The organism is Mucilaginibacter pineti, from assembly GCF_900101875.1.
GTDB lineage: Bacteria > Bacteroidota > Bacteroidia > Sphingobacteriales > Sphingobacteriaceae > Mucilaginibacter > Mucilaginibacter pineti.
The window spans coordinates 1,038,086-1,082,568 of record NZ_FNAI01000001.1; the positions used below are offsets into that span (position 1 = coordinate 1,038,086).

The 44,483-nt window shown below is 42.6% G+C and carries 36 protein-coding genes and 1 tRNA gene (1 of these 37 cut by a window edge); 24 read left to right on the top strand and 13 right to left on the bottom strand.

Annotated elements, in window-relative coordinates; all coding sequences use genetic code 11:
* The 3 genes from guaB to BLS59_RS04165 all read right to left on the bottom strand — a co-directional run.
* Nucleotides 1-907: the 5' portion of an IMP dehydrogenase gene (guaB, locus tag BLS59_RS04155; RefSeq protein WP_091144814.1), read on the bottom strand. 563 nt of this gene lie to the left of the window's left edge; only the first 907 of its 1,470 coding nucleotides appear in the window; its start codon is at nucleotides 905-907; its stop codon lies beyond the left edge, outside the window.
* A 490-nt stretch (nucleotides 908-1,397) separates the two neighbouring features.
* Nucleotides 1,398-2,681 (bottom strand): M16 family metallopeptidase, encoded by a 1,284-nt coding sequence (locus BLS59_RS04160; RefSeq protein WP_091145099.1) that lies wholly within the window; start codon nucleotides 2,679-2,681, stop codon nucleotides 1,398-1,400.
* 138 nt (nucleotides 2,682-2,819) lie between these two features.
* The gene (locus BLS59_RS04165; protein WP_091144817.1) at nucleotides 2,820-4,070 is read right to left on the bottom strand and encodes a M16 family metallopeptidase; all 1,251 of its coding nucleotides are present in this window, start codon (nucleotides 4,068-4,070) and stop codon (nucleotides 2,820-2,822) included.
* 536 nt (nucleotides 4,071-4,606) lie between these two features.
* Between BLS59_RS04165 and BLS59_RS04170 the strand changes: the two genes are divergently transcribed.
* Complete coding sequence (locus BLS59_RS04170) at nucleotides 4,607-5,158, top strand: hypothetical protein (protein ID WP_091144821.1); 552 nt, start codon at nucleotides 4,607-4,609, stop codon at nucleotides 5,156-5,158.
* Nucleotides 5,159-5,535: 377 nt separating this feature from the next.
* Here BLS59_RS04170 and BLS59_RS04175 read toward each other — a convergent pair whose 3' ends face one another.
* On the bottom strand, nucleotides 5,536-6,213 hold the full coding sequence (locus BLS59_RS04175) for an ABC transporter ATP-binding protein (protein WP_091144824.1): 678 nt from the start codon (nucleotides 6,211-6,213) through the stop codon (nucleotides 5,536-5,538).
* Between the two features lie 194 nt (nucleotides 6,214-6,407).
* Nucleotides 6,408-7,661 carry an efflux RND transporter periplasmic adaptor subunit gene (locus tag BLS59_RS04180; protein ID WP_091144828.1) on the bottom strand — a complete coding sequence of 418 codons (1,254 nt, stop codon included), beginning with the start codon at nucleotides 7,659-7,661 and terminating at the stop codon, nucleotides 6,408-6,410.
* 445 nt (nucleotides 7,662-8,106) lie between these two features.
* Here BLS59_RS04180 and BLS59_RS04185 point away from each other — a divergent pair, with 445 nt between their 5' ends.
* From BLS59_RS04185 to BLS59_RS04215, 7 genes are all read left to right on the top strand, one after another.
* Nucleotides 8,107-9,462, top strand: a complete 1,356-nt coding sequence (locus BLS59_RS04185; protein WP_091144831.1) for a sigma-54-dependent transcriptional regulator — start codon at nucleotides 8,107-8,109, stop codon at nucleotides 9,460-9,462.
* Nucleotides 9,452-10,801 carry a sensor histidine kinase gene (locus tag BLS59_RS04190; protein ID WP_091144835.1) on the top strand — a complete coding sequence of 450 codons (1,350 nt, stop codon included), beginning with the start codon at nucleotides 9,452-9,454 and terminating at the stop codon, nucleotides 10,799-10,801. Before BLS59_RS04185 ends, BLS59_RS04190 begins: the two co-directional genes overlap by 11 nt.
* A gap of 15 nt (nucleotides 10,802-10,816) precedes the next feature.
* The gene (locus tag BLS59_RS04195; RefSeq protein ID WP_091144838.1) at nucleotides 10,817-11,359 is read left to right on the top strand and encodes an NADPH-dependent FMN reductase; all 543 of its coding nucleotides are present in this window, start codon (nucleotides 10,817-10,819) and stop codon (nucleotides 11,357-11,359) included.
* Nucleotides 11,360-11,385: 26 nt separating this feature from the next.
* Nucleotides 11,386-11,970 (top strand): thioredoxin family protein, encoded by a 585-nt coding sequence (locus BLS59_RS04200; protein ID WP_091144842.1) that lies wholly within the window; start codon nucleotides 11,386-11,388, stop codon nucleotides 11,968-11,970.
* Nucleotides 11,971-12,376: 406 nt separating this feature from the next.
* Complete coding sequence (locus BLS59_RS04205; RefSeq protein WP_091144846.1) at nucleotides 12,377-13,162, top strand: carboxypeptidase-like regulatory domain-containing protein; 786 nt, start codon at nucleotides 12,377-12,379, stop codon at nucleotides 13,160-13,162.
* 159 nt (nucleotides 13,163-13,321) lie between these two features.
* Nucleotides 13,322-15,205, top strand: coding sequence for a molecular chaperone HtpG (htpG, locus tag BLS59_RS04210; protein WP_091144849.1), 1,884 nt, complete (start codon nucleotides 13,322-13,324; stop codon nucleotides 15,203-15,205).
* A gap of 160 nt (nucleotides 15,206-15,365) precedes the next feature.
* Nucleotides 15,366-15,884 carry a DUF4251 domain-containing protein gene (locus tag BLS59_RS04215; protein WP_205411172.1) on the top strand — a complete coding sequence of 173 codons (519 nt, stop codon included), beginning with the start codon at nucleotides 15,366-15,368 and terminating at the stop codon, nucleotides 15,882-15,884.
* 119 nt (nucleotides 15,885-16,003) lie between these two features.
* On the opposite strand, the gene BLS59_RS04220 is transcribed toward BLS59_RS04215, so the two are convergent.
* Nucleotides 16,004-16,348, bottom strand: coding sequence for a phosphoribosylpyrophosphate synthetase (locus BLS59_RS04220; RefSeq protein WP_091144856.1), 345 nt, complete (start codon nucleotides 16,346-16,348; stop codon nucleotides 16,004-16,006).
* A 415-nt stretch (nucleotides 16,349-16,763) separates the two neighbouring features.
* Complete coding sequence (gene clpB / locus BLS59_RS04225) at nucleotides 16,764-19,382, bottom strand: ATP-dependent chaperone ClpB (protein ID WP_091144860.1); 2,619 nt, start codon at nucleotides 19,380-19,382, stop codon at nucleotides 16,764-16,766.
* Between the two features lie 228 nt (nucleotides 19,383-19,610).
* On the opposite strand from clpB, the gene BLS59_RS04230 reads away from it, so the two are divergent.
* Complete coding sequence (locus BLS59_RS04230; RefSeq protein ID WP_205411173.1) at nucleotides 19,611-20,861, top strand: sensor histidine kinase; 1,251 nt, start codon at nucleotides 19,611-19,613, stop codon at nucleotides 20,859-20,861.
* A 177-nt stretch (nucleotides 20,862-21,038) separates the two neighbouring features.
* On the opposite strand, the gene ligD is transcribed toward BLS59_RS04230, so the two are convergent.
* The 3 genes from ligD to BLS59_RS04245 form a co-directional block, all read right to left on the bottom strand.
* A complete protein-coding gene (ligD, locus tag BLS59_RS04235; protein ID WP_091144866.1) occupies nucleotides 21,039-23,756 on the bottom strand; it encodes a DNA ligase D in 2,718 nt (905 codons plus the stop codon).
* A 336-nt stretch (nucleotides 23,757-24,092) separates the two neighbouring features.
* Nucleotides 24,093-25,364: a DUF1501 domain-containing protein gene (locus BLS59_RS04240; RefSeq protein WP_091144871.1), complete on the bottom strand. Its 1,272-nt coding sequence runs from the start codon at nucleotides 25,362-25,364 to the stop codon at nucleotides 24,093-24,095.
* A 17-nt stretch (nucleotides 25,365-25,381) separates the two neighbouring features.
* Nucleotides 25,382-27,343 (bottom strand): DUF1800 domain-containing protein, encoded by a 1,962-nt coding sequence (locus BLS59_RS04245; protein WP_091144874.1) that lies wholly within the window; start codon nucleotides 27,341-27,343, stop codon nucleotides 25,382-25,384.
* Nucleotides 27,344-27,579: 236 nt separating this feature from the next.
* Here BLS59_RS04245 and BLS59_RS04250 point away from each other — a divergent pair, with 236 nt between their 5' ends.
* The 3 genes from BLS59_RS04250 to BLS59_RS04260 all read left to right on the top strand — a co-directional run bounded on the left by BLS59_RS04250 (nucleotide 27,580) and on the right by BLS59_RS04260 (nucleotide 29,721).
* Nucleotides 27,580-28,173 carry a Crp/Fnr family transcriptional regulator gene (locus BLS59_RS04250; RefSeq protein ID WP_091144877.1) on the top strand — a complete coding sequence of 198 codons (594 nt, stop codon included), beginning with the start codon at nucleotides 27,580-27,582 and terminating at the stop codon, nucleotides 28,171-28,173.
* A gap of 161 nt (nucleotides 28,174-28,334) precedes the next feature.
* Nucleotides 28,335-28,910 (top strand): DUF308 domain-containing protein, encoded by a 576-nt coding sequence (locus tag BLS59_RS04255; protein WP_162842552.1) that lies wholly within the window; start codon nucleotides 28,335-28,337, stop codon nucleotides 28,908-28,910.
* 493 nt (nucleotides 28,911-29,403) lie between these two features.
* Nucleotides 29,404-29,721 (top strand): hypothetical protein, encoded by a 318-nt coding sequence (locus tag BLS59_RS04260; RefSeq protein ID WP_091144881.1) that lies wholly within the window; start codon nucleotides 29,404-29,406, stop codon nucleotides 29,719-29,721.
* A gap of 3 nt (nucleotides 29,722-29,724) precedes the next feature.
* Here BLS59_RS04260 and BLS59_RS04265 read toward each other — a convergent pair whose 3' ends face one another.
* Complete coding sequence (locus BLS59_RS04265) at nucleotides 29,725-30,618, bottom strand: SMP-30/gluconolactonase/LRE family protein (RefSeq protein WP_091144884.1); 894 nt, start codon at nucleotides 30,616-30,618, stop codon at nucleotides 29,725-29,727.
* Between the two features lie 227 nt (nucleotides 30,619-30,845).
* Between BLS59_RS04265 and lysS the strand changes: the two genes are divergently transcribed.
* Complete coding sequence (lysS, locus tag BLS59_RS04270) at nucleotides 30,846-32,567, top strand: lysine--tRNA ligase (RefSeq protein ID WP_091144887.1); 1,722 nt, start codon at nucleotides 30,846-30,848, stop codon at nucleotides 32,565-32,567.
* 308 nt (nucleotides 32,568-32,875) lie between these two features.
* Here lysS and BLS59_RS04275 read toward each other — a convergent pair whose 3' ends face one another.
* Complete coding sequence (locus tag BLS59_RS04275) at nucleotides 32,876-34,297, bottom strand: ATP-dependent DNA helicase (RefSeq protein ID WP_091144891.1); 1,422 nt, start codon at nucleotides 34,295-34,297, stop codon at nucleotides 32,876-32,878.
* A gap of 80 nt (nucleotides 34,298-34,377) precedes the next feature.
* On the opposite strand from BLS59_RS04275, the gene BLS59_RS04280 reads away from it, so the two are divergent.
* From BLS59_RS04280 to coaD, 4 genes are all read left to right on the top strand, one after another.
* Nucleotides 34,378-34,842 (top strand): hypothetical protein, encoded by a 465-nt coding sequence (locus BLS59_RS04280; protein WP_143014042.1) that lies wholly within the window; start codon nucleotides 34,378-34,380, stop codon nucleotides 34,840-34,842.
* A 68-nt stretch (nucleotides 34,843-34,910) separates the two neighbouring features.
* Nucleotides 34,911-35,723, top strand: coding sequence for a DUF3822 family protein (locus tag BLS59_RS04285; RefSeq protein WP_091144898.1), 813 nt, complete (start codon nucleotides 34,911-34,913; stop codon nucleotides 35,721-35,723).
* On the top strand, nucleotides 35,699-36,238 hold the full coding sequence (rsmD, locus tag BLS59_RS04290) for a 16S rRNA (guanine(966)-N(2))-methyltransferase RsmD (protein ID WP_091144901.1): 540 nt from the start codon (nucleotides 35,699-35,701) through the stop codon (nucleotides 36,236-36,238). Before BLS59_RS04285 ends, rsmD begins: the two co-directional genes overlap by 25 nt.
* 69 nt (nucleotides 36,239-36,307) lie before the next feature.
* Nucleotides 36,308-36,769, top strand: a complete 462-nt coding sequence (gene coaD, locus BLS59_RS04295) for a pantetheine-phosphate adenylyltransferase (RefSeq protein ID WP_091144904.1) — start codon at nucleotides 36,308-36,310, stop codon at nucleotides 36,767-36,769.
* On the opposite strand, the gene BLS59_RS04300 is transcribed toward coaD, so the two are convergent.
* Nucleotides 36,744-37,376 carry an NUDIX hydrolase gene (locus tag BLS59_RS04300; RefSeq protein ID WP_091144907.1) on the bottom strand — a complete coding sequence of 211 codons (633 nt, stop codon included), beginning with the start codon at nucleotides 37,374-37,376 and terminating at the stop codon, nucleotides 36,744-36,746. The two genes, coaD and BLS59_RS04300, sit on opposite strands and share 26 nt — an antisense overlap.
* Between BLS59_RS04300 and pyrE the strand changes: the two genes are divergently transcribed.
* The 7 genes from pyrE (at nucleotide 37,375) to BLS59_RS04335 (ending at nucleotide 44,252) form a co-directional block, all read left to right on the top strand.
* Entirely contained in the window at nucleotides 37,375-38,034 is a 660-nt protein-coding gene (gene pyrE, locus BLS59_RS04305; protein ID WP_091144910.1) for an orotate phosphoribosyltransferase, read from the top strand. The two genes, BLS59_RS04300 and pyrE, sit on opposite strands and share 2 nt — an antisense overlap.
* A gap of 174 nt (nucleotides 38,035-38,208) precedes the next feature.
* Nucleotides 38,209-38,604 (top strand): SRPBCC family protein, encoded by a 396-nt coding sequence (locus BLS59_RS04310; RefSeq protein WP_091144914.1) that lies wholly within the window; start codon nucleotides 38,209-38,211, stop codon nucleotides 38,602-38,604.
* Nucleotides 38,605-38,980: 376 nt separating this feature from the next.
* Entirely contained in the window at nucleotides 38,981-40,609 is a 1,629-nt protein-coding gene (locus BLS59_RS04315) for an ABC-F family ATP-binding cassette domain-containing protein (protein ID WP_091144918.1), read from the top strand.
* Nucleotides 40,610-40,638: 29 nt separating this feature from the next.
* Complete coding sequence (locus BLS59_RS04320; RefSeq protein ID WP_091144921.1) at nucleotides 40,639-41,454, top strand: carboxypeptidase-like regulatory domain-containing protein; 816 nt, start codon at nucleotides 40,639-40,641, stop codon at nucleotides 41,452-41,454.
* A 137-nt stretch (nucleotides 41,455-41,591) separates the two neighbouring features.
* A tRNA-Lys gene (locus BLS59_RS04325) sits at nucleotides 41,592-41,664 on the top strand.
* 135 nt (nucleotides 41,665-41,799) lie between these two features.
* Nucleotides 41,800-43,026 (top strand): site-specific integrase, encoded by a 1,227-nt coding sequence (locus BLS59_RS04330; RefSeq protein ID WP_091144925.1) that lies wholly within the window; start codon nucleotides 41,800-41,802, stop codon nucleotides 43,024-43,026.
* Nucleotides 43,027-43,094: 68 nt separating this feature from the next.
* Nucleotides 43,095-44,252 carry a hypothetical protein gene (locus tag BLS59_RS04335; protein WP_091144929.1) on the top strand — a complete coding sequence of 386 codons (1,158 nt, stop codon included), beginning with the start codon at nucleotides 43,095-43,097 and terminating at the stop codon, nucleotides 44,250-44,252.
* The last annotated feature ends 231 nt before the right edge of the window (nucleotides 44,253-44,483 follow it).

The window sequence follows — 44,483 nt, forward strand, 5'->3', positions numbered from 1 at the left end:
CAATACCCACTTTAACAGCATCAGCACCGGCATCTGCCAAAGCGATAGCCGCATCGGCAGTGGCTATGTTACCTGCTATAACCTGCAATTGCGGGTGCAGTGCTTTAACAGCCTTCACCATATCAATAACTCCTTTTGAGTGGCCATGTGCGGTATCAACTACCACAACGTCAACACCGGCGTTATACAGGGCAGTAACACGGTCAATATTATCGGCAGCAACTCCAACAGCTGCACCTACGCGCAGGCGGCCAAATTCGTCTTTACAGGCTATAGGGAAGTTTTTAACTTTTTGAATGTCTTTATAGGTAATTAAACCAACCAGCTTACCATCTTTATTTACAACAGGCAGCTTTTCAATTTTGTTGCCCTGCAGTATAGCTGTAGCCTCGGTAAGAGTAGTACCTTCGGGGGCAACTATAAGGTTGGTTTTGGTCATTATTTCCCTAACCGGCACGGTAAGGTCTTTTTGAAAACGCAAATCGCGGTTGGTGATAATGCCTTTAAGCCTATGCTCGGCATCAATAACGGGGATACCGCCAATGCTAAACTCCTTCATTATCTGAAAAGCATCTGCAAGCAGCGCATCCTCCAGCAAAGTAACAGGGTCCTGGATCATTCCACTTTCAGATCGTTTTACTTTACGCACCTCGTTGGCCTGTGCCTGTATGGTCATGTTTTTGTGTAAAATACCAATACCACCGGCCTGGGCTATGGCAATTGCCAAACCTGCCTCGGTAACGGTATCCATAGCGGCCGAAATGATGGGGATGTTTAAACGGATATTTTTTGTTAAAAAAGTACTGGTGTTAACATCACGCGGTAAAACTTCTGAATAAGCCGGGAGTAGTAAAACGTCGTCGTAGGTTAATCCTTCGGCAACAAATTTGGATGGGTCTAACTGCATAGCAAATAATTATTTTGGAGTTATTATTTGCCGGGCAAAGGTAACAAATATTTCGGATTATTAATATCCGGCGCAGGATTTATTTAAAAGCGGGGAGAAAATTGCTGTTTAATGATAATTGGGATGGCTGTTTGGATATATCTCCATTTATCGCCTAAATTGCATAAGCTGTGGGTTGTGATGATGGAAAACAGACAGTGAATACTTACGAAGTTTTAAAAACTTCGTAAGTCTGGGAGCGACATAATTGGGGCGTTGCCTTCGGCCCAGGCTATCCGCTCATACGCCTGCAGGCCTTATGCTCAGGGCCGGTATCCGCTCCTATCCCTAACGCGAGAGAAGTTAAACAGTAACTTTAAAATTGTCATTGCGAGCGTAGCGCGGCAATCCCATCATAAAGGTTATACGGCTTAGAGATCGTACCTTACAGCAATGACGCCCAGAGAAGGAGAAAGGGATAATTCCGAAAATCGAAAATCCGAAACCCCTCCTAATACTTCCCTACAATCACTTTGTAAAACTCATCGAAATGGAAATATTGGTTGGCCAGTTCAATCAGTTTATCTGATGTTATATTTTTTACCGTGTCGGCATACCTGTCGTAATAATCATAATCCAGGCCGGCAAAGTAGATGCTTTTGAATTTATCGGCATGGGAAAAAACATTCTCGAGGCTGCCCAGTAGCGAGCCCAGCATATAGTTGCGCACCAGCGACAGTTCTTCGGCAGGTACCAGGTCTGTTTTCAGGATGTTCAGTTCTTTTTCAATTTCGGTTACCGCTGCTTTGCAAACATCTGCGCCAACTTCGGTAGCTATAAAAAATGATCCGCCTTGTTTAAACGAGCCCAGGCCCGAGCCAATGCCGTAGGTGTAACCTTTATCCTCGCGGATGTTAGTCATTAGCCTTGAGCCAAAATAGCCACCGTAAACGGTATTTAATACCTGCAGCGCCTGAAAATCGGGATGGTTACGATTGATGGTCGGCGTACCTATCCTGATAGCCGATTGCAGGGCATCTGATTTTTCGGTAAAGTAAAAACGTTCGGCAGCGGCTTGCAATTCGGGCTGAGTGGTATCCGCAGTAATTGGGCCGTTTGTCCAGCCTTTATCAAAGGTGTCGGTTATCAGCGCCAACGCCGTTGCATCAACCTTACCTGCAATTATTATAGAACAGTTTGAGGGCTGGTATTGCAATTTGTAATGCGCCGCCAGATCATCGCGCTGCAGGCTTTTATAATTATCAAAGCTTGCACCCAAACCGTAAATGGTATTGCCGTAAATGGCTTTGTTGAAATCTCTGCGGGCAACAATATCGTTCTTTTGCAAACTTACCTGTAGCTTTTGCTGCTGGTTACGCTTAAACGTTTCCAGTTCCTTTTCAGGGAAAACAGAATTGGTAAGCAGATCGGCAATTACAGGCAGCGTTTGGTGCAGGTGCTTGTTTAAACTATACAGCGTAACCTGCGAATTTTCGTACCCGTAATCAACCTGCAAAAACGCACCGTAAAAATCAATTTTATCGGCAATTTGCGCAGCGGTTAAGGTGTTGGTGCCTTCGGTAAGCATGGTATTAACAGCCATGTTAAGCAAGGGTTTGGCCGGGTTAAAGCGCAGGTTGTTAAATACCCACTCAATACGTACCAGTTCCTGATCGCCGCTGTTAAAACAATAAATATTGCAGCCGTTACCCAGCGTTTTATGCTCGGGGCGTATAAGGGTTATATTATCGATAGCCTTAAAATCCGGGGCTAATGTTCTGTTTAGTTCAGTCATTGGTTCATTGGTCATTAGGTCATTGTTTTTGTCTGAACCAGGATTAAGCAGATTTAGGTATTTTTAGGATTTTGATTTGCAATTGATCCTCTTTAATCTGTTTAATCATGATTGAGACTAATTCTGCTTAATTCAGGTTCAGACTAATTCCGTTTGCTCTGCCAGATAGATCAGCGTTGATGAATTATCTTTTCTGAATATGTTGTTGGCTACCTCTTTGATCTGCGCGGCTGTTACGGCCAGGTATTTTTCCGTTTCGTAGTTCAGCTGGTCGGCATCGCCAAGCAGTTCGAATGATGCCAGGTTCATGGCCTTATCAAGCAGGCTCATTTCTGAAAACACCATGGTCGATTCGGTTTTGTTTTGCACCTTGGTCAGCTCATCAGCGGGGATGGCTTCGGTCTTCACCTTTTCCAGTTCTTCCCAAAGGGCAGCTTCGGCCTGTTCAATGCTCACGTTCTCCAAAGGCTTGCCTTCCAGTACAAACATACCTTTATCCAAACTGCTGGTAATGTAGGCATGTACCTCGCTGAAGATCTGTCTGTCCTGCACCAAACTGCGGTACAAACGCGATGAATTACCGCGCGACAATATATCGCTTAACAATTCAACAGCATAATAATCATCATCAAGCCTTGCCCCCATCTGAAAAGCAATATAAACATCGTTAAGCGGTACCTTGGCGGTAACGGTTTCGCGGCGCTCGTCATGCTGCTCGGGTTCCTGCGGCAGGTTGCGGTGGTATTTTTCGCCTGCGGGGATGGGGCCAAACCATTTTTCGGCAAGTTGTTTTACCTGCTCCAAATTCACATCGCCGCCTACTACCATAATGGCGTTTTGCGGGGTGTAGTGTTTTTTAAAGAAGGCTTTTACATCTTCAATACGGGCATCTTCAATATGTTTAATGGTTTTGCCAATGGTGGCCCATTTGTATGAATGCTCCTTGTAAACCAGCGGCCGCAGCTTTAACCAAACATCGCCATAAGGCTGGTTCAGGTAACGCTGCTTAAACTCCTCAATTACCACGTTACGCTGCACCTCCAGGCTTTTCTCGCTAAAGGCAAGACTCAGCATGCGGTCGCTTTCCAGCCAAAAGGCGGTTTCAATATTGGCCGATGGCAGGGTGATATAATAGTTGGTGATATCGTTACTGGTAAAAGCGTTGTTTTCGCCGCCTACACGCTGCAGGGGTTCATCATAGCTGGGAATATTTACCGAACCACCAAACATGAGGTGCTCAAACAAGTGAGCGAAGCCGGTTTGTTCGGGGTTTTCGTCGCGCGCGCCAACATCATAAAGAATGTTGAGCACCGCCATAGGCGTAGTATTATCTTCGTGAACAATAACCCGCAGGCCATTATCCAGTGTAAATCGGTTGAACTTAACCATGTACAGGGTTTATATTAAAACAGACAGCAAATGTAAAACTTTTGTTGATATAGGATTAAGATAGATTACAGATGTGCAAATTTCAAATGTGCGGGTTACAGATGTGCAGATTACAGATTATAGATGTGCAAATGAATAGGCCGTAACGTCTTTGCGAGGTACGAAGCAATGACGTGGTTTGTTTTTTTAGACCCAAAATTCCGGTTCAGACAATACCCTTCCCCGTCAGCAGATAAGCTTCTGACGAAAGCGGGCAGAACAATGGTGGCCTCGTGTGGTTGCGGGGGCATAGCAAGTTTTGCAGAAGGGGCAGTGAATCGGGGCAAATAATTGCAGTCCGTGGTTCTGACTGATTTGCAGGGCAAAGGCCTTGTGCGGCAAAGAAGCCTCTCTGCTGAAAGCCTTTTGGTTACTTTGTGGCTACAAAGTAACTGGCCCTCCCGCGGCCAGGAGCGGGTATGCGGCCAGAAAAGCCACAATTTTCAGCCCAATGCAATAGTTTTCCATAATAACAAAATTCTTAAATTTGTTATCATATGCTTATCAGTGAACAACTTATAGTAGAGTTATCGCACACATTGGGTAAACCCAAAGTATTAAAACTGAGCCGTGTCTTAGAAGAACAGCATTTTGCGTTGCGTGATCTGATAGATATTACTTTTCATCCCGACCAGGTAATAGGTTTCCGGGCTGTGTGGATATTAGAAAATATGTTTTTGAAAGATCCGGAAAATTACCTTAACGATCTGGAATACTTTGTATCACGTTTTAAAGGGGTCGGGAACCCCAGTTGCATGCGGCATTACGCCAAACTGATCATGCACATGACCGATACCACATCACCGGAAACCATAAAGCTAAAATTAAAAACAATTGACCTGGAGCCCGTTATTGAGCAACTGTTTGATTGGATGATAAACCCCAAAGTAAAGGTAGCAGTAAAGGCTTTCGCGGGCCAGGCACTGTTTAATCTTAAAGATACTTACCCATGGATAGCCGACGAACTTGCCGGCCAGCTAAAATACCTTATGCGCAACGGAAGCGCCGGAATACAGTCGAAAGGAAAAAGGCTACTGAAGGAGTTGTAACCGTGCAGATCAGCTGCGTTGAGGGTTTGACTATTTTAAGTGTGCCGGGGTTTCGGTTGGTGCAAAGTAATACCATTACAAGTATTGCCAGGCTTTTAAAACTTCGCAACTCCTGAAAATGCAAAACCAATGATCTTATTATATGAAGCATACAACCAATTTACCCACGTTTTAAACTCTTTATAAGGCTTAATACAGATTGGGTCATCAAGTCACCGATACAACTAACCAATGCTTAATGACCCAATAATGCGAAGCACAATGAACCAATAACAAAAATAACCAAAGCTATCCCTCTCCTTTTTACCGGAGAGGGATAGTTGGCACACTAACTTATTAACTTATATAAACTATTTTTCGGGCTTTTGGCCCTGGGATTACACCATTATATTTTCCATAACGCTTTGTCCATCCAGCAGGCGTATAATACGGTGGCTGTAACGGGCGTCATGCTCAGAGTGGGTAACCATTATAATGGTTGTACCTTGTTCATTTAAATCGGTAAGCAGTTCCATAACATCGTTACCGTTGCTGCTGTCAAGGTTACCTGTGGGCTCATCCGCAAGGATAAGTTTGGGTTTGTTAACTACGGCACGGGCAATAGCCACACGCTGCTGCTGACCACCCGATAATTGCTGCGGATAGTGGTTGCGGCGGTGCATGATCTGCATTTTATCTAATACCTCTTCTACCCTTTTTACACGCTCGGCAGCGGCAACACCTGTGTAAATCAATGGCAGCTCTACGTTTTCAAAAACGGTAAGCTCATCAATAAGGTTAAAGCTTTGGAATACGAAGCCAATGTTGTGCTTGCGCAGATCGGCACGTTTACGTTCGGTAAAGTGTGCTACCTCAATATCGTTAAATACATAGCTGCCTGCATCCGGATCATCAAGCATGCCTAAGATATTAAGCAGGGTTGATTTTCCACAGCCAGATGGGCCCATAATGGCCACAAACTCGCCCGTTGCAATTTCAATTGACAGCTTGTTTAACGCTATCGTTTCTACCTCTTCTGTGCGGTAAAATTTTTCGAGATTAGTAATCTTTATCATTGGTGCCTCCTGAATCGTCTTCGCCGTTTTAAAGCGGGCCCGACTTGTTTTTTATAGTTTGTTAATTAGTTTATATCTGTTTTATAATATGATGCTTAACAGCTGCTTTTCGTTGCAGTTAAACAGTAATATTTTTTATTCATCTCCGAAGGGAGTCTTTATTCTTTACTCCTTGCTCTTTAATCTATCCTCAATTACTTCTTCAATACCAGTTCCTGGATATCTCCGTAAGTTTCATAGCTTGAGGTTATTACCTTATCGCCGGGATTTAAGCCCTGTGATACCACATAGTAATCGGTACTGTTAAGGCCGAGCTGTATGTTAACCTTATAGGCCCTTGTACCATCTTCGCTCACCTTAAATATCCAGTTGCCGCCGGTTTGCTGGTAAAAGCCGCCTTTAGGCACCAATACCGCAATTCTTTCCTCGCTTAGCGCTAAACGCACCTGCAGTGTCTGGCCTTTACGGATGCCCTTGGGTACCGCACCCACAAACTCCATATCAACCTGGAAACGACCAGCAGTTACCTGCGTAAACACCTTTTTAATAACCAGGTTATAGGTTTTATCGGCAAATTGAAAATCGCCTTTTAAGCCTGTATAAATGCGGCTCAGGTAATGCTCATCAATATCAACCCTTACCTTAAAGCCCGATTGTACGTCTATCTGACCCAGGTGTTCGCCTTTGTTTTTGCTTTGGCCAACTTCAGCATCCATAGAGGTAAGCTGCCCGTCTATAGGTGCCCTTAATGTTAAATCGGCCACTTTTTTACGCATCAGCTCCAGTGTGCTTTTCATGTGGGCATATTGCTCGCGCGATTGTACGTCCTGCTGTTTCACCATTGATGTATCCTGCGACAGGATTTGCGATGCCAGTTTTTTACGGCGAAGCTGGTACTGGTAAGTATTAAGTGCCGATTGATATTCCTGCATGCCTATCGCTTTTTGATCGTACAGGCTTTTATCCAGCTTGTAAATTCTTTCGGCTTCTTTAAAGGCAACATCCACATCGGCCATGCTGTTCAGTTTATTGATAGTACTTGTTTGCGAACTGGTGCGCGAAATTTGCATTTGCGTTTGCTCTGCATAAACCGCTGTTTCCTGGTTAGCCAGGGTAAGTTCCAGATCGGTATTTGAAAGTTTAAGGATCGGATCGCCTTTTTTAAGGTCGGCGCCATCCTCTACATATTTTTCTTCAACCCGGCCACCTTCCGATGCATCAAGATAAATGGTAGTAAGCGGCATTACCACGCCGTTAACCGGTATAAACTCCTGAAACGGACCTTTTGTAATAGTACTTATAGTGATGCGTTCAGTATCAACATCAAGTTTGCTTTTGCCCGATGTAAAATAAATGCTGCCCCCAATTAATAAAATTATGCCTGTAATGCCCGCTATTGTGAGTATCCGCTTGCTGTTCCAGGTCTTTTTTTCAATTTTTCTGTCCACTGTAGTTTGTTATATTTTCAATAATAGTTACAAAAAGATATGCCACAAATTAAAATACTGTATTTCAGTACATTAAACAACAAACCGCTATTTAGGGCGTACGCTTCTGTTACATCAAGTGTACGGTATTGATACAGTGTTCAGGCACGCCAAACCTTATGTTTTCTTAAAAAGTACGGCAACTTTTTAAAGTTAAAAAAACACCTTAATTTAGCACATTTCCGGGGTGTTTTTGCATCAATTTAGTACACCAATCATACACTGAACAGCTGTTTTATTAAATAGCCCAACGTTCAAAAAAATCTATTATCGGTGTTGTTATGAAAATTAGGTATGCAATTATTAATTTGCATGCAGGTTTATAGTAACAAAATGCCCGGCCCGCGCGTCTGCTAAATATACCGGCCATGTGCTGTGAACTATTAACTACGAACTTACAAAACCTATGATACTTAAAAAAGCTACTATTTTAATTGTTGATGACGATCCGGATGTACTTACGGCGGTTAAGCTGTTGCTTAAAACAGAGGCACAGGAAGTAATTACCGAAAAAAATCCGGAGAACCTTAACTGGCTGCTGCAACGCAACGAGGTTGACCTGGTATTGCTGGATATGAACTTTAACAGCGCCATTAACACCGGCAACGAAGGCTTGTACTGGCTGCGCAAGGTGAAAGACTGGAAACCCAACGTATGTGTAATTATGATTACCGCCTACGGCGATATTGACCTTGCCGTACGATCGCTTAAAGAAGGTGCCAATGATTTCATAGTAAAGCCCTGGCACAACGAAAAACTGATAGCCACCATAAAAGAACTTCTTGATAAAAAGGAAGGTGTAAAAACCACTAAAACAGCCGTAAAGAACACAGCCGGTGATACATCTATCCTCGGCGAATCAGATGTGATGCAGGATATTTTTCATAAGGTGAACAAAATTGCCCCTACCGATGCCAATATTTTGCTACTTGGCGAAAACGGAACAGGTAAGGATTTGATGGCTAAAGCTATCCATGAACGCTCATTACGGGCCGATAAGCCATTTATTAAGGTGGATGTTGGCGCACTTACCGATACCTTGTTTGAAAGCGAGCTCTTCGGTCATAAAAAGGGTGCCTTTACTGATGCCCGGGAAGACAGGACAGGCCGTTTTGAGGATGCGCAGGGCGGTACCTTGTTTTTAGATGAAATAGGTAACATCACTCTGCAGCAGCAGGCAAAATTGCTTACCATATTGCAAAACAGGCAGGTAACGCGCCTGGGTACAAACAAGGCCGTTGATATTGATATCAGACTTATTTGCGCTACCAACGTACCCATGCATGAACTGGCCAATGAAAACCGTTTCAGGAAGGATTTAATTTACCGGATAAACACGGTAGAAATAAACATGCCACCCCTGCGTAAACGCAATGAAGATATTGCCATACTGGCCCGGCATTTTGCCAAACAGTATGCCAGTAAATACCTCAAGCCTTCTGTTGATTTTGATGCTGCCGCCCTGCAGAAACTAAAGGGGTATAACTATCCCGGTAATGTGCGCGAGCTGCAGTATACCATTGAAAGGGCCGTAATTATGGCCGACGATCATATCCTTCGCCCGGATGATCTTATCTTTTCCATCCTGGAAACATCTACCGATAACAGCGCCGATGATGACAATATTCAACTAAGCACCCTGGAAAAAAATGCCATTTTAAGGGTAATAGAAAAACACAACGGCAACATTACCCGGGCCGCCAAGGAACTGGGCCTAACCCGTACCGCATTATACCGCAGATTGAGCAAATATGATATTTAACCGTTACGAATGGCGGCTATTGCTGCGCGTATTTTTACTGTTCGTGGTACTTTGCGCCGCGGCGTATGTTATTGTTATAGCAAAGTATTTGTACCTGGTTATCTGTGTACCGCTGGTAGCTTATGCCGTTGTGGAGATGATCCGCTTTCAGAAAAAGGCGCAGGATGAGGTTAACCAGTTTGTTGAATCTATCCACTACCGTGATTTTTCGAGGCATTTTGATGTGCGTAAGGCACCAAATGAGTTAAAGCCGTTGCGCAAGGGTTTTAATGATATCAATACCACATTTAAACTGATCAGCCGCGAGCGGGAAACGCAGTACCATTACCTGCAAAAGATTTTGGAACTGGTTGATACCGGTATTTTATCGTACGAAGAAGAAACGGGCAATATAAGCTGGATAAACGAGGCCTTTAAAAAACTCATCAGCATTCCCTATCTTAAAACCGTTCATTCGCTTGAAAAACGGGAGCCGGGCTTATACCTTGAACTGATAAAACTTAAACCGGGCGATAGCAATATCATCACTATTACCCGCAACCAGCAGCTCATTAAAATATTGATAACCGCCAGCGTTATGCGCAGCGACGATAAGTTATACAAACTGATAGCTTTCCAGAACGTGAGCGAGGCTTTGGACGAAACCGAATCAAAAGCATGGTCTAAATTGCTTAACGTGATGACGCATGAGATCATGAACTCGGTTGCCCCTATCTCCTCACTGGCCGATACGCTGAAAAACAGGCTGCAAAGCCCGGAGATTGTGAACAGCGTACAAAGCAGCGAGCTGGAAGACCTGGAGCTGGGTATCGATACTATAAAACGCCGTAGCGAGGGCTTGCTTAAATTCACAGAAAGCTACCGCAGCCTTAACAAGATCACCAAGCTTGATCTGGATAAGATCCTGGTGCGTAACCTGTTCGAAAACCTGGCCAGCCTCATGCGGCCCACCCTCGAAAAGAAAAATATTGAGCTCGAGATTATCCTGCGCGACCCTGCCCTTGCCATAAAGGCCGATATTAACCTTATTGAGCAGGTAATGATAAACCTGCTGGTAAATGCCATTGAAGCCGTAAAAGACCGAGAGGAACCACGATTAACCCTATCTGCCGAAATCCAAAGCAATAATAAAACCCTGGTTAAAGTATCAGACAATGGCCTGGGTATGCCACCCGAACTATTGGATAAGATCTTTATCCCTTTCTTTAGTACCCGTAAAACCGGCAGCGGTATAGGGCTTAGTTTGTGTAAACAGATTATGCTGCTGCATAAAGGTAATATCCAGGTACAATCAACCGAGGGCAAGGGTTCATCGTTTATATTGCAGTTTACTACGTAAAGCGACTTTTCAAAAATGAATACCTTTCGCATTTTCGCCATTTCGGGCAGCTTACGTTCAGGATCATCAAACCATAATATCCTGAAATATTTAGGGAGTTTGTTACCTGCTAATGTTGCTTATACCATTTATGATGAACTGGCGCTAATTCCACCTTTTGATCCCGGGTTGGATAATGAAACACCACCCACATCGGTAGCAGCATTGCGGCACCTTTTGACAAATGCCGATGCGGTAATTATTTGTACGCCGGAGTATGCTTTTGGCGTGCCCGGTCAGCTTAAAAACATGCTGGATTGGCTGGTATCCAGCAGTTCGCTGGTTGATAAACCGGTTTCGCTGATAACGGCATCTTCGTCCGGGCAATATGCGCACCCATCATTATTACTTACGCTGGGTGCGCTGTCGGCAAATTTGGTGGAGGGAGCATCGTTACTCATCCCCTTTATCCGCGCCAAAATGGACATCGAGGGGAACATCACGGATGACGATACTATCAAGAGTTTAAAAAGCGTTATAAATAACCTCCTAAAAACTTTAAAATTAGCCACTTATTAATAAATTTACGGTATAAACTACTCATCATGAAAAAGACCATACTGTTACTTATCGTCGCCATATTTGCTGCTACGGCAAGCACCTTTGCGCAAACTACCCCGCCATCAAGCAGCGATGTATTAACCAAAGCTTATGCGCAGGCATCCAAAGAAAACAAAAAAGTGATATTGATATTCCACGCCTCATGGTGCGGCTGGTGCAAAAAAATGGAGGCATCGTTAAACGATCCGTCGTGCAAGCAATTGTTTGATAACAACTATGTTATTGCTACGCTTGACGTATTGGAGCAGCCAGAAAAAAAGAACCTGGAAAATCCGGGCTCTACCGAAGCATTGGCAAAATTCCACGGCGAGAAATCGGGTCTGCCATTTTGGTTGGTATTAGATGATAAAGGAAAAGTATTAGGCGACAGCCAGATGAGGCCACAAGGCGCAAGCCTTGATACCCCCGGCGAAAACGTAGGCTGCCCTGCACAGGAAAACGAAGTGGCTTTTTTCACCCAGCTGCTAAAATCAACCTCAAAACTAACCGATGCTGACCTGACTGTTATTGGCAAACGTTTCGCACTTAACAAACCCACCCCGGTTGCAAAACCTGCAGGGACTAAATAATATTTTGTATGAACCTTCATTTATGAAATTTTAGAGTTTCCGTAATTCAAACACATAGTTACAATAGAAAAGGCCTTAAGAAATTCAAAATTCTTAAGGCCTGTTTAGTTTCTTAGAGTCTGTTTAAAAATGAAAGTTATTCATTGCCGTTGACTTTAGTCAACGGTGGTAAAAGGCATTATTACGGGCTTTAGCCCAATTATCCAAGCTATATTTGGGCTAAAGCCCCCGTTTTCTACTCATTATTCCGTTGACTAAAGTCAACGGCAATGAATTTTATAGCATACCCAAATAGTTTAAATCAAATTTAGACAGTTCTGAGGCGTTGTTTATTTTTTTAAAGATCAAATTAAACCAAATAGCAATTTAATTGTCTAACTCAAACTTTATAATAAACCTTAAAACAATGTGCCCATTATCATCAATAAATAGGTATTCACACCTGCGCTGTTGTTTGATGTTCTTTATTTTAATAACGGCAAACTATATAGCTTACGGGCAAAGTAAGTATGGCCTTGTTATCAGCAATTCAGCGCATTTAAGCGGCGCAATAATCAGGAACACAAATTCACATAAACTATCCATCAGCAATAGTAACGGCGAATTTTCGCTAACCGTAAGCAAAGGCGATACCATTTTAACAAGTTACATGGGGTTTAAAACGGATACAATGGTTTTCAATAATCAAAACTCTTTGCTAATTACACTTAACCAATCGCATAATTTATTAAACGAAGTTGTGATTAGGGATAATCCGATCAATCCGCTGAAAAAATTCAGAAGAAACCAGGAAGAATACAAACAAATATACCGCATTGGCGATAACAAAAATATCGTGTCGGTATTTGGTGGCGCCGGCTTTGGCGGTGTAGGTATTAGTATTGATAAACTATACAGTGCATTAAGCAGGGAAGGAAAAAATGCACGCAGGCTGCAGCGAGCCCTGGTTACCGACTATAAAGCCGATATTGTAGACGCCCGCTTTACCAAAAGTCTGGTAACTAAAATAACCGGTTATACAGGCGAGCGACTTGATATTTTCATGATAGACAACCGCCCTACTTATGAATTTGTTAAAAACGCCCCTGATTACGATCTCATAAAATATATACGACAAAAGTTGAACAATAACGCCGTTTTGAAAGATACTACGCTTGCTCCCGATAGTAAACAGGATTTAAGAATAAAGTAAAATTTACCGGGGTTAAAATTGTATGGCACTGCCAATTTGACAATTTAATGAGTTTGGAACATGCATTGATGAATGCGGTTACATGGGATAATTGCGCCATTTAAAAAACGCAAATACACGCCCTGTTTAACTTAATTAAATTAAAAACATCATACTATTATGCAAGAAAAAGGCAGCATTTCGATTCACACCGAGAACATTTTTCCGATCATTAAGAAGTTTCTTTACTCTGATAATGAGATATTTTTGCGCGAGCTGGTATCAAACGCGGTAGATGCTACCCAAAAGATCAAACGCCTGGCTTCTTTAGGCCAGTACAACGGCGAACTGGGCGACCTGCGCGTTGAAGTGGCGTTTGACGAGGCTAAAAAAACCATCACCATTAGCGATAATGGCCTGGGTATGACCGCCGAAGAGATCAAAAAATACATTAACCAGATAGCGTTTTCTGGCGCTACCGAGTTTATGGAAAAATTTAAAGAAGCTAAAGATGCCAATGAGATCATCGGTCGCTTTGGTTTAGGCTTTTACTCAGCCTTTATGGTGGCCGATAAGGTAGAGATACAAACCCTAAGCTACCAGGAAGGTGCCGAGCCTGCTTACTGGGTTTGCGATGGCAGTACCGAGTTTGAAATTGGCGAAGGCGTTTTGGCCGAACGCGGTACCGAAATAACGCTGTACATCAACAGCGAATCGGAAGAGTTTTTAAGCCAGTACAAACTGCAGGAAATACTTGATAAATACTGTAAGTTTTTACCGGTGCCAATTAAATTCGGCACTAAAAGCGAGCAGGAAGAAGACGGCGTTGACGAAGAAGGCAAGCCTAAATACATTGAGGTTCAGCACGATAATATCATCAACGATACCAACCCTATCTGGACCAAAGCTCCATCTGAATTAAAGGATGAGGATTACCTTGATTTTTACAAACAACTTTATCCTTTCAGCGAAGATCCGCTATTCTGGATCCACTTGAATGTTGATTATCCGTTTAACCTTACCGGCGTATTGTACTTCCCTAAGCTGAAGAATGATTTTGAGGTTTCTAAAAACAAGATCAAATTGTTCAGTCGCCAGGTATTTATTACCGACGAGGTAAAAGACATCGTACCCGAGTTTTTGATGCTGCTACATGGCGTTATCGACTCACCGGATATCCCGTTGAACGTATCGCGCAGCTTTTTACAGGCCGATAGCAACGTTAAAAAAATAAACAGCTACATCACCAAAAAAGTGGCTGATAAATTGGCAGAACTGTTTAAAGCCGACCGTAAAGCCTACGAAGATAAATGGACCGACATTGGCCTGTTTGTTAAATACGGAATGGTGAGTGAAGACAAGTTTTATGATAAAGCCAAGGATTTTGTTTTGGTTACCAATACCAAAAACGAAAACTTTACCTTACCCGAATACAAAGAAAAGGTAGAAGCCGTACAAACCGACAAAGACGGACAGGTGGTTTACATTTACACCAACGATCCTGCAAAACAGGATGCATTTATCCAATCGGCAGGTAAAAAAGGTTACGATGTGCTGGTGATGAACTCGCCAATTGATAACCACTTTATTAGTCAGCTGGAGCAAAAGCTGGAGAAAACATCATTGAAACGTGTTGATGCCTCTGTTGCCGATAAGCTGATCAACAAAGATGAAGCGTTGGAATCTGTTTTAACTGACGAACAATCAACCCAGGTAAAAACCATTTTTGACAAGGCCATTAACAAGGCGGCCTACAAAGTTGAACTGGAAAGCCTTAACCCTGACGAACTGCCTGTTACAGTAACTATGGACGAGTTTATGCGCCGTATGAAAGATATGGCAGCCATGGGCGGCGGCATGGGCTTTTACGGCAACATGCCCGATAACTACAAGGTTGTTGTTAACGGAAACCACAAATTGATTACCCGCATTTTGCAGGAAGAAAACGAGGAAGTACAGGCACAACTATCAAAACAAGCGTTTGACCTGGCCCTGCTTTCGCAAGGCTTACTAACCGGTGCCGAACTTACCGAGTTTGTAAACCGCAGCGTTAATTTGATATAAATTGATTGATTGAGTGGTTAAAAACTAACTTAATTTAAGCTAATTGATCAATCGTAATAACAAAAAACCATCTGTATAAAGCAGATGGTTTTTTTGTTTAAATTTGATATGGAATAAACCTTCGTGCTGCATCCTTGTCTAAACATTAAATCATTTAGTTATGAAATTATTAAGGAATTTATCAATGGCGTTTGCACTTGTGTTATTAGGCATAAGTGTTGTTAACGCCCAAACTACCCGTAAAGAAAAACAAGCAAAGCGCCAGGCCGAAGTAAAATCAATTGTCGAGGCGCAAAACTATGTATTTAAGGCAAACTATGTAAACCCTATGCGCGGCGTTGGCCGTGCACTTACGTCAGAATATGACCTGGTGGTATCCAAAGATACAATTATAGCATTTCTGCCCTATTTTGGCCGTGCTTACGTGGCGCCTACTAACCCATCAGAAGGTGGTATAAAATTCACCACCACCAAATTTAGTTATGAGGCCAAGCCGGGTAAAAACGGCAGCTACAAAATTGTCATTAAACCGATGGATAAAGACATGACCAACTGGCGCGATGTGCAAAGTATGCGCCTGGATATATCTGCAGATGGTTATGCCTCATTAAATGTGAGCAGCACCAACCGCGATAATATCTCCTTCAACGGCACCATTGAAACCCGCGGAACAAGGTAGAGTGTTAAGCACAAAATTAAAAGTAATAAAAAAGCCTTGCTAAGTAAAAACTTAGCAAGGCTTTTTTATTAAGCAACGAGTGTGTTCTTTTGACTTTTTACTTTTGAATTTTGAATTGATTACGCCGAAGGCCTGTCCTCCCCGTGCAGGTTATGGCTTACCTGGCCGTGATGCAGCTTGGCGCCAATGGCCGATGAGCTATCATCCGCATAAGTACCGTAGGCGTTTACCAGCACACCTTTAAGGTTATATTTTGTTGATGATACTGCGTAAACTATCGACATATCATCGGGGTTACTTGCGCCTTCAAAACGGTAAAACTCGTCTATCTCAAAGTCGTCGGCCCCCATTTGTATATTTTGTTCTTTATCATTGATGGTATCGCCGTCTAAACTCAGGTTGGCTGTATATCCTCTTTTAAAAAGATCGTTAGTGGCATCCACTAAAGTTTCGTAATTTTTCATGGTGATGCTTGGTTAAGTAACAAACAGCCGTTATACGCTGCCTTATTATACAACCAATAAACCTTTCATGTTGTTTGGTTTAATAAGTTAATTTATTAATTGCGGCTCAACGTAAGTTCCGGCTTCCACGCCGGAATTTAGGAATTGGTAAGCGTCCACGCTTACTATACCATCACTCGGGCGTGGACGCCCATGCCAGAATCAATGCAAGCGTGGACGCCGGCACTTGCGGGTTAAAGGTGGGCTGTCATGCTGAGCTTGTCGAAGCATCCGGGCAAAGGCCTCTGCGCTCAACCCTTCGACAAGCTCAGGGTGACACCCAACACAATAAAACAAACTTCAATGTGTTTTTTTACAAAAAAAAGAGCCACCCGGTGGGCAGCTCCTTTACTATATGATAGCGTTAATTATATTATTACTTAGCCGGTTCTTCAACCACCTTAGGTATGTTCACAAAAACAAAATTGTTGTCAAACATATCAACCTTTATGGTGCTGTCTTTATCTACGGTACCGGCCAATATCTGTTTGGAAAGCTCATTCAGGATCTTCTTTTGAATAACACGTTTTAACGGACGCGCGCCAAATTGCGGATCGTAACCTAATTGTGCCAGCCAGTCCAGTGCCTCGTCGGTAGCTTCCATACTAATGCCCATTTCGGCCAGGGTTTGTTTAACCTGGTTAAACTGCAGTTTAACAATGCTATGGATCTCCTCACGGCTTAGCGGTGTAAACATGATGATCTCGTCTATCCTGTTCAAAAACTCGGGCCTTATGGTCGACCGTAACAGGCTAAACAGCTCGTTTTTGGTTTTGGCAATGATATCTTCCCGGTTCTTATCTTCCAGCGTTTGGAAGTTTTCCTGGATAATATTTGAGCCTATGTTTGACGTCATGATAATGATGGTGTTTTTAAAGTTCACCACGCGGCCTTTATTATCTGTTAAGCGGCCATCATCCAACACCTGCAGCAGTATGTTAAATACATCGGGATGGGCTTTTTCAATCTCATCCAATAACACCACACTGTATGGTTTACGCCGAACGGCTTCTGTTAACTGCCCGCCTTCATCATAACCCACATAACCCGGAGGCGCTCCAATCAATCTTGATACAGCGTGCCTTTCCTGGTATTCGCTCATATCTATCCTCACCAGGGCTGCTTCGTCATTAAACAGGTATTCGGCTAAAGCCTTTGCCAGTTCGGTTTTACCAACACCGGTAGTACCTAAAAATATGAACGACCCGATTGGTCTTTTCTTGTCCTGCAAACCTGCACGGCTGCGGCGTATGGCATCGCTTATGGCTTCAATAGCTTCTTCCTGTCCGGCTACACGTTTGTGCAGCTCATCTTCCAGGTTAAGCAGTTTTTCACGCTCGCTCTGGATCATTTTACTTACCGGGATGCCTGTCCAACGACTTACTACCCCTGCAATATCATCGGCAGTAACCTCCTCTTTTAGCATGCGGCTATCACTTTGATTAGCCACCAGATCGGCTTTCAGTTTCTCTACCTCGGCCTGGGCCTCAACAATGGTTCCGTAGCGTAATTCAGCTACTTTGCCATAATCTCCGGCGCGTTCGGCCTGTTCGGCTTCCAGCTTGTAGCTTTCAATTTTTTCAACCTTTTGGTTAATGCCATCAACCAAGTCTTTTTCGCCTTTCCATTTGGCACGCAATGAATCGCGCTGGGCAGATAGATTGGCTATTTCTTCGCTTAGCTCGCCAACCTTGCGGTCGTCTTTTTCACGTTTTATAGCTTCACGCTCAATTTCCAGCTGCATAATGCGGCGTTCCAGTTCATCCACCACTTCGGGTACCGAGTCCATCTCCAAACGTAATTTTGAAGCGGCCTCGTCCATAAGGTCGATAGCCTTATCGGGTAAAAACCTGTCGGAGATATAGCGCTGCGACATTTCTACCGCGGCAATAATAGCTTCATCCTTAATCCGCACCTTGTGGTGGGTTTCGTAGCGTTCCTTTAATCCGCGTAAAATAGATATCGCATCGGCAGTATCCGGCTCTTCAACCATAACTTTTTGGAAACGGCGTTCAAGCGCTTTATCTTTTTCTAAATATTTCTGGTACTCGTTAAGCGTAGTAGCACCTATGGAACGCAGCTCGCCACGGGCCAGGGCCGGTTTTAATATATTGGCCGCGTCCATTGCACCCTCGCCGCCACCTGCGCCAACCAGCGTATGGATCTCATCAATAAACAAGATGATCTCGCCATCGCTTTGCGTAACTTCTTTTATAACGGCTTTAAGGCGTTCTTCAAATTCACCTTTGTATTTTGCGCCGGCTATAAGCGCCCCCATATCTAACGAGTAAACCACTTTGGTCTTCAGGCTTTCGGGCACATCGCCTTTGATTATTCTGAAGGCTATACCTTCGGCAATAGCTGTTTTACCTACGCCGGGCTCGCCCACAAGGATGGGGTTATTCTTTGTACGGCGCGACAAGATCTGGATCACCCTGCGAATCTCCTCATCACGACCGATCACGGGATCTAACTTACCCGATTCGGCATATTCGTTAAGGTTACGGGCGTATTTATTAAGCGCGTTGTAAGTAGCTTCGGCGTTTTGGTCGGTAACCTTGCTATCGCCGCGTAAGCTAACGATGGCTTTTTTCAGGTCTTTTTCGTTTACACCAAGATCTTTTAAAATAGAACTTACTGTACCGCCTGCTGCCAGTATACCTAATAATATATGCTCAACAGATACAAATTCGTCCTTAAATTCCTTTAAGTATCCCTGCGCTTTTTGCAACGCCGAATTGGAATCTGATGAAAGGTAAACGTTGCTTCCGCTTACTTTTGGGTACGATGAAATTTGCGCATCGAGCGTGTCGTTAAGCCTGTTCAGGTTAACGTTTAATTTTTTTAATAAGTACGATATAACATTTTCATCAACCAGTAACAAGCCTTTTAACAGGTGTGCAGGCTCAATTGCCTGCTGCTGGTTACCGGTGGTAATTTCCGAAGCCTTTTGTACGGCTTCCTGGGCTTTGATTGTAAAGTTGTTAAAATTCATAGTGATTAATGTTAGTCAAATCTCTTGCCATTGGCCTGTGTATGAAAAAAAGTCATTCAAAAAAATAATTAAACGACACTTTGACACTTTATTATTTAGACAGCTTCTTATTAAATTTGTAAATTTGCACGCAACCTACACTTGAAATAATTGAAAGCACCGTTTTTTTTCGATAACCTCCCTGTACAATACAGATCAGCGTATAGGGATTTTTATACTTATCAAAATTTGGTTGCCATAAGGGCAGGTAGCCTGGTATTTTTGTTATTGAACATTATTGTACGTATCCTGTACCTTGTTTTCCCTATAAGCCTTACCAAAGCGCAAAACTTTCCGGAATTTAATTCAAGCAACTGGGTTTTTATTATTGTTACGCCGCTGTTTTTAATTGCTAGCAATTTACTCATAGTTGAGTATAAAAAGCATAAAAAAGCAACCGTATTAACAGCATTACTGGTATTTACATTTGCCATTTATATTATTGCCTGCGGCATGTACTCCAGCTTTATAGCAACCTCTGATCCCAGCAATGCCCTTACCCTTTACCTTATTGCACTTGGGCTAATTGCCGTTATTTGCGTGTTGGAGTATTACGAAACTATTATTTTACTGATAGCCATTGAGTTGCTTTTTACAGCGCTTTTATTTCACAGCCAAACGTCTGCCACAGAAATGGTATATAACCAGCTTATCTCGGCCATATTACTTTCGGCTTTTTATCTTACCTCGCGCTACTTTTTTGCCAATAAGGCCAACTACTACACACAAGTATTAGAGATCCGCGCCAAAAACAAAGAAATTGAACGCGCAGGCGAGTTCAAAAACGAGGTATTGAGTATGGTAGCGCATGATTTACGTAACCCTATTGCCGCGGTTGAATCCATTGCCATGATCATGGAACTGGACGATATTGATGATGATATGCAGGACAATATTAACATGGTTAAAGCATCATGCGCCAAAGCCCGTACCATTATTGATGATTTGCTGGAGGCCGCCCGTAACGAAAATATCCTTACTTTGGATACCGAAAGAACCGAGCTTAACCAACTGTTAAAAGGCATTTTAGGCGATTGGGAAACACAAAAGAACAAAGCAAACATACTTTTCACCAGCAATGCCAACCCGGCTTATGCGCATATAAATACCGAAAAATTTCACCGTATAATTGATAACCTTATCAGTAATGCGGTTAAGTTTTCAAAAGATAACGACCGTATAGATATCCGGCTGAGCAAAAACGCAAACATGGTGATCATTGAAGTGCAGGATTATGGCCTGGGTATTCCGCAGGCGCTGCTGCCCGATATATTTACCCAATTTTCAAAAGCCGGCCGTACAGGTGTACGCGGCGAGCAATCAACCGGACTGGGCCTCAGCATAGTACAACAGATAATTGAAAAGCATGATGGTAGTATTGAAGTTGAAAGTTACGAAGGCAAAGGGTCAATATTTGTTGTGAAGCTGCCGGCGGCTTAATTATTGGTCATTGGGTCATTTGCTGCGCGGCATTGAGTCATTCTATCTACTTTATCATTGGGGTCATTGATCCTACTTTGTCATTGCTAGGAACGAAGCAATCCCATAGGAAAAGTAACGAACCTTGTAGATGAGATTGCTTCGTTCCTCGCATCGGGGAGCAGGATGCCCATCCATTTATTCAAATATACTCTGGGCTTTCTTTATTGTTTTTTCAAGGTTGATGGCTTTACCTAATGCGCCTTTGAACAGGTCGCCTTCGGTTTTCAGGCGATCGATGGTGTTAAATATGGTAAAATCCTTCATGGTAAGGCCGGGCTTTACCTCGTCCCAGTGCAGGGGCATGGATACGGTTGCGCCTACTTTTGGCCGTAATGAATACGGACCGGCTATGGTTGCCCCTGGGCGATTCTGTAAAAAATCAAGGTACATTTTTCCTTTACGGTTGGCTACCATACGCTCAAGACTGGTGTAATCTGGCAACTGCTTGTGCACTATATTTACAATGATACGGGCAAACATCTGCGATTGATCATACGTGTATTTAGCATCCATCGGGATATAAATATGCATACCCGTAGAACCCGACGTTTTGCAGAACGATGGCACATTTATAGCGTCCAGTACTTTTTTCACTTCCAGCGCAGCTTCAATCACCTGGTCGAAGGTATTTTTATCCGGGTCGAGATCGATCACGCAATAATCCGGGTTATCCGGCGATTGCACACGGCTGAACCAGGGGTTCATTTCAATACAGCCCAATGACGCCATCCAAAGCAGACTGGCTTCGTCGGTACCAACCAAATATTCCTTGTGTTCTTCCTCACTTGTGGTATAAGGAAATGTTTTAACCCAATCTGGCGCCTTACCTTTTACATCCTTCTGGTAAAAACTTGGCCCATGAATACCGCCGGGGAAACGATTGAGCGACATGGGCCGGTCTTTAAGATAGGGTAAAATATACTCGGCCACCTGGTAGTAGTAGTTAAACATATCGCGTTTGGTTACCTTATCCTCGGGCCAGTAAATTTTGCTCAGGTGGGTAAACTTTAAATCGTGGCCGCAAATTTTGCGTACCTGCGTTTCATCTGTTGGGTTTAACAAGGTTTTACGCTCCTTTCCTTTTGGCGGTTTAATAGCTGCCGCGTGTTTATCTTCTTTTTCTTCTTTGGTTTTGTCTGTTACAACTTCATCCGTTGGTGCGGCAATTTCGCGGGTAACATCACTGGCTTTTTTATCAACCCGCATCCCCTGAAATGATGGATGCCTGAACACGCCATCGCTGGTTACCTCGCTAAAGGCCACTTCGCAAACCAAATTGGGTTTAAGCCAGGTGGCCTTAGCTTTTGGCGGATTGGGCCTGAAACGTGATGGCTTATTAACATCAGGAATGGTATCAAACGGACTATCTTTTATAATCAGTGGCTTAAACTGCGCCATCATTTCCTTTTGCACTTTATCAGAAAACCCGGTACCCACCTTACCCACATACTGCAGATGCTTCCCTTCATACACGCCCAATAAAAGCGAGCTGAATTGTTTAGCAGTATCCTCGTTTTTGGTAAAACCGGCTATCACCACCTCCTGCCGTTTGTGTACCTTTATCTTTAACCACTCCTTTGACCGCAGATCGGCGGTGTACGTGCTACTTGCTTTTTTGGCTATAATGCCTTCCAGCCCCATGCGTTCGGCGGCGCTAAAAAAATCGGTACCGCTGGTTGTGAATACTTTACTTAATCTTATGCGATCATCATTGGCCGGCAATACTTCCTTTAATATCGCCTGCCGCTGAATGAGTGGCAAGTGCATCAGGTTTTTACCATCATACCAAAGCAAATCAAATACGTAGTAAACAAGCTCCCCATCGGCCTCACTACGCCAGTTTTGCAGGCTGCCAAAGTTGGAGATCCCCTTATCGTTCAGCACCAATATCTCGCCATCAATAACGGCGTTCATCTCCCAGCTTTGCAGCAGCTTGTGAATGGGATAAAACTTTTCATTAAATGTTTTTTTATTGCGGGAGAGCAACTCAACCTCGCCTTTGTTTATAAACCCGAGGGCGCGGTAACCATCCCATTTAACTTCGTAAACCCAATCGGGATCGTCAAATGGTTCATCAACCAGGGTAGCCAGCATGGGTTTTATACCGGTTGGTATTTTGCTTTTGGGAGCTTTTTTTAGCAGCGCTGCAACATCGGTATTGGCTGTTTCCAATAATTCACCGGCAGGTTCTGCAGGTTCAGTTAGTTTTTTTTTTGAAGCGGCCTTTTTGGGCTTTTCTACAGTTTCCTCGTGGCCGCTGTGCCAAACTTTGTCGCTGGTTTTCTCCATGTTTTCGATGGTTTTGCCGGAGAGTACCGATTTATCTTCTTTGGTAATATCTTTTTTTGATGCAAAATCGTCGTTATGCTTTATCAGCAGCCAGGCATTTTCGCCCATGCCATGGGTTTTCACCAGCGCAAACTCGCCTTCCAGCTTTTCGCCATGGAGTTTTATTTTTAGCGAACCCGATTTTAGCTGTTGCAGCAGGTGCTTTTCCTGTTCTTTTTTGCCTTTTATCTCTTCAATTGGTTCATAAGTACCTTCGTCCCAAACTATAACGGTACCGCCGCCGTATTCGCCTTGCGGAATAATTCCTTCAAACTCGCGGTAATCATAGGGGTGATCTTCTACCATCATAGCAAGCCGCTTGGTTTTAGGATCTGTAGATGGCCCCTTGGGTACCGCCCAGCTCTTGAGCACACCATCCATTTCCAGCCTGAAATCGTAATGCAGGCGCGAGGCATCATGCTTTTGAATAACAAAAGTAAGCTGATTTTTGTCCTTACTTTTTCCGGCTTTTGGTTCGGCGGTTTTGGTAAAATCCCGCTTTTCGGCATATTTTTCCAGGCTCATGGCAGTGCTGTTTTTTAGAACAACAGCTTAATTAGAAAGAAAGTTTTGAGCCTTTAGGTAGTTATTTGCAGTCTTCTTTTGTCTGAACCGCGATTTTTAGGATTAAAAGATCACCTTGATTTTAAATAAGGCCTGTCTTTTTGAGTTTTAAAACCCGTGGTCTTTGATGGGGGGAATACCTTAAGAAGAATTATAAGAAAAGGGCTGTCATGCTGAGCCTGTCGAAGCATTGCGGGCAAAGGCCTCTACGCGCGCCCCTTCGACAAGCTCAGGGTGACAGACCTCTTTAGATAAACACGCCCCCGGCAAAATTCCGGGGACGTGTTGATATTTTTTTTACGACCGCATCACCCCTATCCTATCTCCCTTCCAATCCGGGAATAGCACATGATCGTTATCAATGCCGAGGTGTTTATCGGCAACCTCGCTGAATACGCTTCTGAAATCGGTGGTTACGGCAAGGTCACGACCGTCTTCAAGGTTTTCTACCGCGAGGGGTTTAACGTTGCCATGAACAAGGCCTCCGGCTATGGCATTGCCTAAAATAAAGTTACATGAAGCCCTGCCATGATCGGTACCACCCGTTCCATTTTGGTGTACGGTGCGACCAAATTCGGTCATGGTCATTACGGTTACATCGTCCTGGTAGGCGGCAAGGTCTGTCCACAGTGCCATCATGCTGTTGCTTAAATCAGCAACGTTACGACCAAAAATACCATTGTCGGTTCCCTGGTTAAAGTGGGTATCCCAGCCGTTCGATTCGGCAAAGGCTACTTCCAACCCAACATCCATTTTTATAAGCTGTGCAATTTGTTTCAGCGAATTACCTAAGGCAGAATTTGGATAAACAGCGTTATTTGTTGGCTTATAATTCTTCAGATCTGTTTTTTGCAGCATTTTCATAGCATCAAAGCTTTCCTTGCCTGTTTGTTGAAGCAAGCCTGAGGTTGTTTTATCATACAGATCCTCAAAACTGCGGGCTGCTAAATTGGCTCCGGATTGGTTCCCCCGCAGCTGAATAGCGAAATCCTGCAGGTTACTGATAGATACAGAAGGATTATCGCCATAAAATGAACGTGGCATGGCCGAGGTCATACTTACGGCGGTAAAGGGCGTAAGCGCGTCGTGCCCAAGCAAACCTACCGCACGATTTAACCAGCCGCTTGCGGTGCCTTTATTAAATGGCGTGCCCGATTCCATATAATCCTGCGCATCAAAGTGTGAACGGGTGGTATTGGGCGAGCCTATACCATGTACTATTCCCAACCTTTTTTCGCGAAACATAGGTTCAAATGCTTTCATAGAAGGATGCAACCCAAAACGGCCATCCAGATCAATCAGGGGCGAATTATTACCGGTTTTAGCTGCCGACATGAACAGGTTTGGCCTTGCATTTTTCAGATAATCGTCTGTAAACGGGGTTACGGCCATCAGCCCGTCCATTGCGCCGCGCTGAAATATGCAGATAAGTGTTTTTCGTTTTTTATAGGGCGAGATGATTTTTTCGCCCGCAGCTGCCTCGGCAATAAAGCCGGGAATGCCGCCCATTAAACCTACGCCCAACAGGGCCAAACCACCCGATTTTAAAAATCCTCTTCTTACCATGATCGTAATGTTTTTAATGTTTAACGTCGTTGATATTCTGGCGAACCGATGATAACGCCCACCACCTGCGATAGCATAGAATTATCACCGCCGTTGTTCTGCATCGCTATAAAGTTATTCTTCTTATTCTTCAAACCCTTGCCCCGACCTTTCATGTCGCCGCTGTCCTGCACGGCCATGTTATCCATAGTAGCTGCCTGCTGCATTTGCGCGGGCGGTGTGTTGGCGCTGGCCTCATCAACCTTTTGCATTAGTGTAGGGTCGTTAAGTAAAGGGGTTAAGTGTTTAATGGTTTCATCCAGTTTTCGTTCGGGCATGATGAGCTGGCAATAAGTTACCAGTGCCGCCTGCGCGCTTTCGGGTTCATGGTGATTGTTCAGCGCGGCTAAATCTATCCGGATACCCGGAATGCGACCCGATGCCAGCGCCAAACCAAAGTTCATGCGGTTAAGCAGCGCGCCAGTGTTTATCCAGTACTGCCCTTTATCCGGGAAACCGGTTGGGGCCTGGTAGTAATATATTTTTTCGCCCATTTTGTTTACCCAGTTGTATAACTGGTAAGGCTGGGTGATTTCGGCATGCAGACTGCGGGCAGCACCAATGGCCAGTTCAAACGGCGATTTTGTTTTCTCGCGAACTGCCGATGCGTTCCAAAATTCGGGTGCATCAACCATGGTGATCAATACCTGTTTTATATCGCCGTCCTTTTCCATAAAGGTTTTACTCATTTTATCGAGCAGACTTTGTGGCGGGTTATCGCTCACAAAACGTACGGCTATTTTTTTAGTAATGAATTTTGCTGTAGATGGGTTGTGCGCCAGCATAGCCAGCAGGTTTACACCTTCCTGGTAACCACCATCGGGACCGAAGTGCTTGCCCATAACCACTTTTTCGCTGTTATCATGGCGGTTGGAATTGAACAGAAAATCGCCGTCATGCACAAAACCGGCTTTTTCGAAACGCTGACTACTTATTTTATCCACTGCCTTTTTTACACCTTTGTTATACTGACCCATTGGATAGATAGTCCACCCGGTTAAAACCTTGGCTGCCTGTGTTACATCCTGTTGGGTATAACCGCCGTCAACACCAAGCGTGTGCAGCTCCATTACCTCGCGGGCGTAATTTTCATTGATGCCTTGCGTTTTACGGGCTTTTTGCAGTTTGGCGCGCTGGGTGGTATCTTCAATTACTGCCGTATTTTGCATTATTTGCCGGCGCATTAGTCCCCGGCCTGCCATATAATCATTATTAGCGGCCACACTGCTGAAATTGTCCAGGTAGTACAGCATAGCAGGCGATTTAGCCGTTGCCAGTAAAATATCGTTGAATTTGCCCAGGGCGTTCGGGCGGATCACATCGCGCTCATAATCCGGGATAAACTGCGCACAATCGCCCTTGGTGATAGATACGTTAAAGTGATTAAACCAAAAATCGGTCATTACCTCCTGCAACTGGTTATTGGTATAGGCCGATCTTAATACTTTTTGGTTGATAAACTCGCGATAAAGCTCCTGCTCGGGTTTCATGCCGTTATCATCCATGTATTTTTTCAATACATCTTTGTAGGCATTTCTATTTTTATTTACCGAATCCTTGTTTACTACGCCATCGCTTATGGCCATGCGCAAAACCTGGTTACCTTTGGGGTATTCGCTAACTATTTCGGCATTGTTTAATTTGAGGGCATCAAACTTCGCAAGCATCTGATTTAAGGAATCGTCGGGCAGGCTTGCCTCCAGTTGTTTATTAAACCAGCTTTCCAGACCCGATTTTACTACCTGGTCAATTTCGCCGGGCGTGGCGCCGTAGGTAAATCTGCTTAACAAATGTGCAGCGGCCTGCCTTTCGGTAAGGCCCGATAAACGGTATGGGAATTTAACCGCCTTTGCATTGGGTACGCTCATAAAAAATGAGGAGAACACCACAAAACCCAAAACCAATAAACCAATGCTAACTAAATATTTTACAGTCTTTTTCATAGAGCGATGCGATTATTTAACTATTAAGCAGATTTACTATGACTCTATATAAATGTATTGGTTTAAAGGCTGATACACATTATTTAAATTGTAAAATTGTAATTACAACTTATAGTATTTTAACCTTGATGTAAAAATCACGAAAAAGGATGCCTCAACAGGTGGCTTTTTTGCTTTACAACCGTTGATATAATTTAAATTAGCTTTATTTACCTGCACTTACAACGTATTTGTTTATGAACGAAAACCAGCAAGCTTTAACCAGCGTATTAAAAAACTTTGCCGGCCTTCCCGATAGCGATATAGCACTGGGATTAAGCCTGTGGCGTACCCGTAAAATAGCCAAAGGCGATTTTTTTAATATGCAAAGCTTTGTTTGTACCGATCTGGCGTTGATAACAAAGGGTATTTTCAGGGTATACTATGTGCCCCCTCAAACAACCGAAGAGAAAAACGTATTCTTTTTTTCGGAGAGCCAGTTCCTGGTATCGTTTCGTAGTTTTATAAACCAGTACCCGTGCTATTATTATATACAGGCGCTGGACGATGCCGAGGTGATCTCCATTAATTACAACGATCTGCAATACCTGTACACCACCCCTACCGGCTGGGAAAAATTTGGAAGGCTTATAGCCGAGCTATTCTTTAACTATTCGCAGGCCCGCGCCGAAGAGTTTTTATTTAATACCGCCGAGGAACGTTACTTAAAACTCACCAACGAGCACCCCAACATTGTTAACCGCATCCCGGCCTATCACATATCCTCATACCTGGGTATTAAAAACCCATCCTTAACCCGCATTAAAAAAAGGTTGCTGGCCCATAAATAACCGTCAATCAAGGGCGTTTTTATTATTTAATTCCCTTATTTTTAGGCAGATAATTATTAAAAAATAATTATCGTCGATTTTCACTTAGGTGAAAATTTATGGCATTTATTGCCTCCATCTTTGTGTCGTCAAATAAAATAAAACTTTAAAAAAATAACACAATGAAAACTCCTGACAACAACATCGCAGCTACTGCAAAAGCAATGCGTTCACTTTATTTTACCCGCGTAACATTTTCAGTAATATGGGTAACCCTTGTAGCCATATTCGCTAAATCATCGCCGCAAATAGCCGCAGTTTTATTGGTGATATACCCAGCCTGGGACGTATTGGGCACCATTTGGGATATCCGCATTAACCGGGGCAGTGGCTCGTCATTAACGCCGCAATATACCAATGCCGTAATTAGCGTGGCAACTACCGTTGCCGTTGGCGTGGCCCTGAGCCACAACGTACCGGCAGCAATAATAGTATTTGGTGTGTGGGCGGGCTTAACCGGCATTATACAACTGGTGCTTGGTTTACAAAGACGCAAGACTTTTGGCGGCCAATGGCCAATGATATTAAGCGGCGGCCAATCGCTGATTGCCGGCATCAGCTTTATTATTTTAGCGCATGACCCTACAAAGGGTATTGCCAGCCTGGCAGGATATTCCGCATTTGGTGCATTTTATTACCTATTGGCAGCCATCAGGTTAAACAAAACCGCCGCAATTGTTAACACTCAGTTAACATAAAATAAACCTTAGAGGTTCGGTATTGCATATTTGCATTGGTACTATCATAATTCTGTAAGTTTTATAACGCCTGAGTTATAAAACTTACAGAATTTATATTTTAAAGCAACTATTGGTATCATTATTGCATACTGTAAATCAATTGATATACAGGGCTTAGCGTGAATAATTGTCGTTTAAACATGCTTACAAAAATCATACGTAACAAGCCTATATATTATTAAATTGTTAATAGTTAAATATTATCGTTAAAACATTTGCAAAATAAAACTTGTAGCGTATATTTGCAGTGTAGTAAATGTAAGGCGCTGAACGGCAGCAACAGATGGTTCGACTCCTCCCTTACAGCTCTTCTCATAATTTAGGTTTATAATTGGTTAGAACGCGCCCTTGCCCATCAAGGGCGCTTCTTGTTTCTATACATTTTTCAAATCCTCCCATCCTAAAACAATGTACATTAAAGGTTGTATTATTGAATATAAATCAACAGCTCATGAAAAACCCGGTTACCTTAGCTTTAAAACATGCAGATGGCAGCAAAAGAATGATAATTATTGAACCTGTTTTGCTGCATAACCTAACAGATGCCGGTGTTTACAAGATCTATAAAACTTCGATTGATAATGAGTCGGAATTGTTTACCGAAGATTTGGAGATTGATGAGGGCCACCCCGCAATGGCCGATACCGACAATCCCGATTACCTGGGTACCATAACGTTTAAAGCCGGACACCAGCAATGGGATTATAACGGCGAACTGCTGAATACCGACGAACAGCAGCAGATAGCCACTTATTTATTAAATAAGTAGTCGTTAATTAACGCCCTTTACGTTCATTTTAAAGGTGTAAACAGCTTTTGACGCCGTGATGAATAGCACATCCTTATTTTTACCGCCGAAACAGATATTGGCAGTCCACGGTTCATCGATGGCGATGTGGGCTATTTTTTCGCCTTTGGGGTTCACTATGGTTACGCCATTTCCGCAAAGGTAAACGTTGCCTTGCCGGTCAATGGTCATACCATCGCAGCCCTGGGTTATAAACAGGATACGGTTACTTAGGGTTCCATCGGGATTAATATCGTATCTGTAGGTTTTGTTGTCGCCAATATCTGCCACGTATAAATTCTTTCCGTCGGCTGTGCCAATGATACCGTTGGGTTGTTTCAGTTTATCATCAACAATTACGGCTTCGTGTTTGCCTTTTGGTAAATAATATACCTTTTGCCCGTCGAGGTCGGATTTTGTACGCGTCCAGTAATCGCGCTGGTAATACGGATCGGTTATGTAGATGCCTTTGTCGCCCGGCCTCACCCAAACATCATTGGGGCCGTTAAATATGTGGCCGTTAAAATCTTTCAGTAATACCTCCACCTTCCCTTTCGGGTTAACCGACCATAGTTCCCCTTTAGCATCGGCACAGGTAATAAGATTTCCTTTACCATCAAAATACATCCCGTTGCTGCGGCCTGCGCTATCTAAAAAAACAGAGAATTTACCGTCGGTACCGTACTTCCATATTTTATTATTGGGCTGATCGGTAAAAAACACATTGCCTTTTTTATCTACAGCAGGCCCTTCGGTAAAAGAAAACTGTTTGGAAATAAGCTGGGGTTTAGTATCTGTATCATACAAACCTGCATTCTGGCTAAAAACACGACAGGAGGTTATCAGCACGAAGAATATTATAACAGGCAGCTTTTTCATATTTGATGGTAATTGGTTTGCTAATGTAACTGGTTTTATGCGGAGAAAAAAGCAGCTTCTTTGTAGAGACGCAATATTTTGCGTCTCCCGCATGCAAATCACATCTGCAAATTCGGCCTTGCAATTCCACCCTTATAACGGGAGACGCAAAATATTGCGTCTCTACAGTCCTACAAAACCATTAAAAACGCTATTTTTGCACCTTTATTAAAAATACCGTTCATAACATGAGTATTGCATTATCCGAACAGGAAATTATACGCCGCAAATCTTTGCAACAATTACGTGCATTGGGTATCAACCCTTACCCTGCCGAAGAGTTTAAGATAACCGCCCAGGCCAGGGATATTACTGAAAACTTTAATACCAAGCCTGATGCCTTTAAGGATGTGGTAATTGCCGGCCGTATCATGATGCGCCGTATCATGGGTAATGCATCATTTTTTGAGTTGCAGGACAGTACCGGCCGCGTACAGGTTTACATTAAACGCGATGATATTTGCCCTGGTGAAGATAAAACGTTATACAATGAGGTATTTAAACGGTTATTGGACATAGGGGATTACGTTGGTATTAAAGGCTACGTATTCTTAACCCAAACCGGCGAAATATCTGTACATACCCAGGAGTTAACCATCTTATCTAAATCATTAAAACCACTGCCGGTGGTACGTCGTGATGATGAGGGCAAAATTTACGATGCCTTTACCGATCCTGAAATGCGTTACCGCCAGCGTTATGTTGATTTAACGGTTAACCCTGCTTACAAACAAATTTTCATTAACCGCTCCAAAGTTATCAGCAGTATGCGTAACTATTTTAACGAGCAGGGCTGGATGGAAGTGGAAACCCCTATACTGCAACCCGTACATGGCGGCGCGGCGGCGCGTCCGTTTGCTACGCATCATAATACATTGGATATGCCTTTGTTTTTACGCATAGCCAATGAGTTGTATTTGAAACGACTGATTGTTGCAGGTTTCGACGGTGTATATGAGTTTGGTAAAATGTTCCGTAACGAGGGTATGGACCGTACCCACAACCCGGAATTTACCGCCATGGAAATCTATGTGGCCTACAAGGATTATATATGGATGATGGCCATGGTTGAGGAATGTTTAGAAACCGTAGCCAAAGCCGTACACGGCATTCCCGTGGTGCAGGTGGGCAACAACGAGATAAACTTTGCAGGCCCTTACGAAAAGCTATCTATGTATGATTCTATCCTGAAATATACAGGTATAGATGTATCGGCAATGGATGAGGCCGGTTTGCGCGAAACCTGCGCCGACCTGAAAATAGAAGTTAACCCAACAATGGGCAAAGGCAAACTGATTGACGAGATCTTCAGTGCCAAGGTAGAACATAACCTTATCCAGCCTACTTATATTACCGACTACCCTATCGAAATGACGCCGCTTGCTAAAAAGCACCGTACCAAAGATGGTTTGGTTGAGCGTTTTGAGCTGTTTGTGAACGGTAAGGAGATAGCAAATGCCTACTCGGAATTGAATGACCCTATTGATCAGCGTGAGCGTTTAGAGGAGCAATTGATACTGGCCGGTCGTGGTGATGATGAAGCAATGGCTATGGACGACGACTTTTTACGCGCCCTGGAATATGGTATGCCGCCAACATCAGGCCTGGGCATCGGTATCGATCGTTTGGTAATGCTGATGACCAACCAAAGCACCATCCAGGAAGTACTATTCTTCCCGCAGATGCGCCCCGAGAAAAAAGCCAAAGTTGTTACAGCCGAAGATTTTGTAAACATAGGCGTACCTGCAGAATGGGTACCCGTATTAAATAAAATGGGCTTCAACACTGTTGAAGAACTAAAAGCAGGCAACCCCAACAAGGTATTTAACGACCTTGGCGGGATGCGCAAAAAGTTAAAACTGGATATCGCCATGCCAACTAAAGAAGAGGTAATGGCATGGTTTGAGTAAAACTGATAGTTGCAAACACAACGCATAAATTACGGGCTATACGGGTAAAACCGCATAGCCCGTAATTGTTTATAGGTAAAGGATGTCATTTCGATAGAGCCAGGGAGGGGTAAAAGCGCGGCGCGAAAGAGAAATCTTCAGCGGGATGTATTTGTCCAAAGCATAGTTCGCTTAGCATATCGTAGAAGATTTCTCACTCGTACCTCGCATCGAAATGACATTCTTTATTTATGATAAATGACTTAATGATGCGAAGCAAAATAACCCAATGACGCGCAGCTAAACGACTAATGACGCGAAGCAAATACCTAAAACACTTCCGGTACTTTATAAAAGCGGTTATCGAAGTTCACCATGAATAGTTCGGTGGTGGCGCGGGTGATGGCGGTGTAAAACCAGCGGAGAAAATCCATGTTGATCATCTCGTCGGTTACGTAGCCCTGGTCAACAAAAACGGCATCCCATTGGCCGCCCTGGGCTTTGTGGCAGGTAATTGCGTAGGCGAATTTTATTTGCAGGGCGTTGTAGTATGGGTTTTGTTTTAACTCGTTATGCATGGCGCGCTTGTTACCCAGGTGCGCGTAATCCTTCATTACTTCTTCGTAAAACTTCTTTTGGTTTTCCTGGGTTAAGGCCGGCGAATCTGCATACAGCGTATCCAGCAATACCTTACAATCCAACACCGGATCTTCGGCGTAATCAATAAACTCTATCTGCACATCCGCAAAGCGAAAGCCGTACATATCCTCGGTTCGGCGTACTTTTTTTAGGCGGGCTATATCCCCATTGGCAATAAAGGCAGTACTGTTCTCGTCGGCATCCTTGAGCCAAAAGTAATTGTTCTTCACAATCATTATCTGGTCGCCGCCGGTAAGTTCTTCTTCCCGGTACAGGATCCGGTTCCTGATCTGCCCGTTGTAGAGGTTAGCGTTTTTGTTTGATCGGCAAATGATGAGCGTTCTGTCGTACCCATACTTGCGGTAGGCGTATTCCAAACCTTCGGGCAGGCGTTCGCCCGTCATCCTGAAAACGTCTTTATAGCCCTTGGTAACAATCTGCGGCGCGGTAATATCTTCTGTACGGATAAGATCGCGGATAGCGGTAGCATTAAACAGTATGCCAGAATCCTTTTGCTGCCGCAATACATCGGTAAGCTCGAAACCGAAAACAGTAACGCCAAACTTCCCTTTCATGATCTGGCTATCCAGTGCCGGGCTGGTATCCGAACCCACTGGCGGCAGCTGGGCGGTATCACCCACCAGCAGCAGCTTGCAGTTTTTATCGTTATAAACGTATCTGATAAGATCGTACAGTAAAGATGCCCGGTTGCCGTTAGGCTCGTCAGATATCATGGATGCTTCGTCAACAATAAAAAGCGTATCGCTGGCCAGGTTATCGCCAATGGAAAAATCACCATCGAGATTGAGCGCCGATTTTTTACGATAGATGCGTTTGTGTATGGTAAAAGCCTTTTTGCCCGAGTAATTGGTAATAACCTTGGCCGCCCTGCCCGTAGGCGCCAGCAATACCGACCGGTAATTATACTGCTTTAAAGCCTTAACCAGCGCACCCAATACCGTGGTTTTACCCGTGCCGGCGTAGCCTTTAAGTATAAAACATTCATCGCCATCACGGCTTTGCAAAAACTGGTGCAGCCTGTTAAAAAGCTCCAGCTGCTGGCCGGTTGGCTCATGCGGAAATGCCTTGCGTATATGATCTGTTACCGTCACTTTGCAAAAATGCTGATAAGTAATTGAAAAACCTTTACCCTGTTTACAAAACCAATGCAGATTTAGTTATAAATTTGAGCATGGAATTTAATGAAGATAAAAAGGAATATGCCGACGATGAATATGTAGATATTTATTCCAAAAAAGCCATTTTCTGGTTTTCGATTTTTAGTTATACATATGGCGGCATATTGTTGATCATTAACCTGTATACCGCCGGTTACAAGCGGGCGGTTAGCTACGTTTTACTGTTCCTTTTATCGTTTTACTTTTTAACCATATATGCCTTCCAGTTATCGGGAATTAAGTTAGATATGGCGATGATCAGGAAGGCAACATCGGCTACCAATCCCGATTTCGCTCAGCTGTTGCCCATGTTACAGTTAATGGGGATCACCTTTGGTTTGAATATTATAGCCGGGCTGGTACTTACACAATTTTTCTTCAAAAAATATTTCCCGGATGATGATTATTACCCTAAGCCTGTTTTACAGCCTATAATTATTTATATCATCCTGTCGTTATTTTTCATGTTTTTATTTTAACTCACGGTTCATTTTTAACGGGCAAACTGACGGTATATGCCAAAAAATATTACTTTTGTTAAACTGGCATGAGCGAACACAACTACAACTACCATGATGATAACTTTAGCCTTGATAAGGCCGAAGGTTATACTTTATTGATTCAGATTGAAAAGGCGGCTTTCACTTACGCTATCGCGGATGAAAATAAGCTGGTTGCCTGGGCCGAAAATCACCCGCTTGATGAGCTGACCGATCCGCAGGAGTTGCTTGATTTGTTATCTGCAAAGTACAAACAAGTTGTTGTAGGCTTACCATCCGGCGGTTTTACATTGCTGCCCAAAAGCATGTTTAACCTGGATCATATTACAGATCTGGCACGTTACCTTGATGTTAAAACCGGTCAAAAAGTTTTAGCGCAGGACCTTGATGCCGAAAACGTGATCATTTATAAAACCCAGGAAGACGTATTGGCCGCCGCCGAAGAATTTGGCTTGCGCAATGCGGTATTCTCTTTACAAGGATGGGTTAACGCCATTGCAAAAAACACTCCCGGCGATAGCGACCTGTACCTGGATATAAACGTCAACAACGTTGATATACTGAATTTTAAAGCCGGAAAATTACGTTTTTACAATACTTTTGAATTTAATGGCGATGATGAGCTGGCTTATTTTGCCGCTTTTGTGAGCGATGAATTAGCATTGCCCCCCTCGCTCATAAATATTTATTTAAGCGGTGATATTAATGCCGATGATAAAAGTATCAGCAGGCTGGCCGAGTTTTTTGCCCAAGTACAGGTAAACACCTTAACCGTACTGCAATTGCCCGAAGAAATAGTAGCCCACCGAATACTGTCAATAGCCGCCCTATCGTTATGCGTATCATCGGAGGCAGTTTAAGAGGACTGCGGTTAAATCCACCAAAAAACCTTCCTGTACGCCCCACTACCGATCTGGCTAAGGAAGCGCTATTTAACATACTGCAAAATCAAATTGAATTTGAGGATATTAAAGTGCTTGACCTGTTTAGCGGAACGGGCAATATTTCTATGGAATTTGCCTCAAGAGGCGCTGCAGAGGTAATCTCGGTCGACCGAAGCATTCATTGCGTAAACTACCTGAAAGATACATCGCGCCAGCATAAACTGGATAATATAAAGGCCTATAAAGAGGACGTGTTTAAATACATGCAAATGGAAACTGAGCAGTACGACCTCATATTTGCCGACCCTCCATACGACCTGAACAAAATCCCCGAGATACCGGGAATAATTTTTGAACGCAATTTACTGCTGCCCGGCGCTTTGCTTATAGTGGAGCATCAATCGTTACAAAACCTAAGCCAGCACCCCGCTTTTGTGGAGCAACGGAAATATGGCCATTCGTCGTTCTCGTTTTTCAGGGCGGCGGAATAAAGCATCCGAAACCTCGTGTTAAATGCAGGCAATTAATTTAACTTTGTAATACAATAGTTAGCTCATACCATGAAGATCGCCCTTTTTCCAGGATCGTTTGATCCGGTTACCAAAGCCCATGTTGATATTGTAAAAAGATCGGTAGCGCTTTTTGATAAGGTTTATATTGGTATTGGCGTAAACAGCACCAAACAAGGCTATTTAAGTGTAGAAACCCGTGAACAAATGCTACGGGCCGTTTTTCAGCATGACGACCGCATCCACATTGTAGCTTACGAGGGCCTTACGGTGAATTTCTGTAAAAGCGTTGGCGCCACCTACATGATCAGGGGCATCCGCACGGTATCTGATTTCGAATACGAAAAAGCCATAGCCCAGATGAACCACGCTTTGGCACCAGATATTGAAAGCATTTTTATTGTAAGCAAGCCGGGCTACTCATCTATCAGCTCAACCATAGTGCGCGAAATTATGCGACACAACGGCGATGTTGCCCAGTTTATCCCTACTGAGGCATTAGCTTATTTGTAGCCAGCTTTTCTTTATGCAACACATCTAATATAGATGGAAAGGTGTTATCAATAATAGGTTCGATATGGTGTTTCTCAAACCAGCGGGCATCGGTAATACCTTCCTCTTTTTGAGGCTTCAGCTTTTCGCGGCCTTTGCTTTCCATATTAAACCAATGCGTTTTTTTAAGCACCACCTCGCCCCGGCTAATATATACATGGTAAGTTTTACAGATCTTTTCTTTTAGCTTGCTCACTTTAATACCGCACTCCTCCTCTACCTCGCGCACAGCTGCTTCTTTTACCTTCTCATCTTTTTCTATTTTACCCTTTGGCAAATCCCACTTATCGTTACGGTAAATAAACAAATAATGACCGGGAGTATTCCTCACCAGTCCGCCGGCTGCTTCAATAACGGTAACGCTTTTTTTAACGGTTTTTAAAAAAGCCTTAGCATCGGCACACTTAATGTAAAAGAGTTTTTTGGGGTTTGCCAATATCCAGGTATAAATTATTTTCAAATCAAATACCTCAGCATCAAGCTTTTCATAAAGTTCCACATTCGCCGGTTCAGATTCCGTTAACAGGATAACCTTTTCGTTAATATAAATTCTGTATTTTTGAGCCATGTTTAATAATAATGAGATAGAACAGCAGGTTGCCGAATTCCTGCTGCAAATTAAAGCAATTAAATTACAACCTAACAATCCTTTTACATGGGCATCTGGTTGGAAATCCCCTATTTACTGCGATAACCGTGTTACGCTCTCTCATCCGTCTATCCGTACCTATATAAGGCAGCAATTAGTTGTTAGTATTCAGGAAAAATTTGGCAGTGTTGGCTGTATAGCAGGCGTTGCTACCGCAGGGATACCCCAGGGCGCTTTAGTAGCCCAGGAACTTGGTTTACCATTCATCTACGTACGTGCAAAAGCTAAAGAACATGGTACAGGCAGTCTTATTGAGGGTGATGTAACCACAACTACCGGCAAAAGAGTTGTTGTTATTGAAGATCTGATATCTACCGGAAAAAGCAGCCTGCAAGCCGTTGACGCTTTACGCAGCGCGGGGTTTGAAGTAGCTGGTCTTGCTGCTATTTTTAGCTACGGCTTTGATGTGGCTACCGAAAACTTTAAAAATGCCAGTTGTCCGTTTGTAACGCTGTCAAACTATAACGCGCTTATTAAATACGCGCAGGAAAACCAATATATAGCCGATAAGGACGTAGCCGTGTTAACCCAATGGCGCGAAAATCCATCAACCTGGGGACAGGTTACATCAAGCTAACTATTGGACTTTGGGACTATTGGACTGTTGGATTAGGGATAAAGGACTATCAATATTTTTCACTAAATTGTTTATCATTTTCATAAAAACTGGAAACTGGAAACTGGAAACTGGAAACTCACATCTCACATCTCACATCTCACATCTCACATCTCACAACTCATATCTTAAAGCATGAGCACTTTTACAAGTAAAACAAGTATCAGCAAACCTATTAATGAGGTTTATAGTTTCCTGGCCGATTTTAATAATCACCAGCAGCTAATGCCCGATACGATTCAGGAGTGGGTATCTGATGCGGATGAAGCCAGTTTCAGCATCCCAAATATGGCTAAACTATTGTTGAAGATAGACAGCCGTACCACTGATGAAGAAATTGTAATTGTTCCTGCAGCCAAAGCACCGTTTGATTTGAAATTAAAATGGTCGTTATCTTTCAATAACAACCATACCGATGTTCTTTTTACAATTGATGCAGAGCTAAGTATGATGTTGCGCATGCTCGCCTCGGGGCCTCTGCAAAAATTGGCCGATCATGAAACACAAAGCTTAAATACCATTTTAAGCTAAATGTACATGCTGTTTACTACTTAGTAAACTTTGCGTTTCTGTATATTGTTGATAGCTATCACAATATTTATGATAACTAAACCGATGATTAATGCTGCCATGACTGGTACAATTAAATTAATTAATAGAGTTATAAGTATTAAGTCAAAGGCTGTACCATTCTTTCAGTTTGATTGATTATAGCTATATAACGCTATAAAACAGCATTTAGTTTTAAGGGAACCAATATTTTGAGCAATTGCATCCACAATTGAAATATTTTTTCGGGATTATTATTATACGAACATTCCCCAATCTCCCCAAACCATAATATTGGCCTTAAATTCAGCAGAAACGAACTTTTTACCGTATTTTTGCGCCAAATTACAGGTGCAGCATGATCACGGTATCAAATCTTTCTCTTCGTTATGGTAAACGTACTTTATTTGAAGACGTTAATCTTAAATTTTCACAAGGCAACTGCTATGGCATTATAGGTGCTAATGGCGCGGGAAAATCAACATTTTTAAAAATCCTTTCGGGCGATATTGACCCTACCAGCGGCTCGGTAAGCTTTACTCCCGGCGAGCGTATGGCGGTATTAAGTCAAAACCACTATGCTTTTGACGATTTTACGGTTATTGAAACCGTAATGATGGGCCATAAGGAAATGTATGCCGTTATGAAAGAAAAAGACGCCATATACCTTAAAGAAGATTTTACTGATGCCGACGGCGAACGTGCCGGCGAACTTGAAAACCTTTTTGCCGAAATGGATGGCTGGAATGCCGAAAGCAATGCCGCTACCCTGCTGAGCAACTTAGGTATCAAGGAAGAATTTCATTACAACCTTGTAAAAGACCTGGACAATACTCAAAAGGTACGGGTACTATTGGCACAGGCCCTTTTTGGTAAACCGGATATCCTGCTGCTGGATGAGCCTACCAATGATCTGGATATCCATACCGTAAGCTGGCTGGAAGATTTCCTGGCCTCGTACGAAGCTATTGTACTGGTAGTATCGCACGACAGGCACTTTCTGGATACCGTTTGTACCCACGTTGTGGATATCGACTTTGCCAAAATGAGCATTTACACAGGTAACTATACCTTCTGGTATGAATCGAGTCAGCTGGCTTTGAAACAACGCTCAGATCAGAATAAGAAAACCGAAGAACGTGTTAAGGAACTGCAGGAGTTTATCCGCAGGTTTAGCGCCAATGCTTCAAAATCGAAACAAGCAACCAGTCGTAAAAAAGCGTTGGATAAGATCAATATTGATGAGATCCAGCCATCGAACCGTAAATATCCAGGAATTATATTCAACAACCTGGGCCGTGAAGCGGGGGATCAGATCCTTCAGGTTGAAAATCTCAAGAAATCACTTAACGGCGAGCTGTTATTTAATAACATTAACATTACGGTAAATAAAGGCGACAAAATTGCCATACTATCGCAAAACAGTTTAGCCACTACTGCCTTCTACAACATATTAACAGGCCGCGATACCGACTATAAAGGTGCATTTAAATGGGGTGTTACCATTAACCCGGCAGACATCCCTATTGATAACGCCGAGTATTTTAAAGGCAAGGATGATAACCTGATAGACTGGCTGCGTGAATATTCACCGGGCGAAAAGGATGATCAGTTCATCCGCGGCTTTTTAGGCCGGATGCTATTCTCGGGCGAAGAAGTACTAAAGAAAAGCAACGTACTATCCGGAGGCGAGAAAATGCGCTGTATGTTTAGCCGTATGATGCTGCAACAAGCCAACCTGCTGATGTTTGACGAGCCAACCAACCACCTGGACCTGGAATCCATCACGGCACTTAATAATGGCATGAAAGACTTCAGGGGAACTATCCTGTTTACCTCACGAGATCATGAACTTGTTGAAACCGTTGCCAACCGCATTATTGAACTAACACCAGGCGGTTACATAGATAAGTTAATGACCTACGACGAATACATTAACAGCCCCGTGGTACAAAAACAACGCGAAGATTTGTACGCCATTGCGTAACTAACAAGCAGGTGAATAGTCTTACAGGCATGAAAAAAGTATTACTTGTTAGCCTATTCACCATTTCATCTTTATACGCCTATTCACAGGCATTTGAGGGCATGGTTAAAGATGCCAAAACCAATTTACCGTTGCCTTATGTAAATGTGGGCATTGTTGGTAAAAGCGTGGGTACCGTTACCGACAGTACAGGTCATTACAAGCTTACTTTAACCGGCCACGATGCCGACAGCCTGAAACTATCTATGGTTGGTTACCGGGCACTTGTTTACCAGATATCTGATTTTACTAAGGATACACAGGCACATAAAACCCTTTTATTACAACCCACCGTTACGCAGCTAAAAGAAGTAAAGGTTAACAACCATAAGTGGAAAGAAGTAATATTAGGTAATACCACGCAATCCAAATCGGGCAATGCGGGCTTCAGGGATAACAGGCTGGGTTACGAGATAGGCGCCATCATCAAAATAAAAAAGTCCCCTACCTTTTTAAAACAATTTAACGCCAATATTGCAAGCGATATAACTGACTCAGTAAAACTCCGTCTTAATTTTTACAGTGTTAAAGATGGTATGCCCTATCAGCTGCTGCAAAACCAAAACATATTTGTTATTGTAGCCAAAGGCCAGCAAAAAATAAATGTTAACCTGGAACCTTACAGTGTTTATGTTGATGACAAATTTTACGTAGGCCTGGAGTGGATACAAAATGCCAAAGGGCAAGGTGTCATGTTTTCTGCAAGTTTATTTAGTGGTTCTATCATATCCCGCGAAACCAGCCAGGCAAAGTGGGAAAAAGAAGGTATAGCAGGGATAGGTTTTAATGTATTGGCCGAATATTAAAGTCGTTTTCCGCTTACAGGTAAAGGTTAAGTGCTATATATTAAGGGCTTGACCAAAAAAAGACTAAAAATCCTATCACCCAAACCAAAAATCGAAAATAAATCCTCATATTTGCAACCCGGTAAAAAGCCGGAAACGACTCGGTAGCTCAGCCGGTAGAGCAACTGACTCTTAATCAGTGGGTCGAGGGTTCGAACCCCTCCCGGGTCACTTATAAAGCCTTCTTAGAGTAATCTGAGGAGGTTTTTTAGTTTTGGCGACTTTGATTAGTCAATATACCTATTGAAATGTTTGCACACTGTTTGCACAAGTTTGTACAGGCGACTGACCACAACAAGTGGTTTTATGATAACATATAAAATAGTTCTTGATGAAAGAAGAGCTAAAACTGATGGTAAATTTCCTATAATGTTTAGGATTACCTTTAATCGCAAAACAAGCAATTACTCGAGTGGTATTGCCCTAAAAAAAGAGCATTGGAATGCTCAAGCCTCATTAATTAACAGCACATGTCCCAATTTTAAAGAATTAAATAAAAGCGTTGCAAGCAAGTTTCTTAAAATTCAAAAGCTAATTCTTAAACTTGATGATGAAGGCACATTTTCATTTGAAACTTTTAAGGAGTTATTAAATGATCATTTTGTACCTCAAACTAAGTCAAAATCTACAGTTTTTCTAGCCTATGCCAATCAACTAATTTCAGAAATGATTGAAGAACAACGTGCAGGAAACGCGAGCGTTTATCAAACAGCAGTCAATAGAGTGATAAACTTCAGTGGTGATAAAAACCTTTTAATTGACCACATTGATTATACGTTTATAGATAAATTTAAACGTCAACTTGTGAAAGAGGGCGTGAAGCCGAACACGGTAGGCAACTATTTACGATCAATAAGGGCAATATGGAACAAGGCTATTAAATCCAAACTTGTCGACCGCTCTTTATATCCATTCCTTGACATAAGCATTAAGACGGAGCGGACAGCAAAGCGTGCGTTAAATGTTGAAGATCTGATTAAATTTTTCAACACAGAATATAAACAAAAAACTGCCAAATGGCACGCTCGGAACTATTTCCTTTTAAGCTTTAGTTTAAGAGGTGCTTCATTTATAGATCTGGCATTTTTAACAAATATTAATATTTTCAAGGGAAGAATAAACTATGAGCGACAAAAAACAGGATCTAAACTTAGTATTAAGCTCATACCCATAGTTGAAAATATATTGAATTATTACAAAGGAACTTCGGAGCATTACCTACTCCCCATATTCCCTCATAAATTAAATGAAGGCAGTGTCGAATCTAAAAAAGTATCAAGACAGTGGATTAAAACAACTAACAAATGGTTGAAACGTATAGCTATTGATTGTGGAATAGATGGTGAAGTAACTAGCTATGTAACGCGCCACACTTGGGCGACTACAGCTAAAAAACTTGGCTACTCAAATGAGGTTATTGCGGAGTGTTTAGGTCACGAGTATGGTAATAAGATAACTAATATATATCTTGATTGCTTTGATCAATCACTGATTGATGAAGTAAACGCAAAAGTGATACAGCTAATCGAATAGCGAATATTCATATGGCGAAGCTAAATGCTTCGCTATTTTTATAATTACAACTTAAATGAATTAATAAAATGAGTGACATAAATTTTGGTTGGTCAAGAATTATTTTAGATCTTGATTATGCTTTCATTAGAAAATACGACTTACATAGTTTGATAGATCCTAATATTTTCGCGCACATTGGCTCCGTAACTTTTAATCAACCTGGAAAACTTAAATATCCGTTTAAATTTCCGCCTTTTAAAAAAGAGCAAAGTGTTCCTTTTCAAAACGAATTTTTAAAGTTATTTGAATCTTTAATCGACCGTTATGATATTAAGCCTGATCCTCACTTAAGTAAATTGTTATTTTTTGCGTATGCTTATGAATCCGAAAATCAATCCAAAAAATCAGAAATACAAAAACAAAACCGACTTCGATCAAATGGGATATCGTTATTAGAACTTTTGACAGTTCCTCTACCTGAATACACTCGAGAAAACTTATGCGAAGCATTTGAAAATGACGATTTATCCCCCAAAGAAGTCGAAGATCGCATCCTAATGTATTTAGGTGTTACTTCAAATCAGCCAGAAAGTGAATTTATGCAAAATGATAGGCTTGATTGGAATAAGGTTAACAATCAGGTTTTTAAAAAGCTTTTAAGGAGAATACATGCTGATACGAATACGTCGCTCGAAATGGAAAATGGCAAGTTCTTAATTATTTCAAAAGAGATAGGAATAAAATTTAATTATAATAGAAGTGGTAACTTTTCATTTTCTTCCTTCGGTGCCAATAAAAACGTCGAATTGACGCAACTTGTATTTACATCGCTTTTTGAGGAGCAGCACCGAGAAAAAACAGATTTTTATGACGCGCTACTTGACCATGATTTTGATTCAAATGATAGCAGTAAAGGATTATCTAAAATTTTAGGACTGTGGAATAGATCAAGTCATCATACTCACAATTTAAAGAACCTATATGATCTGGTAAAGGCTTATCTATCTGATAACTGCCTAATTAAATTTACAGATGATTCAATCACTACACGAAAGACCAATGATTTCCTTTATGAGTACTTAATTTTATTGGGTTTATCGGCTAAACTTAATGACAATAGTGTTTCGCAATATACCATAAAAGGAATTAAGGAGAATTTGGATCGATTTAAAAAGAATAAGACGGCGCTACCAACATTTGCTAATGCTAAATTTCGAAACAGCTTTAAAAATTTAGATCGATAAACAAAATATTTTTGATAATCAATGAGGTCAAACTTTGTACAAAGGTAGCGCAAGTGTGAACTTTTCAATTGTCACATTATCAATTAATTATGAATATATCGCATTATCTTTGTGTCATACAAAAACAGATAATGAGGTGGAGATTCCGCTCAAACTGACCACCCCATTCCGGTTTAAAGTGACCACCCGTTCCGGGTTCAAACTGACCACCCCATTCCGGAGCAAACTGAC

Coding starts and splice junctions, on each gene's coding strand:
- BLS59_RS04280 (WP_143014042.1), top strand. CDS start 34,378: ATGGAATTTAATGAAGATAAAAAGGAATATGCCGACGATGAATATGTA.
- BLS59_RS04160 (WP_091145099.1), bottom strand. CDS start 2,681: ATGACTGAACTAAACAGAACATTAGCCCCGGATTTTAAGGCTATCGAT.
- BLS59_RS04300 (WP_091144907.1), bottom strand. CDS start 37,376: ATGGCTCAAAAATACAGAATTTATATTAACGAAAAGGTTATCCTGTTA.
- lysS (WP_091144887.1), top strand. CDS start 30,846: ATGAGTATTGCATTATCCGAACAGGAAATTATACGCCGCAAATCTTTG.
- BLS59_RS04185 (WP_091144831.1), top strand. CDS start 8,107: ATGATACTTAAAAAAGCTACTATTTTAATTGTTGATGACGATCCGGAT.
- BLS59_RS04255 (WP_162842552.1), top strand. CDS start 28,335: ATGAAAACTCCTGACAACAACATCGCAGCTACTGCAAAAGCAATGCGT.
- BLS59_RS04260 (WP_091144881.1), top strand. CDS start 29,404: ATGAAAAACCCGGTTACCTTAGCTTTAAAACATGCAGATGGCAGCAAA.
- BLS59_RS04200 (WP_091144842.1), top strand. CDS start 11,386: ATGAAAAAGACCATACTGTTACTTATCGTCGCCATATTTGCTGCTACG.
- BLS59_RS04190 (WP_091144835.1), top strand. CDS start 9,452: ATGATATTTAACCGTTACGAATGGCGGCTATTGCTGCGCGTATTTTTA.
- BLS59_RS04220 (WP_091144856.1), bottom strand. CDS start 16,348: ATGAAAAATTACGAAACTTTAGTGGATGCCACTAACGATCTTTTTAAA.
- BLS59_RS04165 (WP_091144817.1), bottom strand. CDS start 4,070: ATGGTTAAGTTCAACCGATTTACACTGGATAATGGCCTGCGGGTTATT.
- ligD (WP_091144866.1), bottom strand. CDS start 23,756: ATGAGCCTGGAAAAATATGCCGAAAAGCGGGATTTTACCAAAACCGCC.
- BLS59_RS04315 (WP_091144918.1), top strand. CDS start 38,981: ATGATCACGGTATCAAATCTTTCTCTTCGTTATGGTAAACGTACTTTA.
- BLS59_RS04195 (WP_091144838.1), top strand. CDS start 10,817: ATGAATACCTTTCGCATTTTCGCCATTTCGGGCAGCTTACGTTCAGGA.
- BLS59_RS04205 (WP_091144846.1), top strand. CDS start 12,377: ATGTGCCCATTATCATCAATAAATAGGTATTCACACCTGCGCTGTTGT.
- BLS59_RS04330 (WP_091144925.1), top strand. CDS start 41,800: ATGATAACATATAAAATAGTTCTTGATGAAAGAAGAGCTAAAACTGAT.
- BLS59_RS04175 (WP_091144824.1), bottom strand. CDS start 6,213: ATGATAAAGATTACTAATCTCGAAAAATTTTACCGCACAGAAGAGGTA.
- BLS59_RS04335 (WP_091144929.1), top strand. CDS start 43,095: ATGAGTGACATAAATTTTGGTTGGTCAAGAATTATTTTAGATCTTGAT.
- BLS59_RS04265 (WP_091144884.1), bottom strand. CDS start 30,618: ATGAAAAAGCTGCCTGTTATAATATTCTTCGTGCTGATAACCTCCTGT.
- pyrE (WP_091144910.1), top strand. CDS start 37,375: ATGTTTAATAATAATGAGATAGAACAGCAGGTTGCCGAATTCCTGCTG.
- BLS59_RS04170 (WP_091144821.1), top strand. CDS start 4,607: ATGCTTATCAGTGAACAACTTATAGTAGAGTTATCGCACACATTGGGT.
- htpG (WP_091144849.1), top strand. CDS start 13,322: ATGCAAGAAAAAGGCAGCATTTCGATTCACACCGAGAACATTTTTCCG.
- clpB (WP_091144860.1), bottom strand. CDS start 19,382: ATGAATTTTAACAACTTTACAATCAAAGCCCAGGAAGCCGTACAAAAG.
- BLS59_RS04250 (WP_091144877.1), top strand. CDS start 27,580: ATGAACGAAAACCAGCAAGCTTTAACCAGCGTATTAAAAAACTTTGCC.
- BLS59_RS04320 (WP_091144921.1), top strand. CDS start 40,639: ATGAAAAAAGTATTACTTGTTAGCCTATTCACCATTTCATCTTTATAC.
- rsmD (WP_091144901.1), top strand. CDS start 35,699: ATGCGTATCATCGGAGGCAGTTTAAGAGGACTGCGGTTAAATCCACCA.
- coaD (WP_091144904.1), top strand. CDS start 36,308: ATGAAGATCGCCCTTTTTCCAGGATCGTTTGATCCGGTTACCAAAGCC.
- BLS59_RS04285 (WP_091144898.1), top strand. CDS start 34,911: ATGAGCGAACACAACTACAACTACCATGATGATAACTTTAGCCTTGAT.
- BLS59_RS04215 (WP_205411172.1), top strand. CDS start 15,366: ATGAAATTATTAAGGAATTTATCAATGGCGTTTGCACTTGTGTTATTA.
- BLS59_RS04245 (WP_091144874.1), bottom strand. CDS start 27,343: ATGAAAAAGACTGTAAAATATTTAGTTAGCATTGGTTTATTGGTTTTG.
- BLS59_RS04310 (WP_091144914.1), top strand. CDS start 38,209: ATGAGCACTTTTACAAGTAAAACAAGTATCAGCAAACCTATTAATGAG.